54 protein-coding genes and 1 riboswitch (1 of these 55 running past the window's edge) are annotated in these 57671 nt (G+C 55.3%); of the genes, 29 read left to right on the top strand and 25 right to left on the bottom strand.

The window, feature by feature from the left end:
- On the bottom strand, positions 1–538 hold the 5' portion of the coding sequence (gene rfaD / locus N5J69_RS19175) for an ADP-glyceromanno-heptose 6-epimerase (RefSeq protein WP_033734492.1). It extends 395 nt beyond the left edge of the window; the window shows 538 of its 933 coding nt (coding positions 1–538); its start codon is at positions 536–538; its stop codon lies beyond the left edge, outside the window.
- A 230-nt stretch (positions 539–768) separates the two neighbouring features.
- Between rfaD and N5J69_RS19170 the strand changes: the two genes are divergently transcribed.
- Together N5J69_RS19170 and tdh are read left to right on the top strand one after the other, a co-directional pair.
- On the top strand, positions 769–1965 hold the full coding sequence (locus N5J69_RS19170; protein WP_279772216.1) for a glycine C-acetyltransferase: 1197 nt from the start codon (positions 769–771) through the stop codon (positions 1963–1965).
- Positions 1966–1975: 10 nt separating this feature from the next.
- A complete protein-coding gene (gene tdh, locus N5J69_RS19165) occupies positions 1976–3004 on the top strand; it encodes an L-threonine 3-dehydrogenase (RefSeq protein WP_279772215.1) in 1029 nt (342 codons plus the stop codon).
- Between the two features lie 315 nt (positions 3005–3319).
- On the opposite strand, the gene N5J69_RS19160 is transcribed toward tdh, so the two are convergent.
- From N5J69_RS19160 to envC, 3 genes are all read right to left on the bottom strand, one after another.
- On the bottom strand, positions 3320–4549 hold the full coding sequence (locus N5J69_RS19160) for a glycosyltransferase (protein ID WP_279772214.1): 1230 nt from the start codon (positions 4547–4549) through the stop codon (positions 3320–3322).
- 104 nt (positions 4550–4653) lie between these two features.
- The gene (locus N5J69_RS19155; RefSeq protein ID WP_279772213.1) at positions 4654–5556 is read right to left on the bottom strand and encodes a divergent polysaccharide deacetylase family protein; all 903 of its coding nucleotides are present in this window, start codon (positions 5554–5556) and stop codon (positions 4654–4656) included.
- Between the two features lie 2 nt (positions 5557–5558).
- On the bottom strand, positions 5559–6860 hold the full coding sequence (envC, locus tag N5J69_RS19150; RefSeq protein ID WP_279772212.1) for a murein hydrolase activator EnvC: 1302 nt from the start codon (positions 6858–6860) through the stop codon (positions 5559–5561).
- A 252-nt stretch (positions 6861–7112) separates the two neighbouring features.
- Here envC and N5J69_RS19145 point away from each other — a divergent pair, with 252 nt between their 5' ends.
- The 5 genes from N5J69_RS19145 to cysE all read left to right on the top strand — a co-directional run bounded on the left by N5J69_RS19145 (position 7113) and on the right by cysE (position 10233).
- Entirely contained in the window at positions 7113–7544 is a 432-nt protein-coding gene (locus N5J69_RS19145) for a rhodanese-like domain-containing protein (RefSeq protein WP_161732978.1), read from the top strand.
- Between the two features lie 19 nt (positions 7545–7563).
- Entirely contained in the window at positions 7564–7818 is a 255-nt protein-coding gene (gene grxC, locus N5J69_RS19140; RefSeq protein ID WP_008926942.1) for a glutaredoxin 3, read from the top strand.
- Positions 7819–7856: 38 nt separating this feature from the next.
- Entirely contained in the window at positions 7857–8327 is a 471-nt protein-coding gene (gene secB / locus N5J69_RS19135) for a protein-export chaperone SecB (protein WP_279772211.1), read from the top strand.
- Positions 8327–9343 (top strand): NAD(P)H-dependent glycerol-3-phosphate dehydrogenase, encoded by a 1017-nt coding sequence (gene gpsA, locus N5J69_RS19130; protein ID WP_279772210.1) that lies wholly within the window; start codon positions 8327–8329, stop codon positions 9341–9343. The genes secB and gpsA overlap by 1 nt, the downstream gene beginning before the upstream one ends.
- 68 nt (positions 9344–9411) lie before the next feature.
- Positions 9412–10233 carry a serine O-acetyltransferase gene (gene cysE / locus N5J69_RS19125; protein ID WP_090967199.1) on the top strand — a complete coding sequence of 274 codons (822 nt, stop codon included), beginning with the start codon at positions 9412–9414 and terminating at the stop codon, positions 10231–10233.
- Here cysE and trmL read toward each other — a convergent pair.
- Genes trmL through cpxR form a run of 3 tightly spaced genes read right to left on the bottom strand, consistent with a single transcriptional unit; the run spans position 10230 to position 12813 of the window.
- Positions 10230–10703, bottom strand: a complete 474-nt coding sequence (gene trmL, locus N5J69_RS19120) for a tRNA (uridine(34)/cytosine(34)/5-carboxymethylaminomethyluridine(34)-2'-O)-methyltransferase TrmL (protein WP_013359485.1) — start codon at positions 10701–10703, stop codon at positions 10230–10232. The genes cysE and trmL overlap by 4 nt on opposite strands.
- A 35-nt stretch (positions 10704–10738) precedes the next feature.
- Positions 10739–12118: an envelope stress sensor histidine kinase CpxA gene (gene cpxA / locus N5J69_RS19115; protein ID WP_013359484.1), complete on the bottom strand. Its 1380-nt coding sequence runs from the start codon at positions 12116–12118 to the stop codon at positions 10739–10741.
- Positions 12115–12813 carry an envelope stress response regulator transcription factor CpxR gene (gene cpxR, locus N5J69_RS19110; protein WP_009088062.1) on the bottom strand — a complete coding sequence of 233 codons (699 nt, stop codon included), beginning with the start codon at positions 12811–12813 and terminating at the stop codon, positions 12115–12117. Before cpxR ends, cpxA begins: the two co-directional genes overlap by 4 nt.
- Positions 12814–12961: 148 nt before the next feature.
- Between cpxR and cpxP the strand changes: the two genes are divergently transcribed.
- The 6 genes from cpxP to N5J69_RS19080 all read left to right on the top strand — a co-directional run bounded on the left by cpxP (position 12962) and on the right by N5J69_RS19080 (position 18440).
- Positions 12962–13471, top strand: a complete 510-nt coding sequence (gene cpxP, locus N5J69_RS19105; protein ID WP_279772209.1) for a cell-envelope stress modulator CpxP — start codon at positions 12962–12964, stop codon at positions 13469–13471.
- 454 nt (positions 13472–13925) lie between these two features.
- Positions 13926–14078: a KGG domain-containing protein gene (locus N5J69_RS19100; RefSeq protein WP_163658148.1), complete on the top strand. Its 153-nt coding sequence runs from the start codon at positions 13926–13928 to the stop codon at positions 14076–14078.
- A 234-nt stretch (positions 14079–14312) separates the two neighbouring features.
- Complete coding sequence (gene fieF, locus N5J69_RS19095) at positions 14313–15215, top strand: CDF family cation-efflux transporter FieF (RefSeq protein ID WP_279772206.1); 903 nt, start codon at positions 14313–14315, stop codon at positions 15213–15215.
- Positions 15216–15421: 206 nt separating this feature from the next.
- Entirely contained in the window at positions 15422–16384 is a 963-nt protein-coding gene (gene pfkA, locus N5J69_RS19090) for a 6-phosphofructokinase (RefSeq protein WP_150013993.1), read from the top strand.
- A 132-nt stretch (positions 16385–16516) separates the two neighbouring features.
- Complete coding sequence (locus tag N5J69_RS19085) at positions 16517–17506, top strand: sulfate ABC transporter substrate-binding protein (protein ID WP_279772205.1); 990 nt, start codon at positions 16517–16519, stop codon at positions 17504–17506.
- A gap of 160 nt (positions 17507–17666) precedes the next feature.
- Complete coding sequence (locus tag N5J69_RS19080; protein WP_279772204.1) at positions 17667–18440, top strand: CDP-diacylglycerol diphosphatase; 774 nt, start codon at positions 17667–17669, stop codon at positions 18438–18440.
- A 28-nt stretch (positions 18441–18468) separates the two neighbouring features.
- Here the strand turns inward: N5J69_RS19080 and tpiA are convergent, their stop codons facing one another.
- Both tpiA and N5J69_RS19070 read right to left on the bottom strand, forming a co-directional pair.
- Positions 18469–19236, bottom strand: coding sequence for a triose-phosphate isomerase (gene tpiA / locus N5J69_RS19075; RefSeq protein WP_010258199.1), 768 nt, complete (start codon positions 19234–19236; stop codon positions 18469–18471).
- Positions 19237–19356: 120 nt separating this feature from the next.
- Positions 19357–19947, bottom strand: a complete 591-nt coding sequence (locus N5J69_RS19070; protein ID WP_275222590.1) for a DUF1454 family protein — start codon at positions 19945–19947, stop codon at positions 19357–19359.
- Between the two features lie 98 nt (positions 19948–20045).
- On the opposite strand from N5J69_RS19070, the gene N5J69_RS19065 reads away from it, so the two are divergent.
- Positions 20046–20480 carry a DUF805 domain-containing protein gene (locus N5J69_RS19065; protein ID WP_279772203.1) on the top strand — a complete coding sequence of 145 codons (435 nt, stop codon included), beginning with the start codon at positions 20046–20048 and terminating at the stop codon, positions 20478–20480.
- Here N5J69_RS19065 and fpr read toward each other — a convergent pair.
- Complete coding sequence (gene fpr / locus N5J69_RS19060) at positions 20471–21217, bottom strand: ferredoxin--NADP(+) reductase (protein ID WP_279772202.1); 747 nt, start codon at positions 21215–21217, stop codon at positions 20471–20473. The two genes, N5J69_RS19065 and fpr, sit on opposite strands and share 10 nt — an antisense overlap.
- A 273-nt stretch (positions 21218–21490) precedes the next feature.
- Between fpr and emrD the strand changes: the two genes are divergently transcribed.
- Positions 21491–22684, top strand: a complete 1194-nt coding sequence (gene emrD / locus N5J69_RS19055; protein WP_279772201.1) for a multidrug efflux MFS transporter EmrD — start codon at positions 21491–21493, stop codon at positions 22682–22684.
- On the opposite strand, the gene glpX is transcribed toward emrD, so the two are convergent.
- The 3 genes from glpX to N5J69_RS19040 form a co-directional block, all read right to left on the bottom strand.
- Entirely contained in the window at positions 22674–23684 is a 1011-nt protein-coding gene (gene glpX / locus N5J69_RS19050) for a class II fructose-bisphosphatase (RefSeq protein ID WP_279772200.1), read from the bottom strand. The genes emrD and glpX overlap by 11 nt on opposite strands.
- Before the next feature lie 96 nt (positions 23685–23780).
- Positions 23781–25292: a glycerol kinase GlpK gene (glpK, locus tag N5J69_RS19045; protein WP_279772199.1), complete on the bottom strand. Its 1512-nt coding sequence runs from the start codon at positions 25290–25292 to the stop codon at positions 23781–23783.
- A gap of 30 nt (positions 25293–25322) precedes the next feature.
- A complete protein-coding gene (locus N5J69_RS19040; protein WP_279772198.1) occupies positions 25323–26177 on the bottom strand; it encodes an MIP/aquaporin family protein in 855 nt (284 codons plus the stop codon).
- Between the two features lie 405 nt (positions 26178–26582).
- Between N5J69_RS19040 and zapB the strand changes: the two genes are divergently transcribed.
- Positions 26583–26822, top strand: a complete 240-nt coding sequence (gene zapB, locus N5J69_RS19035; RefSeq protein WP_003851242.1) for a cell division protein ZapB — start codon at positions 26583–26585, stop codon at positions 26820–26822.
- A 53-nt stretch (positions 26823–26875) separates the two neighbouring features.
- Here zapB and rraA read toward each other — a convergent pair whose 3' ends face one another.
- From rraA to priA, 6 genes are all read right to left on the bottom strand, one after another.
- On the bottom strand, positions 26876–27361 hold the full coding sequence (gene rraA, locus N5J69_RS19030; RefSeq protein ID WP_279772197.1) for a ribonuclease E activity regulator RraA: 486 nt from the start codon (positions 27359–27361) through the stop codon (positions 26876–26878).
- A 158-nt stretch (positions 27362–27519) separates the two neighbouring features.
- The gene (gene hslU, locus N5J69_RS19025) at positions 27520–28857 is read right to left on the bottom strand and encodes an HslU--HslV peptidase ATPase subunit (protein ID WP_279772196.1); all 1338 of its coding nucleotides are present in this window, start codon (positions 28855–28857) and stop codon (positions 27520–27522) included.
- 10 nt (positions 28858–28867) lie between these two features.
- Positions 28868–29398 carry an ATP-dependent protease subunit HslV gene (gene hslV / locus N5J69_RS19020; RefSeq protein WP_279772195.1) on the bottom strand — a complete coding sequence of 177 codons (531 nt, stop codon included), beginning with the start codon at positions 29396–29398 and terminating at the stop codon, positions 28868–28870.
- Positions 29399–29486: 88 nt separating this feature from the next.
- The gene (gene ftsN, locus N5J69_RS19015) at positions 29487–30491 is read right to left on the bottom strand and encodes a cell division protein FtsN (RefSeq protein ID WP_279772194.1); all 1005 of its coding nucleotides are present in this window, start codon (positions 30489–30491) and stop codon (positions 29487–29489) included.
- A gap of 152 nt (positions 30492–30643) precedes the next feature.
- Positions 30644–31681 (bottom strand): DNA-binding transcriptional regulator CytR, encoded by a 1038-nt coding sequence (cytR, locus tag N5J69_RS19010; protein ID WP_279772193.1) that lies wholly within the window; start codon positions 31679–31681, stop codon positions 30644–30646.
- Between the two features lie 164 nt (positions 31682–31845).
- Positions 31846–34041, bottom strand: coding sequence for a primosomal protein N' (gene priA / locus N5J69_RS19005; RefSeq protein WP_279772192.1), 2196 nt, complete (start codon positions 34039–34041; stop codon positions 31846–31848).
- 224 nt (positions 34042–34265) lie between these two features.
- Here priA and rpmE point away from each other — a divergent pair, with 224 nt between their 5' ends.
- Positions 34266–34481, top strand: a complete 216-nt coding sequence (rpmE, locus tag N5J69_RS19000; protein ID WP_003851227.1) for a 50S ribosomal protein L31 — start codon at positions 34266–34268, stop codon at positions 34479–34481.
- Between the two features lie 80 nt (positions 34482–34561).
- On the opposite strand, the gene metJ is transcribed toward rpmE, so the two are convergent.
- Entirely contained in the window at positions 34562–34879 is a 318-nt protein-coding gene (metJ, locus tag N5J69_RS18995; RefSeq protein WP_003851225.1) for a met regulon transcriptional regulator MetJ, read from the bottom strand.
- Between the two features lie 273 nt (positions 34880–35152).
- Between metJ and metB the strand changes: the two genes are divergently transcribed.
- The 3 genes from metB to metF all read left to right on the top strand — a co-directional run bounded on the left by metB (position 35153) and on the right by metF (position 39853).
- The gene (gene metB, locus N5J69_RS18990) at positions 35153–36313 is read left to right on the top strand and encodes a cystathionine gamma-synthase (protein ID WP_279772191.1); all 1161 of its coding nucleotides are present in this window, start codon (positions 35153–35155) and stop codon (positions 36311–36313) included.
- A 2-nt stretch (positions 36314–36315) separates the two neighbouring features.
- On the top strand, positions 36316–38751 hold the full coding sequence (locus N5J69_RS18985; RefSeq protein ID WP_279772190.1) for a bifunctional aspartate kinase/homoserine dehydrogenase II: 2436 nt from the start codon (positions 36316–36318) through the stop codon (positions 38749–38751).
- Between the two features lie 202 nt (positions 38752–38953).
- Entirely contained in the window at positions 38954–39853 is a 900-nt protein-coding gene (metF, locus tag N5J69_RS18980; protein ID WP_279772189.1) for a methylenetetrahydrofolate reductase, read from the top strand.
- Positions 39854–39948: 95 nt separating this feature from the next.
- Here the strand turns inward: metF and ppc are convergent, their stop codons facing one another.
- The gene (gene ppc / locus N5J69_RS18975; protein ID WP_279772188.1) at positions 39949–42600 is read right to left on the bottom strand and encodes a phosphoenolpyruvate carboxylase; all 2652 of its coding nucleotides are present in this window, start codon (positions 42598–42600) and stop codon (positions 39949–39951) included.
- Between the two features lie 353 nt (positions 42601–42953).
- The gene (argE, locus tag N5J69_RS18970) at positions 42954–44102 is read right to left on the bottom strand and encodes an acetylornithine deacetylase (RefSeq protein ID WP_279772187.1); all 1149 of its coding nucleotides are present in this window, start codon (positions 44100–44102) and stop codon (positions 42954–42956) included.
- A 167-nt stretch (positions 44103–44269) separates the two neighbouring features.
- On the opposite strand from argE, the gene argC reads away from it, so the two are divergent.
- The 4 genes from argC (at position 44270) to argH (ending at position 48771) form a co-directional block, all read left to right on the top strand.
- The gene (gene argC, locus N5J69_RS18965) at positions 44270–45274 is read left to right on the top strand and encodes an N-acetyl-gamma-glutamyl-phosphate reductase (protein WP_279772186.1); all 1005 of its coding nucleotides are present in this window, start codon (positions 44270–44272) and stop codon (positions 45272–45274) included.
- Positions 45275–45288: 14 nt separating this feature from the next.
- Positions 45289–46065 carry an acetylglutamate kinase gene (gene argB / locus N5J69_RS18960; RefSeq protein ID WP_161733024.1) on the top strand — a complete coding sequence of 259 codons (777 nt, stop codon included), beginning with the start codon at positions 45289–45291 and terminating at the stop codon, positions 46063–46065.
- 24 nt (positions 46066–46089) lie between these two features.
- Positions 46090–47307 carry an argininosuccinate synthase gene (locus N5J69_RS18955; RefSeq protein ID WP_279772185.1) on the top strand — a complete coding sequence of 406 codons (1218 nt, stop codon included), beginning with the start codon at positions 46090–46092 and terminating at the stop codon, positions 47305–47307.
- A 90-nt stretch (positions 47308–47397) separates the two neighbouring features.
- Positions 47398–48771 carry an argininosuccinate lyase gene (argH, locus tag N5J69_RS18950; protein ID WP_279772184.1) on the top strand — a complete coding sequence of 458 codons (1374 nt, stop codon included), beginning with the start codon at positions 47398–47400 and terminating at the stop codon, positions 48769–48771.
- A 119-nt stretch (positions 48772–48890) separates the two neighbouring features.
- Here the strand turns inward: argH and N5J69_RS18945 are convergent, their stop codons facing one another.
- Complete coding sequence (locus N5J69_RS18945) at positions 48891–49625, bottom strand: glutathione peroxidase (protein WP_279772183.1); 735 nt, start codon at positions 49623–49625, stop codon at positions 48891–48893.
- A gap of 123 nt (positions 49626–49748) precedes the next feature.
- Here N5J69_RS18945 and oxyR point away from each other — a divergent pair, with 123 nt between their 5' ends.
- Complete coding sequence (oxyR, locus tag N5J69_RS18940) at positions 49749–50666, top strand: DNA-binding transcriptional regulator OxyR (protein WP_279772182.1); 918 nt, start codon at positions 49749–49751, stop codon at positions 50664–50666.
- Here oxyR and sthA read toward each other — a convergent pair.
- Positions 50649–52049: a Si-specific NAD(P)(+) transhydrogenase gene (sthA, locus tag N5J69_RS18935; RefSeq protein WP_013359450.1), complete on the bottom strand. Its 1401-nt coding sequence runs from the start codon at positions 52047–52049 to the stop codon at positions 50649–50651. The two genes, oxyR and sthA, sit on opposite strands and share 18 nt — an antisense overlap.
- Positions 52050–52241: 192 nt before the next feature.
- Between sthA and fabR the strand changes: the two genes are divergently transcribed.
- On the top strand, positions 52242–52889 hold the full coding sequence (fabR, locus tag N5J69_RS18930) for an HTH-type transcriptional repressor FabR (RefSeq protein WP_279772181.1): 648 nt from the start codon (positions 52242–52244) through the stop codon (positions 52887–52889).
- A gap of 14 nt (positions 52890–52903) precedes the next feature.
- Entirely contained in the window at positions 52904–53260 is a 357-nt protein-coding gene (locus N5J69_RS18925; RefSeq protein ID WP_279772180.1) for a YijD family membrane protein, read from the top strand.
- 37 nt (positions 53261–53297) lie between these two features.
- On the opposite strand, the gene trmA is transcribed toward N5J69_RS18925, so the two are convergent.
- On the bottom strand, positions 53298–54401 hold the full coding sequence (gene trmA / locus N5J69_RS18920; RefSeq protein WP_279772179.1) for a tRNA (uridine(54)-C5)-methyltransferase TrmA: 1104 nt from the start codon (positions 54399–54401) through the stop codon (positions 53298–53300).
- Between the two features lie 110 nt (positions 54402–54511).
- A riboswitch (cobalamin riboswitch) is annotated at positions 54512–54695 on the top strand.
- Between the two features lie 69 nt (positions 54696–54764).
- On the opposite strand from trmA, the gene btuB reads away from it, so the two are divergent.
- Both btuB and murI read left to right on the top strand, forming a co-directional pair.
- Complete coding sequence (gene btuB / locus N5J69_RS18915) at positions 54765–56645, top strand: TonB-dependent vitamin B12 receptor BtuB (protein WP_279772177.1); 1881 nt, start codon at positions 54765–54767, stop codon at positions 56643–56645.
- Positions 56590–57441: a glutamate racemase gene (gene murI, locus N5J69_RS18910; RefSeq protein WP_279772176.1), complete on the top strand. Its 852-nt coding sequence runs from the start codon at positions 56590–56592 to the stop codon at positions 57439–57441. Before btuB ends, murI begins: the two co-directional genes overlap by 56 nt.
- The last annotated feature ends 230 nt before the right edge of the window (positions 57442–57671 follow it).

Raw genomic sequence — 57671 nt, 5'->3', positions numbered from 1 at the left:
TGCCTTTGTGGCCTTCACGCGGTCCATAGACATTGAAATAACGGAAGCCGCACACGGGCGAGTTCGCTTCCGGCAGCATCTGACGGACGTAGTGGTCAAACAGCATCTTGGAGTAGCCATAGACATTCAGTGGCTGCTCATACTGGCGCTCTTCAATAAAATTCTCGTTGCGTCCGCCGTAGGTGGCTGCGGAAGAGGCGTAGAGGAACGGGATCTCACGCTCAAGACAGAAATGCAGCAGCTCTTTGGAGTACTGATAGTTGTTTTCCATCATGTACTTGCCATCCCACTCGGTGGTGGAAGAGCAGGCGCCCTGATGGAAGACCGCTTCGATCGGGCCTAAATCATCGCCCGCGATCACGCTCATCAGGAACTCTTCTTTGTCCATGTAATCGACGATATCCAGGTCGACTAAATTGGCAAACTTGGTGCCATCCTTCAGATTATCCACCACCAGAATGTCGGTGTGACCGCGATCGTTCAGCGCTTTGACGATGTTGCTGCCAATCATTCCTGCGCCGCCAGTTACGATAATCATGTTGTTACCTTCAACGTTGTGGGGTGAAACAGGAGGTTTCACACACGAATACCTCACATCATAACATTTCAGCAGGGTGCAGACAGCCAGATGACTCTGTAACGCGTTGTGCTTACATCTTCGTGGCGTGAACTATGCTGCAAAAATAACATTCTGTTGGGCGATTTATCGTGAAGAAGCGGCCTGTTCAGTAAGATATGCCAGATTTTTGCCATCTGAGGAGAGCAATGATGCCTGCGCAATTTTATCAGCAACTTCGTCAGCAACTTGATGATGCACGTCAGGAAGGATTGTTTAAACAGGAGCGGATCATTACCTCTGCCCAGCAGACGGCGATCGCGGTTGGCAGCAATTCAGCCGTGATTAACTTCTGCGCCAATAACTACTTAGGTTTAGCGAACCATCCGGCGCTGATTCAGGCGGCGAAAGAGGGGATGGATTCACATGGCTTCGGCATGGCATCGGTACGCTTTATCTGCGGCACGCAGGACAACCACAAGCAGCTGGAAAAGCGGCTGGCAGCGTTTCTCGGCATGGAGGATGCCATCCTCTACTCCTCCTGTTTCGACGCCAACGGCGGTCTGTTTGAAACCTTGCTCGATGCGCAGGATGCCGTTATTTCGGATGCGCTGAACCACGCCTCCATCATCGATGGCGTCCGGCTCTGTAAAGCGCAGCGTTATCGCTACGCCAATAACGACATGGCGCAACTGCGCGCCTGTTTACAGGAAGCGCGCGATAAAGGTGCCCGTCATATTCTGATCGCCACTGATGGCGTTTTCTCAATGGATGGGGTGATTGCGAATCTGCCTGCCATCTGCGATCTGGCCGATGAGTTCTCCGCGCTGGTTATGGTGGATGATTCCCATGCGGTGGGCTTTGTCGGCAATGCCGGGCGCGGCACCCATGAATATTGTGACGTTATGGGCCGGGTCGACATCATTACCGGCACGCTGGGTAAAGCGCTGGGTGGCGCATCCGGCGGCTACACCGCAGCAAAAGCGGAAGTGGTGGAGTGGCTGCGTCAGCGTTCCCGTCCCTATCTCTTCTCCAACTCGCTGGCCCCGGCCATTGTTGCCGCCTCGCTGCGGGTGCTGGATCTGCTCAGTGAAGGTGACGGACTGCGTCAGCGTCTTCGGGATAACGCCCGTTACTTCCGGGAGCAGATGACGGCGGCGGGCTTTACCCTGGCCGGTGCCGATCACGCCATTATCCCGGTGATGCTGGGTGAAGCCCGCATCGCTCAGGAGTTTGCCCGGCTGCTGCAACAGGAAGGCATCTATGTGACCGGCTTCTTCTATCCGGTGGTGCCAAAAGGTCAGGCACGCATCCGCACCCAACTCTCTGCGGCGCACACCCAGGAACAGCTGGAACGTGCGGTAGCGGCCTTTACCCGCATTGGCAAACAACTGGGCGTCATCGCCTGAGGAGTCCGTCATGAAAGCACTCGCTAAACTGAAGAGAGAAGCGGGCATCTGGATGGTGAAGGATGCGCCGGTTCCAGAGCCTGGCCACAACGATTTGCTGATTAAGATTCGTAAAACCGCCATCTGCGGCACCGATGTCCACATCTTCAACTGGGATGACTGGTCGCGCAAAACCATTCCGGTACCGATGATCGTCGGTCACGAGTACGTGGGGGAAGTGGTGGCGATGGGACAGGAAGTAAAAGGCTTTAAGATTGGGGATCGGGTGTCGGGCGAAGGGCATATCACCTGCGGACATTGCCGCAACTGCCGTGCCGGTCGCACCCATTTATGCCGTAACACAAAGGGCGTAGGCGTCAACCGGCAGGGCTGCTTCGCGGAGTATCTGGTCATCCCCGCCTTCAATGCGTTCAAAATTCCCGACAACATTTCCGATGAGCTGGCGGCAATCTTTGATCCGTTCGGCAACGCTGTGCATACCGCGCTCTCATTCGACCTGGTCGGTGAGGATGTGCTGATCTCCGGCGCGGGTCCTATTGGCATTATGGCCGCTGCGGTCTGTCGCCACGTCGGCGCGCGCAACGTGGTAATTACGGACATCAATGAATACCGGCTGGCACTGGCGCGGAAAATGGGCGTAACGCGTGCGGTCAACGTAGCGAATGAAGATCTGCGCGAAGTGATGCATTCGCTGGGCATGACGGAAGGGTTTGATGTCGGGCTGGAGATGTCCGGCGCGCCCCCGGCTTTTCGTTCGCTGCTGGAGGTGATGAATCACGGTGGACGGATTGCGCTGCTGGGCATCCCGCCGGGTGAAATGGCGATCGACTGGAATCAGGTGATCTTCAAGGGGCTGTTTATCAAGGGGATTTATGGCCGCGAAATGTTCGAAACCTGGTACAAAATGGCAGCGCTGATTCAGTCCGGTCTCGATTTAACGCCGGTGATTACCCATCGCTTTAGCATTGACGATTTCCAGCAGGGATTTGATGAGATGCGATCAGGGCGCTCGGGAAAAGTGATACTGAGCTGGGATTAACACAACGGCCGCCGGGGCGGCCAGATATTTTTGCCACGCAGACAGCGGATTGATCGGCAGGCGGCTGCCGTTTATTACCTTCCAGATATCATTAAACAGCGTGAGCCACAGCAGCGAAATGCGCTGCCAGACTTCGCGTGTGGCCGCCAGGTAAGCGCTCTTAACGTGGTCCACCTGATAAGGCCGGATGCTGTGCGGATTGTAGCGTCTTCAATGTTGCCGGAATGACGCCTGCGGTGACCGGCACTGCGCCCAGGCTCTTAGCAAATAAGAGCGTTATGACGCGGCCTGATGTGGCGGCAGCGGGGGACAAAATTAAGCATGAGGTTTCTTTTTGACGACGCTCTGCAAAATATTCTCAACGCCGCTGATATAGGTTTCAATGGCGTACTGTTCCCGTACGCGTTTCGCTGCCGCATTGGTCAGACGCTGGCGCAAATCCGTATCCTGCCACAGCGACGTTAGCTGCTGGGTCAGTTGTACCACGTTGCCATAATCAAACAGCAGCCCGGTTTCGTCATGACTGATCAACTCGGTCGTGCCGACCACGCGGGAGCCGACTACGGCGGTGTTCACCAGCATCGCCTCCAGCACAACCCGGGGTAAACCTTCACTGCGTGAGGCCAGAATAAACGCATCGAAAGCGGTGAGGTAATCGAGCGCATTGTTCTGAAAGCCCGTAAAGATCACGTGATGCTGGATATTCTCAGCGCTGGCGAGCTGAAGCAGATGCTGAAGTTCCGGACCCGCGCCGACAATGACCATCCTCCAGTCTGCATCGGGATTAGCGCGTTTAAAACGGCCCAGCGCCTGCAGGATATGGTGGTTAGATTTGCGCAATATCAGCGATCCGATAGTGCCAAACACAAAGGTCAAAGGAGAGAGTTTAAAGCGCTGGCGGACTTCAAGGCGGTCGGGCAGAGGCTGATGAATGTCGATAGCGTTACTGACGGTAAAACAGCGTTCTGCATCTATGCCATGCTGACGCAGGGTGTTATTCACGCCCTGCGACACGGCAATCACGGCCTGGCAATCCTGATTTACCATGCTGACCAGCCGCGGCTCCAGAACCGGATCGATACGGCAGTGCTGAACCACCGCAACATCAAGGTTGCGCGCAGCCAGATAACCTTCCACATTGGTGCTGGGCTGGTTATTCATGTATAGCGTGTCGAATTTACCCAGCTGCAGCAGTGAATTGATTTTGCTGGCGTTGGGGATAATGCGCCAGTGCGTATCAATCTCATCAATGGCACGCTTCTTGAGCTTTTTATTGAAAAAAAGCAGCGCCCGCACGGCTTCTTTAACGAATTTTGCCCAGCGTGGCTGTTTAATCTGCGGGATAAAAAAGACCGGAATAGCCAGCGCATTCAGCGTGGCCTCAATGGTTTCGTCGTTACCACGGCTGTAGTTGTGGTAGAAGCAGCAGGTGATATCAAATTTTTGACGATCGATACGTTTCAGCAGTTCCAGCATACTGTTGGTGCCGCCGCCCCACTCTCTGCCGTTATCCAGCAGCAGGATTTTTTGTTTATTTATCGTCATCCCTATTACTGTTCCCGCACAGCCCGTTATCACCCGACCCAGGATTATAGTAATTTCTGCATATAAATGAATGCTAAGCCGGTGACTTAGCATTCATGGCAAATTCAGAACAGTTTTTTCAGCGTGTTAAACAGCGGGCTGTTATTCACGCTTTCGGCAATGACCACTAAGGCTTTGGTCGCCGGAATCGGTGCCAGCGGCTGTTTCGGTTTACACAGGCCGGCAGGCTGGAAGCGTGGTTTCGCTGGTTTTGCCGGAGTAACAGGTATCTGTGAGCCGCTGCGGAGTGTTTCGTTCAGCAGCTGACTCGGGCGAACCAGCGTAATGTCGGCGGGCAGTGTGGGTAACATCTGCTGCAGGACCCGCACGGTCGTCGGGTGGGGGTGACCAATGGCAATGGCATAACCGTCGCGCTGCGCCAGTTTTACCGCCCGGCTGAACTGCTGGCGGATGGCGTTACTATCCTGGCTGTCATCAAGAAAGACCCGGCGTTTTAATACTTTGACCTGGGTACCCTGTGCGGCAGGAACTGCCTGACTGCTGGCAATGGTCATGCTATCCAGAAAGTAGAGATTGTAGTGGTTCAGCGCCTGCATCACCTTCTGCATGCCGGGCAGACTCGACGTCATCCTGCTGCCCATATGGTTGTTCAGACCAACGGCATAAGGCACGTTGTTAACCGCATTGCGCATGATGCGGGTGACCTCTTCGCTGCTCATCTCTGGCGTTAAGGTATCTTTTTCCAGCGGCTGTTTGCTCAGCGGTGCCATCGGCAGATGAATCAGCACTTCGTGACCGCTCTGATGCGCTTTGGTCGCCATTTCACGGGCATGGGGCGCGTTGGGCAGCACTGCCACAGAAATAGCCTGCGGCATCTGCAGAACCTTATTCTCTTCGGCAGGTCGATAGCCGACGTCATCAATAACAATGGCCAGTTTGCCCGCCTGTGCAGCGAAGCTGAACAGCAGGGCGCTTAACAGAACGGGGATTTTTCGACGTTGCAGCAAACTTATCTTCCTAACCACGGGAGTGGATTGACGGCCTGGCCCTGACGTCGGATTTCAAAATAGAGCGACGGGGTACCACGGCCACCACTGGTGCCGACCAGTGCAATAGGTTGTCCTGCTTTCACCTGCGTACCCACGCTCACCAGCGCACTCTGGTTGTAGCCATACAAACTCATATCGCCTTTACCATGTTCCAGCACCACCACCAGACCGTAGCCCTGTAACCAGTCGGCCATCAGCACACGACCATCGGCGATAGCTTTCACCTCGGTGCCTTCCCGCGCATCAATCACCAGTCCTTTCCAGCGCAGTTCACCCTGCAGCTGTTCGCCAAAGCGATGTTCGATGCGTCCGCGAACAGGCCACAACGCCTGTCCGCCCGCGCGGCCCAGCCCCCCGGTGCGGGCTACCAGCTCGCGTTCGCTCTGGGTCGGTTGATAACTGGATCCTTTGGCTTTCGCCTGTGCCTGGCGCTGACGCACTTTTTCTGCTTCCCGCGCTTCACGGGCTGCGCGTTCACGCGCCTCGCGTTCCGCCCGGGCGATCTTATCCTGCAGACGGCTTTCGTTCTGACGCATCTCGACCAGATCGGCCTGATCCTTTTCCAGGGCACTTTCCAGTGACGTCAGGGTCTTTTTGCGCGCATCGCTCGCCTGTTGCAGCTTCTGCTGCTGGCCCTGTTGCTGGGCTAATAAGCCTTTCTGCTGCTGTTGCTTCTGCTCCAGCGTGGCGCGTTGCTGATCTAAATCCTGACGCGTCTTTTGCAGCGATTCGATACTTTTCTGACGGGCAGCATTCAGATAGCCGAAATAGGCCAGAATACGCTCACTGCGCTGGCTCTCTTCACCGCCCATCAAAAGCTGTACGCCGCTGTGCTGGCCCTGACGAAATGCCGCATCAAGTTGCTCAGAAAGCAGGCTTTCCTGCTGGGTTTGCTGTTTCTCAAGACGGGCGATGGAGGTGGCGAGCTGTTTGATTTCGTCATTCAGGGCGGTGAGGCTATTGCGGGTGTCACGCAGCTGACGGCTCGCCTGCGCAATGATCTTTTCCTGGCTCTGTAACTGATCCAATAGTTTGCTGCGCTGCAGCTTTTGCGCTTTAACACTTTTCTCTTTTTCAGCAATGTTTTGCTGAATGGATTGCAACTGAGATTTGCTGTCCTCTGCGCTGTGGACAGCGGCAGGCAACAACAGTGCTCCCGCACAAAGCAGGCTAAGGGAGAAGCTGGACAGGTGTGTGAACAACGGCAGGTTATCGCCGTTGGGACGGGTCCTTGTGTGCGAAACGGTTGTTTTTCCCTTCATAGGCCAATGATTATTCCACGATGAACCGCCGCTTACCAGTGCTCCCAGCGGGCATTTCCTTTTCCAGTTATGTCCACTTTCGGGATGACATGGATTAAGCCTTACGCCATTTTTGCTATTCAGCCACTTTTTTTGGAAAATGAAGCACAAATCGATACTCTGGCCGCATAGCATCTGTACATGCGAAGTGGCGCAGGTATACTCAGAACCCTTGTTTTAGCTTATTAGCCCGGTCTGGAGTCGTTACCCCTCATGCAAGAAATTATGCAGTTTGCAAGCAATCACCCCATCCTGAGTCTGGCATGGGTTGTTTTACTCGTTATGGTGATTGTGACTACCGTTAAAGGAATGTTCTCTAAGGTAAAAACGATCAGCCGCGGTGAAGCAACCCGCCTGATTAATAAAGAGGACGCGGTAGTAGTAGACGTGCGTTCGCGCGACGATTTCCGCAGAGGGCATATTTCAGGTGCGCTGAATGTGGCAGCCGCTGAGATTAAAAAAGGCAACATCGACGAACTGGCAAAGCATAAAGCGCAGCCCATAATTGTGGTATGTGCAACCGGACAAAGCGCAGGTGATTCTGCTGCACATCTCAGCGCTGCCGGTTTTGAGCAGGTTTCAGTGCTGAAAGAGGGTATCAGTGGCTGGAGCGGTGAAAATCTGCCGTTAGTTCGCGGTAAATAATCTTACAGAGGTGCTGATCATGGCAAATGTTGAAATGTACACCAAGGCCACCTGTCCTTACTGCCATCGTGCGAAGGCGCTGTTAACGCAAAAAGGCGTCTCGTTTCAGGAAATCCCGATTGATGGCGATATGGCGAAACGCGAAGAGATGATCAAGCGTAGCGGCCGTACCACCGTGCCTCAGATTTTTATTGATGCGCAGCACATTGGCGGCTGCGATGACTTATTCGCGCTCGATAATCGCGAAGGTTTAGATCCCTTACTGCAGGCGTAATTTTACGCCGGACAACCTCATATATAGGATTTGGTCACATGTCAGAACACAACACCAACGAAATGCAGTTCCAGATTCAGCGCGTATTCACCAAAGATATCTCTTTTGAAGCGCCAAATGCCCCGCAGGTTTTCCAGAAAGAGTGGGAACCGGACGTTAAGCTGGACCTGGATACTGCATCTTCTCAGCTGGCTGACGAAGTTTACGAAGTGGTACTTCGTGTGACTGTAACCGCAACTGTGGGCGAAGAGACGGCTTTCCTGTGTGAAGTTCAGCAGGCCGGTATCTTCACCATCAGCGGTATCGAAGGAACGCAGATGGCACATTGCCTGGGTGCATACTGCCCGAACATCCTGTTCCCGTACGCACGCGAATGCATTACCAGCCTGGTATCCCGTGGTACCTTCCCGCAGCTGAACCTGGCACCGGTTAACTTTGATGCGCTGTTCATGAACTACCTGCAGCAGCAGCAAGGTGAAGAAGGTGCTGAACAACATCAGGATGCCTGATGACAACTCACGCTTCGATTAGCGTCATCGGTGCCGGTTCCTACGGCACCGCTTTGGCGATTACGCTGGCCCGTAACGGCCACCCGGTGCTGTTGTGGGGACATAACCCGATGCATCTGGCGCAACTTCAGACTGACCGCTGCAACACTGCTTTCCTGCCCGATGTACCATTCCCCGATAACCTCTCACTTGAGCCTGATCTGACCAAAACCATTGCCGCCAGCCGCGATCTATTAATCGTGGTGCCGAGTCATGTGTTCGGCGATGTGTTGCAGCAGATAAAACCTCATCTGCGGCCAGACTCGCGTATTGTCTGGGCGACCAAAGGGCTGGAAAAAGAGACGGGCCGTCTGCTGCAGGATGTGGCACGTGAAATCGTGGGCGAAGCCATTCCGCTGGCGGTGATCTCCGGACCGACCTTTGCGAAAGAGCTGGCGGCAGGATTACCGACGGCCATCGCGCTGGCCGCAACGGATGCGCAGTTTGCTGATGACCTGCAGCAAAAGCTGCACTGCGGTAAAAGCTTCCGCGTTTATAACAATCCTGATTTCATCGGCGTACAGCTGGGCGGCGCAGTAAAAAACGTGATCGCTATCGGTGCGGGCATGTCCGACGGAATTGGTTTTGGCGCGAACGCGCGAACCGCACTGATCACCCGTGGTCTGGCTGAAATGAGCCGGCTGGGCGCAGCACTGGGTGCCGATCCCACCACCTTTATGGGCATGGCGGGTCTGGGCGATTTAGTGCTGACCTGTACCGATAATCAGTCGCGTAACCGCCGTTTTGGCATGATGCTGGGCCAGGGCGAGGATGTAGATAGCGCGCAACGCATTATCGGACAAGTTGTAGAAGGCTACAGAAACACCAAAGAAGTCAAAGCGTTGGCTGCACGCTTTGGTGTCGAAATGCCGATAACCGAACAGATTTATCAGGTGTTGTATTGCGAAAAACCGGCGAGAGATGCAGCATTGAGCCTGCTGGGACGAACAAGGAAGGACGAAAACAGCATCAGCTAACGCAGGACGCGTAGCATCATCACCTGCAGCGCCCATTCAGGCGCTTTTTTTATCGGGAGAAAACAGCAATGTCGTCTGATGAGTTAGAACTGGTCTGGAATAATATCAAAGCAGAAGCGCGTGCCCTGGCTGATTGTGAGCCGATGCTGGCCAGCTTCTTCCACGCGACATTGCTGAAGCATGAAAATCTCGGTAGCGCACTGAGCTATATGCTGGCCAACAAACTGGCTAACCCGATTATGCCTGCCATCGCCATTCGTGAAATCGTTGAAGAAGCCTACCGTGAAGATCCGTCGATGATCATGTCAGCGGCTTACGATATTCAGGCGGTGCGTCAGCGCGACCCGGCGGTCGATAAATACTCCACGCCGCTGCTCTATCTCAAAGGTTTTCACGCCTTACAGGCCTACCGTATTGGTCACTGGCTGTGGAATGAAGGCCGACGCGCGCTGGCGGTTTATCTGCAAAATGAAATCTCTGTCTCCTTTGCGGTCGATATTCATCCCGCCGCGAACATAGGCCACGGCATTATGCTCGACCATGCTACAGGCATTGTGATTGGTGAAACCGCCGTGGTTGAGAATGATGTCTCGATCCTGCAATCGGTGACGCTGGGGGGGACCGGCAAAACCAGCGGCGACCGTCATCCGAAAATCCGTGAAGGGGTGATGATCGGTGCCGGTGCGAAAGTGCTGGGCAATATTGAAGTCGGCAGGGGGGCGAAAATCGGCGCAGGTTCGGTGGTGCTACAGCCCGTACCGCCGCACACTACGGCGGCAGGCGTACCTGCGCGTATCGTCGGTAAACCAGGCAGCGAGAAGCCGTCGATGGATATGGATCAGCACTTCAATGGCAGCCTGGCCGGTTTTCAGTTTGGCGACGGCATCTAGTCCTTAATCAGCGCGCCGGCATAATCCAGCTGGCGCCACGCTTCATAGACCACCACCGAGACGGCATTCGATAAATTCATACTGCGGCTCTCCGCTCTCATCGGGATGCGGATTTTCTGCTGAGCCGGTAATGCCGCCAGAATCTCCGCTGGCAGTCCGCGGCTCTCGGGTCCAAACAGCAGATAATCGCCAGCCTGATACGCGACGGCACTGTGTGCGGGTGTACCTTTGGTCGTCAGCGCAAACAGACGTTCAGGCGACTCTGCGGCAATAAACGCCTGATAGTCAGCGTGAAATTTTATGGCCGTGAATTCGTGGTAATCCAGCCCGGCGCGACGTAAGCGTTTGTCATCCCAGGCGAAGCCGAGCGGCTGAATCAGATGGAGCTGGAAGCCCGTATTGGCGCACAGACGGATGATATTGCCGGTATTCGGCGGAATTTCTGGTTCAAACAAGACAATGTTAAGCATAAGGCCCCCGATGACAGGGGCCGAAGCATAGCAAATTATTGACGACCGGAGGAGTAGAGCGGTAACCAGAGCGTCAGACGAAGACCGCCCAGCGGGCTGTCATCGGCTTTAACCCAGCCGCGATGCTGCTGCACTGCGGTTTCGACAATGGCCAGACCCAGACCGGTGCCGCCTGACTCGCGATCGCGCGCTTCATCGGTGCGGTAGAAGGGACGGAAAATCTGTTCACGATCTTCGGGACTTACGCCAGGACCGTCATCATCAACGTGGACCGTGATACCGGAAATATCGACTGAGAAACTGACGCTGATGTGGGTGTGTGAATAGCGCAGCGCATTGCGAACGATATTTTCCAGCGCACTTTCCAGCGCATGAGGGTTGCCGTAAAGCGGCCACGGGCCGGGTGGGTAGGGGATATCCATCTTCTTACCCATCTGCTCCGCTTCGAAACGGGCATCTTCCAGTACCCCATTCCACAACTGATTCGCCTTCATCGCCTCGCTGACCAGCGCATTTTTATGCTGGGTACGTGACAGGACCAGCAGATCGTTAATCATGCCATCAAGGCGCTGTGCTTCCATCTCGATCCGCTCCAGCTCTTTCCCTTCGCCCTGACGCCGACGCAGCAGCGCGGTAGCCAGTTGCAGCCGGGTAAGCGGGGTGCGCAGCTCATGGCTGATATCCGATAACAGACGTTGCTGACCGGTCATCATCCGCTCCAGCGCACTTACCATCTGGTTAAAGCTGGAACCCGCCGCCAGAAACTCCTGTGGGCCTGACTCCAGTTCCGGGTGCTGACGCAGGTTTCCGCTCGCCACTTCGTCAGCGGCATATTTCAGCTTACGCGCCGGACGCGCCAGACTCCATGCGAGCCACAGCAGCAGCGGTGAACTGATGAGCATGGTGACGATAAGCAGCAGTAACGGACGGTCAAACAGCAGATTCACAAAATCGAGCTGGGAACTGTTGGCGGGACGGATCATATAAAGCTGGTAGTTATCTTCGCCATCCCGAACGGCAAAAGGCCCTACCAGCTCAACACGACCATATTTCTTCTTCTGCGGATGATCGGCATTGTCAGACTGGCCGATAAAATTGCGGATAACCTGCATTTCGTTATGCTGTGCGCCGATTACCCGACCTTCACTGGTCACTAACAGCAGCCGCTGACCCGGCGGTGCCCACTTTTCTACAGCACGAAACAGACGACGCCACCACATCAGATCGTTAGGGGGATCCTGTGACAGCTCGGCTTCGACGTGTTGCTCAATCATGATGCCCTGCCGCTGTTCACTTTCCAGCAGCGAGGTCATCTGTCGTGAATCGAGCTTGGGCACCATTAGCACCAGCATCAACACCAGCGCCAGGGTTAACCAGAAGATGGCGAAGATACGGGTGGTCAGGCTTCCAATCATGATGCTGAAACCATCAGGTAGCCGCGGCCACGTAAGGTTTTAAACCACGGGTGGCCGTCACGGCGTTCAGGCAGCTTGCGACGCAGATTGGAGATATGCATATCGATGGCGCGGTCAAATGGCGTCAGACGCTTGCCCAGCACCTCCTGACTCAGATGTTCACGCGAAACCACCTGGCCCAGATGCTGCGCCAGCAGATAAAGCAGGGTGAACTCCGTGCCGGTGAGATCCAGCGTGACATCATCGAAACTGGCTTCCTGACGGCCTGGATTCAGACGCAGGCAGTCCACTTCCAGCGTCGGCGAGCTGTTGTCATGCTGCTGCTGCTGTTCACTCCAGTTTGAGCGTCGCAGAATCGCGCGGATACGCGCCACCAGTTCGCGATCGTTAAACGGCTTAGGCAAATAGTCATCTGCACCCAGTTCGAGGCCCAGGACGCGATCCAGCTCGCTGCCGCGCGCTGTCAGCATGATGACAGGGGTTTGATGTTGCTGACGCAGTTCTTTAAGGGTGTCGATGCCGTTTTTCTTCGGCATCATGACATCCAGTAAAAGCAGATCAATAGAGTTATCGAGCAGGTTCAGCGCTTGTTCACCATCGCTGGCGACTACCACTTCAAACCCTTCCATTTCTAACAGTTCTTTTAAAAGCGAAGTTAATTCGCGGTCGTCATCTACCAACAGGATTTTATTCATTTTTGTAGCCCTCCGAAGGCAAAATACCGTGTTCCTGGCGCACCTATCTATCGCTTTACGTAGTTTTACACCCCCTGACGGATGTTTGCAGCTGTCGCCGTACACTGGCTCTCGTTGAATCGCAAAACGGAACGAACCGGAGTACACGATGCGCAAATTAACCGCCGTCGTCCTTGCCTCAGCGATGGCTCTGAGTGCCGCCACCGCAGGTGCTAAAGATGCGACGACGATTGACGAGATGCATCATGGCGGATTGCCGACAGGCAGTATGACGCAAAATCCGCAAAGCCACATGTTCGACGGTATCGAGCTGACTGAAGAGCAACGTCAGCAGATGCGAGACCTGATGCAACAGGCCCGGCATGAGCGCCCGGTCGTTCATATTGACGATATTGCAGCATTACATGAGTTAGTGACTGCAGACCAGTTTAACGAAGCGGCCATCCGCGCTAAGGCGGAAGTCATCGCCAGAGTTCAGGTTGAACAGCAGGTTGAGATGGCGCGCGTACAGAATCAAATGTTTCAACTGCTAACGCCGGACCAGCAGGCCACGTTACAGAAGAATTATCAGCGGCGACTTAATGAGCTGCGACAGTTTTCGAATTTGCAGTCAGCGTCATCGCTGCAGGCAGTGAGTAGTACCAGCAGTAACCAGTAACATAGTATCCCTGTTTTCCTTGCCATAGACACATCCCTGTCTTCCCCCGCCATGATGGTGGGGGTTTTTTTTATCTTTTTTTCGCTTTTTTTGTTTTGACCGGAATCATCGCCACGCAACAAAATCCCCGTTTGATTAGCGCTTGTTTAACGTTTGTTCGTTATGGCCGATGATTATTAACCCTTCAGGTCATATCGTAAATTTAAGCGTACCGGCAGGCACCTTTAAGCCCTTTAAATATTATAACTGCCTGAAAATACTGGGTTTGCGGGAATTTCTTCTTTGCTTTATCTTAATTTTCAACAGGTTGCTTTTCCCCCGTTACGCTTGCCGGTTCAGGCGCACCCTCTACACTTAATTCTGTCACTGCAGGGAAGTTAAGTGTCTTTGCGAAGTCTCAGGGAGCAACAACCACATTATGTAGTCCTGAATGAATCTATTAACGGAGTAAGTTATGGCAGAGCATCGTGGTGGTTCAGGTAATTTCGCAGATAATCCGCAAAAAGCGTCTGAAGCCGGTAAGAAAGGCGGCCAGAGCAGCGGCGGAAACTTCAAAAACGATCGTGAAAAAGCATCAGAAGCAGGGAAAAAAGGCGGCAAAAAGTAGTTGTTGCCCCGTTCTCAGCCCGGACCCATGTCTGAATGTGGTCTGATTCTGATGTGTATGACACTTTGCCCCGTCCTCTTTGAGGCCGGGGCTTGTTTTTATGCCAGCCGCGCTTCTCTAAAAGCACCTGAACCGTTGAGTGACCCCTGAGCACTGCCCGCCTCCTGGTGTTAAACTTTAGCCATTCTTTCATTTGAGTCCGCATCATTGCTGATGCTGCTTAGGGAATCTGGCATGCAACCCTCTTATAGCCGACTGGTAAAGCGTGCTGCGCTGGCCGCCACTATTCTTGCGTCCGTACTGTTGATAGTGAAAATTTTTGCCTGGTGGTACACCGGTTCGGTGAGTTTACTGGCCTCACTGGTGGACTCGCTGGTCGATATCGCCGCATCGCTGACCAACCTGCTGGTAGTGCGGTATGCGCTGCAACCCGCCGATGAAGATCATACTTTCGGGCATGGCAAAGCGGAGTCGCTGGCGGCGCTGGCGCAAAGTATGTTTATTTCCGGCTCTGCGCTGTTTCTGTTTCTGACCGGTCTGCAGCATCTGGCGACGCCCGATACCTTGCGGGCGCCCGGCGTCGGCATTGTGGTGACCGTAGTGGCACTGAGTTCTACGCTGGTGCTGGTCGCCTTTCAGCGCTGGGTGGTGCGGAAAACCCGCAGCCAGGCAATCCGGGCTGACATGCTGCACTATCAGTCAGACGTCATCATGAATGGTGCCATTCTCATTGCGCTGGTCCTGAGCAGCTACGGCTTTGCCCGGGCAGATGCCGTGTTCGCTCTGGGAATTGGCATTTTCATTCTCTACAGCGCGTTGCGTATGGGCTACGAGGCGGTGCAATCATTGCTGGATCGCGCATTACCGGAAGAGGAGCGGCAGCAAATCCTGACGCTGGCGACAAACTGGCCGCAGGTGCAGGGCGTTCACGATCTGCGAACCCGGCAGTCCGGCCCGACCAAATTTATTCAGCTACATCTGGAACTGGAAGACCAGCTGCCACTGGTGCAGGCGCATCGGGTAGCCGATCAGGTTGAGAAGGCGTTACGCAAAGAATTTCCTGGGTCAGACGTAATTATCCATCAGGATCCCTGTTCTGTGGTACCGTTCGAGAGAGAGGATTCTTTAGGTTTTTAACGTAAATGAATCAAATCGATACGAAAGGGATGACGTAAAGCTAACATTGCTGCAAAAAATAGTGAAAAGTTGTCTGACCTGAATCAATTCAGCAGCAAGCCTTTGATATACTATCTGCCATCACGTGTCGCGCGAGTCGTAAATCAGCTTCAGCAGCGATCGACAGGCAGGATTAACCCTTAGTTTTGAACAATCCAGAGGTTGTCATGATCAAAAAAATCGGTGTATTAACCAGCGGCGGTGACGCCCCAGGCATGAACGCAGCTATTCGTGGAGTGGTACGTTCCGCGCTGAGTGAAGGACTGGAAGTTTTTGGGATCTATGATGGCTATCTGGGATTGTACGAAGATCGCATGATCAATCTTGATCGCTACAGTGTCTCCGACATGATTAACCGTGGCGGCACCTTCCTGGGCTCAGCGCGTTTCCCTGAGTTTCGTAATGAAGATGTGCGTCAGGTTGCCATTGAGAACATGAAAAAACGCGGTATCGATGCGCTGGTCGTGATCGGGGGTGACGGTTCTTACATGGGGGCTAAGCGCCTGACTGAAATGGGCTTCCCCTGCATTGGTCTGCCAGGCACCATTGACAACGACGTGGCCGGAACGGATTACACCATCGGTTATTTCACTGCGCTGGAAACCGTGGTTGAAGCAATTGACCGCCTGCGTGATACCTCATCTTCACATCAGCGTATTTCGATTGTTGAAGTAATGGGCCGCTACTGTGGTGACCTGACCCTGGCGGCGGCGATTGCGGGCGGCTGTGAGTTCATCGTCCTGCCGGAATTCCCGTATACCCGCGAAGAGCTGGTTGCAGAAATCAAAGCGGGCATCGCCAAGGGCAAAAAGCACGCTATCGTGGCGATTACCGAGCACATCTGTGACATTGACGATCTGGCGCGTTTCATTGAAACCGAAACCAAACGTGAGACCCGTTCGACCGTTCTGGGCCATATTCAGCGCGGCGGTGCCCCTTGTGCGTATGACCGTATCCTGGCCTCACGCATGGGCGCTTACTCCATCGAACTGCTGATGCAGGGTTACGGTGGCCGCTGCGTTGGTATTCAGAATGAGAAGATGGTGCATCACGACATCATCGACGCGATTGAAAACATGAAGCGTCCGTTTAAACGTGACTGGCTCGACACCGCGAAAAAACTTTATTAATGCCAGGCGGGGCGTGCTGCACAGCATGCCCCTTCTATATTCCCCCCGGTTATAACAGCTTATTTTTAATTCTTTTAGCTCTGTAATGGTTTATGTCACGCTTAGCCCATAACGACATTGGGAGAGTGCGTAATGAACAAGTGGAGTATCGGCGTTACCCTGTTGCTGGCCTCAACCAGCGTTCTGGCAAAAGACATCCAGCTGCTAAACGTTTCCTACGATCCAACGCGTGAGCTGTACGAACAGTACAACAAAGCGTTCAGTGCGCACTACAAACAGGAAACCGGCGATAACGTCGTCGTGCGTCAGTCGCATGGTGGTTCCGGTAAGCAGGCGACCTCAGTGATTAACGGCATTCGTGCGGATGTGGTCACGCTGGCGTTGCAATCGGATGTTGATGCCATTGCAGAGCGCGGTCGCATTGATAAGAACTGGATTCAGCGTCTGCCGGACAACTCTGCGCCTTACACTTCCACCATTGTCTTCCTGGTTCGTAAAGGCAACCCCAAAGGTATCCATGACTGGAGCGACCTGACAAAACCAGGCGTATCCGTTATCACGCCTAACCCGAAAACCTCCGGCGGCGCACGCTGGAACTATCTGGCCGCCTGGGGCTGGGCACTGGATCATAACAACGGCGATCAGGCCAAAGCGCTGGCGTATGTCAGAGCGCTGTTTAAAAATGTTGAAGTCCAGGATTCCGGTGCACGCGGCGCAACCAACACCTTCGTTGAGCGCGGAATTGGTGATGTGCTGATCGCCTGGGAAAACGAAGCTTATCTGGCCGTTAACAAACTGGGCAAAGACAAGTTCGAGATTGTTACCCCGGGCGAATCCATTCTGGCTGAACCGACCGTATCGGTGGTTGATAAAGTCGTGGATGAAAAGGGGACGCGTAAAGTTGCGGACGCTTATCTGAAATACCTCTACTCGCCAGAAGGCCAGACTATCGCTGCACAGAACTACTATCGTCCACGCGATGCTGACGTTGCGAAGAAATTTGCCAGCACCTTTGCGCCCGTGAAGCTGTTTACCATTCAGGACAAGTTTGGTGGCTGGGCGCAGGCGCAGAAAGCCCACTTCGCCGATGGCGGCAGCTATGACCAGGTGATGAAACCCTGATGCGTGGCGGTCAGCGCGCCCTGCGCTGACCGCTTATTCGCCACAATCACGCCTTTTCTCTTTTCCACTCAGTTGCTGGATCATCTCCCGGAATTCCCCGTGACATTCCTTTCTCGCCAGGCGAGGATGCAGGCTGCGAAGCCATTCAGGAAGCGTTGTTATGCCGACAAACCGTCGTGCAGCCAGCCTGGTTGCTGTTCTGCTGGCGCTGGTCATTGTGGGGATGCTGGTCGCCGCACTGCATTTCAAAAAGAACAGTGATGCACTCTGGCAGATCGTCAGCGAGAAATGCCTGCCTCATCAGCAAAGCCGCGGAGATCCTGCGCCCTGTCAGCGTGTCGATCAGCCGCATCGCTATGCCATGCTGAAAGATATGAACGGGCCGTTGCAGTATCTGCTGATCCCTCTCGACAGGATCACCGGCATCGAAAGCCCGCGGTTACTGCAACCCGGGACGCCTAATTACTTTGCCCTTGCCTGGCATGAACGAAACCTGCTTGCACAGCGACGCGGATCACCCATTGATGATCGGGTCCTGTCACTGGCCATTAATGCGCAATATGGCCGCACGCAAAACCAGCTCCATATTCATCTTTCCTGTCTGCGAAGTGATGTGCGTCAGCAGCTTGACCAGCTGACGCCGCAGCTTAGCGGGAAGTGGCAGAGCATCACCTTGCGCAAGCATCACTACTGGCTGCGGACGCTAACGGCCCCTGAACTGACTCAGCAGAGTGCGTTTATCCGCCTGGCAGACACGTTGCCAGGGGCGCGTACAGAGATGGGGAAATATGGACTGGCACTGGCTGAATTGAGCGATGGGCGAATGGTGCTGATGGCGATAGAGCGGAACTGGCTGCTGCTGAACAGCGGGTCGGCGGAGGAGTTGCAGGATCACACCTGTGAGCTGATTGCGCCCATAAAAAAGGCGGCGTAAGCGCCGCCCGTGTTCAGTATGTTAAGGCTCAGGCGCTTTTTGCAGCCGCTGCAGCTTTAACAATGACTGCGAAAGCGTCTGCTTTCAGAGACGCACCGCCAACCAGCGCACCGTCAATGTCAGGCTGGGTGAACAGCTCAGCCGCATTTTTGTCGTTGACTGAACCGCCGTACTGAATGATGACCTGTTCTGCGATAGCCGCATCTTTCTTCGCGATGTGATCACGAATGAATTTGTGTACGGCCTGTGCCTGAGCAGGGGTCGCAGATTTGCCGGTACCGATGGCCCAGACTGGCTCATACGCGATAACCGCATCTTTAAACGCTTCAGCGCCCTGGGTTTCCAGCACGGCATCCAGCTGACGAGCGCAGACTTCTTCGGTTTTACCCGCTTCGTTTTCCGCTTCGGTTTCACCAATACACAGCACCGGAACCAGACCCACAGACTTCAGCACCGCATATTTCTTCGCGATGAACTCGTCGCTCTCTTTGTGGTAAGTGCGGCGTTCTGAGTGACCGATAATGATATATTTCGCGCCGATATCTTTCAGCATCTCTGCGGAAACTTCACCGGTGAACGCGCCAGACAGGTTAACGTCCACGTTCTGCGCACCCAGTGCGATGTGGCTACCGGAGATGGCGTGTTTTGCCTGCTCGAGATAGAGCGCTGGCGGTGCAATGGCAACGCCACAACCCTCAACGCCAGACAGTTCCTTGCGCAGACCGGCGATCAGTTCAGCTGTGATCTGCTTGCTGCCATTCAACTTCCAGTTACCCATAACCAGTGGATGTCGCATTCTATCCTCCGCATAACGCGATACATGAAAAATCGCTGCCAGCTGGCAGCGTTGTCTGCCAGACAGTATAGAGATCAAATGTAGCGATGGCTTTGCTTTTCGTCATTTTCAGCCACATCATCAGGGACTCGCGAGCGCCAGTTTGACCGGTTCGACAGCGAATGTCAGTCCCTTGTCGCCGTTGTCAGCGACCACAAAACGCAGCGCGCCGTCGACCTGCGCAAAGTAGGGTAAATCCTTACCTTCTTTCAGCAAACCTTCCAGCTTCTTACGCCCCTCATCGGCGCTTAATCCCGGTACGAAGAAGCGCAACATAGCGGTCATATAGGCCAGCGCTTTTTGCTGAGAGGCGCTCTGGTCGGGGCCAGGCAGCGGCAGCCAGGTAATCTGCAGCGTTTTGATTTTACCGGTGCCGGGCTCCAGCGCGGTGGAGGCATAGAGGGTTTCGTTAATTTTGCTGGCAGCCCGCGTCAGGTTGCTCTTATCCCCCCGATTATCAATGGCGCGATACTCCGGCAGCATCAGCGCCGCGTTGGCCAGATTATATTTTTCGCGAAACTGGCCGATAGTCATATCAAAGGTGGGAGCGCCCGCCAGCAAATAAGGCGCGGTGGGTAACGCATCGGGCCGTTCCTGCGGTGGCGGATCGGCGGCAAAGACCGGAACCGTCAGCGCAAACGATAACAGCAGCGCGCCAGGCAAATTCTTCATTTTGTCGATCCTGTCCCGTAAACTCAGGCGCAAATTAAAACGGTTTTTATCCGCGAGGTCAAAAGCGCGGCGGTTCTCTTCTCTCTGGATGATAATGCATGACGTTACAACACTGGTGCTTTTCCTGGCGCGGCCGACTGGGACGACGGGATTTCTGGATCTGGCAGGCGGTCTGGTTACTGACTACGACCCTGTTGTTCGTCTTAGCAGCAAACGACTGGGTTGATACCCAGATGGCGGCCTTTGGCGTAGTCTGCCTGCTGTGGCCCGCCAGCGCGGTCATGGTTAAACGGCTGCACGATCGCAATCGACGCGGCTACTGGGGATTGCTGGTGATTGTTGCCTGGCTGCTGGTGGCGGGAAACTGGAGCATGCTGGGTGGCATTCTGCCCTGGCTGCTGGGCCGCGCCATTCCGTTTGTATTAATGGCTGGCCTGCTGCTCGATCTCGGCGTCTTTCGCGGTACCCCCGGCGCTAACCGGTTTGGTACCGCGACGCAGCCGGTGCGCTACCGGCAAACGACTCACCAGTAATGTTCACTGGTGATATGGCCCGGCTTGCGCTTCAGGTGTTTGCGCATCCCGCGCGTCTCTTTGAGTAATTGCTGGGTATCACGCACCATCTGCGGGTTGCCGCACAGCATGACATGGCTGCTGTCGGCATCCAGCGTCAATCCGGTGGCGCGTTCCAGCTCACCGTTTTCGATCAGCGCCGGCACCCGACCCGTCAGCGAACCGGGGATCGCTTCCCGGCTGACGACCGTCTGAATGTGCAGCCTGTCGTGATAGCGCTGTTGTAACTGCTGCATCAGCGGCAAAAAGCTCAGGTCGGCCGCATAGCGTGCAGCGTGCACCAGTACGATGTTTTCAAAGCGATCCAGGCCTTCTCCCTGCTGGAGCATCGACAGGTAGGGACCGATCGCGGTGCCGGTTGCCAGCATCCACAGGGTTTTGCACTCTGGCACTTCATCCAGCACAAAGAATCCCGCGGCTTCTTTGGTGACCATCACCTGATCGCCAGGCCGGAGTGCCTGCAGATGCGGACTCAGCTTGCCGTCCGGCACTGTGACCAGGTAAAACTCCAGCAGGTCATCTTTCGGCGCATTGACGTAGGAGTAAGCACGCTGCACCCGCTCACCGTCAATTTCCAGCGCCAGCTTGGCAAACTGCCCGGCGATAAAGGGATCGATGGGGGCGTTTACCCGGAGACTGAACAACGCATCTGTCCAGTTTTTCACTTCCTTTACTTCAGCATTGACCCACTCAGCCATAATCACTCCTGGGTTGTTGATTATTCAGGCAGGTCACCATTTTCGCGGCTGCCCGGCGAGATTGCCAGCCTGCGCCCAGGCAAAGGCTCTAATCGACAAACTGTTGCTTTGTCTTTACAGGCTGGCGCATAAACTTGACAGGCGCAAGCCGGGCCCTTTTCACTCAGCTCTCGCTTTGTCATCTAATCCTGATATTTTGCCCGCCATAACACGATGACTGGCGGGTGAACCGCTGTTTTAACCTCCTTTCACAGAAAGAAATTTTGCATATTCATGATTAGTAAACTGGAAAATCGCCCACTGCTGGTGATGCTCATTGTACTGGTGGCCGTCGGGCAGATGGCACAGACTATCTACGTTCCGGCCATGTCGGTAATGGCGGAAGCACTGAATGTGCGGGATGGCGCACTGCAGCGTGTGATGGCAGCCTATCTGATGACCTATGGCGGATCTCAGCTGATCTATGGTCCGCTGTCAGACAGCGTGGGCCGACGCCCCGTGATCCTGGCGGGCATGATGATCTTTATGATCGGCGCCATCACGGCGCTGATGGCGATCTCACTCGACATGCTGGTGCTGGGCAGCGCAATTCAGGGACTGGGAACCGGCGTGGCAGGCGTAATGGCCCGTACCATGCCGCGCGATCTCTACGAGGGTCACGCGCTGCGTCGCGCGAACAGCCTGCTGAATATGGGGATTCTGGTCAGCCCGCTGCTGGCACCGGTGATTGGCGCTCTGCTGACCCAGCTCATTGGCTGGCACGCCTGTTTCGCCTTTCTGCTGTTGCTCTGTCTGGCGGTGACCGTTTCAATGGCGCGCTGGCTGCCGGAGACCCGGCCGCAGAGTGCGGAAGTGACCCCTTTCTTTAAACGCTACGCCCGCCTGCTCAGCGATGCCAGTTTCGTGCGCTACATCATACTGCTGATTGGTGCGCTGGCCGGGATTGCGGTCTTTGAGTCGAGCTGTGGCATTCTGCTGGGCGGCGTGCTCGGCCTGCACAGCCTGACCGTCAGCATCCTGTTTATTCTGCCGATTCCGGCCGCGTTCTTCGGTGCCTGGTTTGCCGGGCGTGAGCAGGGTTCATGGCACAGCCTGATGTGGTGGGGTGTGAATAGCTGTCTGCTGGCGGGCATTCTGATGTGGATCCCGGCGTGGTTCGGCGTAATGAATATCTGGACATTGCTGATCCCGGCCGCGCTGTTCTTCTTTGGTGCCGGTATGCTGTTTCCGCTGGCGACCTCTGGCGCGATGGAACCTTATGCCTGGCTGGCGGGTAGCGCAGGTGCGCTAATCGGCGGTATGCAGAATCTGGGATCGGGTCTGGTAGCGTGGCTTTCAGCCATGATGCCGCAGCGCGATCAGTTCAGCCTTGGCATGCTGATGTTCTTTACGGCGCTGGTGATGCTGCTCTGCTGGTTGCCGCTCTCACGTCAGCCGGAGCGCGGCAACCAGCCGGTTACAGGATAAACGGATGGAGCGCCGGATCTTTACGGTCGAGATAGTGAATCGACTGGATACGGCGGATGGTGCGTGATTTACCGCGAATCAGCAGCGTTTCGCTGGTGGCGATATTGCCCTGACGCGTAATGCCTTTCAGCAGCTCGCCACTGGTAATGCCGGTGGCGGCAAACACCACGTTATCGTTGCGCGCCATCTCACTCAGCGTCAGTTTTTTACCCGCTTCAATCCCCATCTTTGCACAGCGCTGCAGCTCCTGCTCGCCGAGCAGGCGATTTTCAGCGCTGTCGCCTTTCACATGATGACGAGCCAGCAACCGGCCCTGCATATCGCCGTCCAGTGCCCGGATCACCGCCGCCGAGACCACGCCTTCCGGTGCGCCGCCAATGCCATACATCACATCCACTTCACTGTCCGGCATGCAGGTTAAAATCGAGGCGGCAACATCACCATCCGGGAAGGTAAATACCCGAACGCCCAGCTGCTGCAACTGGCTGATCACCGCATCATGGCGCGGCTTTGCCAGAATCGACACGGTCAGTTGCGACAGCGGTTTGTTCATTGCTATCGCGATATGACGCAGGTTGGTTTCCAGCGGCAGGTCGAGATCGATCGCACCGTGGGCTGCCGGACCGACAATCAGCTTCTCCATGTACATGTCGGGGGCGTGCAGAAAACTGCCCTTATCGCCCACGGCCATGACGGCCAGTGCGTTAGCCTGGCCCAGTGCCGTCATGCGGGTTCCTTCAATCGGGTCGACGGCAATATCGACCGCATCGCCGCGGCCGGTACCGACTTTTTCACCGATATAGAGCATCGGGGCTTCGTCGATTTCGCCTTCACCGATCACAATCTGACCGTCAATTTCAATGGAGTTCAGCACGTGACGCATGGCATGGACTGCCGCGCCGTCAGCCGCATTTTTGTCGCCGCGTCCTAACCAGTGATAGCCCGCCAGTGCGGCAGCTTCGGTTACGCGGGAAAATTCAATGGCAAGTTCTCGTTTCATGGCATCTACCTGACAAAAAACCGGCAGGCAGTGTAACACAGCGGGGCAGTGGGGCGGGCAAAAGGCCCGCGACGGCCAGCGTCGCGGGCAGGGAGATTACTCCTGATCTTCCCACGCTTGTGCGCGGGCAACGGCTTTTTTCCAGCCGGCATAACGGAAGTTACGCTCGGTCGTTTCCAGACTTGGACGGAACTCACGCTCGATAACCGCTTTAGCGCGCACCTCATCCAGATCCTGCCAGAAGCCAACCGCCAGACCTGCCAGATAGGCCGAACCCAGCGCAGTCACTTCACGGACTTCCGGACGCTCAACACGCGTGCCAAGAATGTCAGCCTGGAACTGCATCAGGAAGTTGTTGGAAACCGCACCCCCATCCACACGCAGTGCCTGCAGGCGGGTGTTGGCATCATTCTGCATCGCTTCCAGCACGTCACGTGTCTGATAAGCGATCGACTCCAGCGTCGCGCGAATAATGTGGTTAGCGTTTGCGCCACGCGTCAGACCGAAGATTGCGCCACGGGCATACGGGTCCCAGTAAGGTGCACCCAGGCCCGTGAAAGCAGGCACCATGTAAACGCCGTTGGTGTCTTTCACCTTCATCGCGAAGTATTCAGAGTCAGCGGCTTCGCTAATCAGCTTCATCTCGTCGCGCAGCCACTGAATAGAGGCACCCCCGATAAACACAGCACCTTCCAGCGCATAGTTCACTTCACCGCGCGGGCCACAGGCGATAGTGGTCAGCAGGCCATGGGTCGAGGTCACCGCTTCAGTGCCGGTGTTCATCAGCATAAAGCAGCCGGTGCCGTAGGTGTTTTTCGCCATGCCAGGCTGAACACAGAGCTGGCCATACAGTGCGGCCTGCTGGTCACCGGCAATACCGGCGATAGGAATACGTGTACCGCCTTTACCGCCGATGTTGGTCTGACCATAGACTTCAGATGAGGACTTCACTTCCGGCAGCATTTCACGCGGGATATCCAGGATATCCAGCATGCGCTGATCCCACTCCAGCTTGTGAATGTTGAACATCATGGTACGGGAGGCATTGGTGTAATCGGTGATATGCACGCGGCCCTGAGTCATTTTCCAGACCAGCCAGGTATCAACGGTACCGAACAGCAGCTCGCCACGTTTCGCACGCTCACGTGAGCCTTCAACGTGATCCAGAATCCACTTCACTTTAGTCCCGGAGAAGTAGGGGTTAATCACCAGACCCGTGGTGTGCTGGATGTACTCTTCCAGACCCTCTTTCTTCAGTTTGTTGCAGTAGTCGGCGGTGCGGGGATCCTGCCAGACGATAGCGTTGTAGATAGGTTTGCCGGTCTCTTTTTCCCAGACGATAGCGGTTTCGCGCTGGTTGGTGATACCGATTGCCGCAATCTCATCAGAGCGGATGTCGGCATGTGCCAGCACTTCAACCAGCGTAGAGCTTTGTGAAGCCCAGATATCCATCGGGTCATGCTCAACCCAGCCCGCTTTCGGGTAGATCTGGGTGAATTCGCGCTGCGATACCGCAACAATATTGGAATCGTGGTCGAGAATGACGGCGCGTGAGCTGGTTGTGCCCTGATCGAGCGCGACAATATATTTTTTATCTGTGGTAGTCATAAATTCAGTCCTGATGATAAAAGGTGAAACTTACGCTTTACGCTGCTGAGCGCGTGCAACCGGTTTGTCTGCTGGAATATTTGCAGGTTCTTTAGCGGCACCTGGCAGGTAGCGGCCAATCAGTGTGCGGTAACCCACTGCACCCAGGCAGGCACCTACCAGCGGTCCAAAAATAGGTACCAGGAAGTAAGGAATCTCTTTCCCCCCCGTGAAGGCAACGTTACCCCAGCCAGCGAAGAAGGCGAACAGCTTAGGTCCGAAATCACGTGCCGGGTTAAGAGCAAAGCCGGTCAGCGGACCCATTGATCCACCAATGACGGCGACCAGCAGGCCGATCAACAGCGGTGCCATTGGTCCACGCGGTACGCCGTTGCCATCGTCAGTCAGCGCCATAATCACCGCCATAAGCACTGCGGTAATAACCATCTCGACCAGGAATGCCTGACCTACGCTGATATGCGGGTTAGGATAGGTTGAGAAGATACCCGCCAGATCCAGACTCTGAACTGTACCGCGTACCATCTGATGACTTTGTTCGTAATCGAAAAAGAGGCTGTAATAGAGGCCATAAACCAGCGCGGCCGCGCAGAATGCTCCGGCGATTTGCGCCAGAATAAACGGCACCACTTTGCGACCTTCGAAGTTGGCGAACAGGCAGAGCGCAACCGTAACGGCAGGGTTCAGATGCGCACCGGATACCCCGGCGGTAAGATAGACAGCCATTGAGACCGCTAAGCCCCAGATGATACAGATTTCCCACTGACCGAAGGCGGCACCGGCGAGTTTCAGTGCAGCAACACAGCCTGCGCCGAAGAAAATAATCAAGCCTGTCCCCAGAAATTCGGCAATACACTGACCTTTGAGCGTGTTAGTTGTCTGACTCATAATAGTGGTTCCTGAAGCGAGGTTAAATTTTATCAGTTTTTGTTCTCAGTCCATGAGGCACCCAGCTTTTATGTAGGGCTGATGTGAATTTATCGTTAACGAACATAAACGAGAAATAGCGAAATCGTTTTTTGTGTACTGTGTCATAAAAATGCGCGTTTTCGCGTATTCTGGCTTTCTTAACCCATTATTCGCGCCTTGTTAAAGCGATACCGGGCCAGTACGGGAACGCAGCCACAGTAAGCGCAGCGTAAATTCAGGGATTGGCTGAAAAGTGTTACAGACTCCCCCTGCAAAGGCCGCGTTGCTGGACTTGAGGGGTGAGGCTACATACAATCGGGACAACGTTGCTGGCTTAAGCTGGCATCATCAACGCCTTGCAGGAATTTAGGAGAGGTCAGAAAGATGTCATTTGAAGTGTTTGAGAAACTGGAAGCGAAAGTACAGCAGGCGATTGATACCATCACCCTGTTGCAGATGGAAATCGAAGAGCTGAAAGAGCAGAACAACTCACTGCGTAACGATGCGCAACAAGTCGCGGGCAACCACGATGCGCTGATGCGTGAAAATCAGCACCTGAAAGAAGAGCAACACGTATGGCAGGAACGTCTGCGTGCATTGCTGGGAAAAATGGAAGAGGTTTGAAGCCTCAGCTGACATGAAAAACGGGTGCTCAGGCACCCGTTTTCATGTCTGGCTTATTCGAGGTCCAGCGCATCCTCTGACAGAATAATGCCCGTGTTATCGGCATAGAGATGGTCGCCGGAGAAGAAGGTGACGCCGCCGAAATTGACGCGCACATCGCTTTCGCCAATCCCTTCACCCGCTGCGCCTGCCGGAATTGCCGCAATCGCCTGAATGCCGATCTCCAGTTCTTCCAGCTCATCAACCTGGCGTACGGAACCATAAATCACCAGGCCTTCCCACTCGTTGGCTGCCGCCAGGCGTGCCAGTTGTGCATCCACCAGCGCACGACGCACGGAGCCGCCGCCATCAATTACCAGCACGCGACCCCGGCCATTCTCTTCCAGCAGATCATAGAGTAAGCCGTTGTCTTCAAAGCATTTCACTGTGGTAATCTGACCACCGAATGAAGTGCGCCCACCAAAATTTGAAAAAAGCGGTTCAACAACATTCACTTCTTCATGGTAGATATCGCAGAGTTCAGATGTATCGTATTTCATAAGGGTTTCGTCTGTTTGCCACAGGAAAGGTAAGTATATCGCTATATGCAGATTGTTGGCAAAATCATCACTATGAAAAAAGCATCGTTCGATCAAGAACATGCATAAAAAAGCCCAGCCGGATGGGCTGGGCTTCTGAAAAGCGCTGAGTCAGTGAATCAGAGAATGAAGCGGCTAAGGTCTTCGTCAGCCACCAGTTCATCCAGATGTTTACCCACATATTCAGCATCGATGGTTACGGATTCACCGTGACGATCGCTGGCGTCATACGAGATATCTTCCATCAGACGTTCCAGCACGGTATGCAGACGGCGCGCACCGATGTTTTCGGTGGTTTCGTTGACCTGCCATGCGGCTTCAGCGATCCGGCGAATACCGTCTTCGGTGAACTCGATGTTCACGCCTTCGGTATTCATCAGTGCTTTGTACTGCACGGTAATGGAGGCATTTGGCTCGGTCAGGATGCGCTGGAAGTCGTTCACGGTCAGCGCCTGCAGCTCTACACGGATCGGCAGACGACCCTGCAGTTCCGGAATCAGATCAGAAGGGCTGGCAACCTGGAACGCGCCTGAGGCGATAAACAGGATGTGATCGGTTTTGACCATGCCATGCTTGGTCGAGACGGTACAGCCTTCAACCAGCGGCAGCAGGTCGCGCTGAACACCTTCACGTGAGACATCCGGGCCACCGGCATTCTGGCCGCCGCGCTTACAGATTTTGTCGATCTCATCGATAAACACGATACCGTGCTGTTCAACGGCATCGATGGCGTCCTGCTTAAGCTCTTCCGGATTAACCAGTTTTGCCGCTTCTTCTTCAATCAGCAGCTTCATCGCTTCTTTGATCTTCAGCTTGCGGGCTTTCTGCTTCTGGCCGCCGAGGTTCTGGAACATCGACTGCAGCTGGCTGGTCATCTCTTCCATGCCCGGAGGTGCCATGATCTCAACACCCGGACCGCTGGCGGCCAGGTCGATCTCAATCTCTTTATCGTCCAGCTGGCCTTCACGCAGCTTCTTGCGGAACGACTGGCGCGCCGCAGACGGCTCAGCGCTTTGCTCTGACTGGCCCCAGTTGTTTTTCGCGGGCGGAATCAGCACATCAAGAATGCGCTCTTCGGCCATCTCTTCGGCACGATATTTATTTTTTTCAATCGCCTGACTGCGTACCATCTTGATGGCCGAATCGGTCAGATCACGAATGATAGAGTCAACTTCCTTACCGACATAACCCACTTCGGTAAATTTCGTCGCCTCGACTTTGATAAACGGTGCATTGGCCAGCTTCGCCAGACGACGGGCGATCTCGGTTTTACCGACACCGGTCGGACCGATCATCAGGATATTTTTAGGGGTAACTTCATGGCGCAGCTCTTCGTCGAGCTGCATGCGACGCCAGCGGTTACGCAGTGCAATAGCCACGGCGCGCTTAGCGCTGTCCTGGCCGATGATAAAGCGGTTCAGTTCGCTGACGATTTCGCGTGGAGTCATCTCAGACATATTTATACCCTTACGCCTTAGACGTTAATTCTTCGAAATTAACGTTGTGGTTAGTGTAGATGCAGATATCACCCGCGATATTCAGCGACTTCTCAACGATGTCGCGTGCGCCCATGTCGGTATTCTCCAGCAGCGCACGTGCCGCTGCCTGGGCAAAAGGCCCACCAGAGCCGATGGCGATCAGATCGTTTTCAGGCTGGATGACGTCACCGTTACCGCTGATGATCAGAGACGCTGACTCATCCGCGACGGCCAGTAAGGCTTCAAGACGACGCAGCATACGGTCAGTACGCCAGTCTTTAGCGAGTTCCACCGCGGCTTTTACCAGGTGGCCCTGATGCATTTCCAGCTTACGTTCGAAAAGTTCAAACAGAGTGAAGGCGTCTGCGGTGCCGCCAGCAAATCCGGCAATCACCTTATCGTTGTATAAACGACGCACTTTTTTAACGTTGCCTTTCATCACGGTATTGCCGAGCGTAGCCTGGCCATCACCGCCAATCACTACCTGGCCGTTGCGTCGTACACTTACTATTGTTGTCACGGGCAGACCCCTTGTTGCAGTCGGAAAAGGACTCCGCGCACGGGGCGCGGAGTATCATGCAACAGATATGGGGCGGGTTTGACGGGTTTCAACCCCCGACGGAGAGCGGAATGCAGCTGGTGTGTCCGGAACTGCGCAGGCGTTTCAGGGTGCTGTCAGCGGATGCACGATCTTTATAAGGACCGATAACCACACGATTCCAGCCACCACCGGTAGTAATACGGCTTTCAAAGCCTTCAAAGGCTAAGCCTGCACGCACCGATTCAGCCTGGTCAGTGCCTTTAAATGAACCACACTGTACCATCCAGCGCTGCGAAGAGGCTTTCTCTGCCGGTTTCGCCTTCGCCGTCTCCTGCGGTTTTGACTGCACCTCTGGTTCCCGCGTAATGGGGGCAGGCTGAGTCTGACGCTGTACGTTTTGCTGCTGCTGCTGCTGCTGCTGCTGACGTTGCTGTTGCTGTTGCTGTTGCTGTTGTTGCTGACGCTGTTGTTGTTGCAGCAACTGCTGCTGGCGTTGCTGTTGCTGCTGAGCCTGCAACTGCTGACGCTGCTGCTGCTGTTGTTGCTGAACCTGCTGTTGCTGAGCCTGTTGCTGCTGTCGTTGCAGCTGTTGCAACTGCTGCTGATGCTGCAGCGTTTGCTGACGCTGTGCTGGCGTCTGTTCGTTCCACGGCACTTCATTGAGCTGCGTTGGCTGCTGACGCATATCCGCCTGCATCTGCTCCAGCAACTGACGCTGCTCGTCGGTCAGCTGTGTCTGCGACTTCACTTCGCCACCCGAAGAGGGTTCGATAGGGGTCGGCACCGTAACCTGACGGTTCTCCAGCTCTTTGATGTATTTCCAGCGCTCTTCAGGCTTTGGCGGTAAGCCATTGCCGTTGGCTTTATGATCCGTAATGACCGGCACGTCTTCTTTCTTGTGGTGCGCCAGGAACCATAAACCACCGGCAAAGGTCACCAACACTGCGACCGCCAGTACAATCATCAGTTTAGATGTTCCCGAACCGCCTTTGCTCTTCTTGCCACGGCTGGGGCTTTTTTTGCGACGCGTCCCTGTTGAACGCCCGCGGCCTACGTAATCTTTTTGTGCCACTCTCGTTCTTATACCCTTCAAAAATAGTGCCAGATGGGCGAAATGATGATTTTTACGCGCCCGGCAAGGAGTCCGCCATGTTACTCAAGGGTCGGAACTTTGACCAGCAGTGTTCGCCTTAAGAATCTACTGAAAAAATCAGACGAATTCGCTTATTTTTCACGCTTTTTTGCGCGGGCCGTGCTGCCACGAATCGTTAAACCGGCATCCAGCAGTCGCGAGCCGCTGATGACCCGTTTACCATTTAACTCATCCAGCAGCAGGAGCATTGCTTCCCGGCCAATCTGATAACGTGGCTGCGTGACCGTGGTCAGCGGCGGCTCGCAGTATCGTGACAGCTCAATGTCATCGAATCCCACGACCGAGAGATCCTCGGGTATCCGCAGTCCACAGCGTCTGGCCTGATTCATTGCTCCCAGCGCCATAATATCGCTGTGGCAGAACAGTGCGCGTGGCGGCTGCGGCAGGGTCATCAACTGATTCATGGCGGCAACGCCTGCTTCAAACGTGAAGTCACCGCGCACAATATAAGTGGGATCGACGGTCAGCCCGCTGCGGCGCATCGCCTGTACATAGCCCTGCAAACGATACTGACAGAGCGGCATCTCTTCGGGTCCGGCTATACAGGCGATTTGCGTGTGGCCTAACTGCAGTAAATGATTGACCGCTTCAAATGCGGCGGTCAGGTTATCGATGTGAACCGTGGGCAGTGACATTTCCGGCGCAAACTCATTCGCCATCACCATGGGTGGCAGGTTGCGTTGCTCATCGATGCTGGCATCAAAGGGCAACTGTGAACCGAGCAGCACCATGCCATCAATCTGCCGCGTGACCATCAGATTGAGAAAGGTTCTCTCCTGCTGATTCTGATGAGCGCAGTCACCAATCAGGACCAGATAACCCTCTTCGGCTGCCGTGACTTCGATGCCACGAATGATTTCACTAAAGAAGGGGTCGCAGATGTCAGGGACAATAACCAGGATGGTTCGCGTTTCGTTACGCCGCGCGTTCCGCGTGGGGCCATGTGCCGCATAGCCGACGGCGGCAACCGCCTGCTCGACTTTCTGGCGGGTAGCCGCAGACACTTTCTCCGGATTCATCAGCGCACGCGATACGGTGGCGGTTGAGACGCCCGCATGTTCCGCGACATCTTTCATCGTGGCGGCGGGCGATTGTTGATTCTGCTCCAACACATGCTCCTGACGCGTTATGGCGCGTTCGATTCTGTTTTTGCCTGACCTGAAAGCAAGCCGGGCAACATTGTTAACGATTGCCCGGCTTGTTGTTACTTAATTTGCATAAAAATTGTGACTTATGCGACGTTTTTCGATCTGGCTCGCAGTGTCAGCAAAAATCAGCTTTCGGTAGGGTCGATATCCAGCGTCCATTTTACTTTGCGCGCAGCAGGCAGGGTTGAAATCAGCGGCAGTGAACTGCTCAGCAGCTGCTGCAGACGCTGGCGGGAAGGATGTTGCAGCAGCAGTTGCCAGCGCCAGCGTCCACTGCGTTTAGGTTGCAGGGCGGGCAACGGACCCATAAACCACATTGCCTTGTCATTCAGCGGGCTCGCCTCCAGCAGGTTGCGAAGTTGTTGCAGAAATTCGGCTGCCTGCTGGTTATCCATATCTTCAGCGCGGAACAGTGCATGGCGGCTCCAGGGTGGCAGGTGGACGGCCTGTCGCTCCAGCAGCGCCTGCTGGGCAAACGCTGAATAGCCCTGGTGCAACAGGGTCTGCAGCAAGGGATGTTCCGGGTGGTGCGTCTGCAGTAACACCTCGCCCTGCTTACCGGCACGGCCAGCACGGCCTGCTACCTGGGTATAGAGCTGAGCAAAGCGCTCTGCCGCACGGAAATCGGCTGAGAACAGCGCACCATCAACATCCAGCAGTGAGACCAGCGTGACATCGGGAAAGTGATGACCTTTGGCCAGCATCTGGGTGCCGACCAGGATGCGTGCGCCGCCACGGTGAACGTCAGCCAGATGCTGCTCCAGCGCCCCTTTGCGGCTGGTGGTGTCACGATCGATTCGCGACACCGGCACGCCCGGAAAGAGTGTGCCGAGCTGCTGCTCCAGTTGCTCTGTCCCGACGCCTACCGGCAGCAGGTGGGTTGAACCACACTGGGGGCATTGATGAGGAAGCGGACGCTGGCTGTCGCAATGGTGGCAGCGTAGCTGGCGGTGGTGCTGATGCAATGTGTAGTAACGGTCACAGCGGGTACACTCGGCAATCCAGCCGCAATCGTGACAGAGCAGGGCGGGCGAAAAACCGCGGCGGTTAAGAAACAGCAACACCTGATTGTCGGCCTGCAGATGCTGGCGCATTTTACCAATCAGGCCCGGTGCCAGGCCGCCGATCAACTGCGCGCCCTTTAAGTCGATAAGCTGTTGCAGCGCCGGTCTGGCGTTACCGGCACGTTTTGTCAGGTCGAGCTGGCGATACTTGCCGCTGCGGACATTGTGCAGCGTCTCCAGAGCGGGCGTCGCCGATCCCATGACAATCGGGATATCTTCTTCATGTGCGCGGAAGACAGCCAGATCGCGCGCCTGATAGCGCCAGCCTTCCTGCTGTTTATAAGAGCTGTCATGCTCTTCATCGATAATGATGACGCCCGGACGGGCCAGCGGCGTAAACAGTGCTGATCGGGTACCAATCACAATCGCTGTTTCACCGCGACGGGCACGCAACCAGACCGCCAGCCGCTCACTGTCATTTAATGCGGAGTGCAGTACGTCGATGGGCGCATCAAAACGTTCGCGAAAGCGGGCGATAGTCTGCGGAGTCAGGCCAATCTCCGGCACCAGTACCAGCGCCTGTTTGCCGCGTGCCAGCACATTTTCCAGCACGCTGAGGTAAACCTCGGTTTTGCCGGAACCGGTAATGCCTGCCAGCAGCCAGGCGGCATAATGTTCATCATCTGCCCGAATCGCACCCACGGCCATCGCCTGATCGGTGTTCAGTCGCAGCCGTTCGCCTTTTACAGCATAAGTGGAGCGCCAGTCGTGCATCTGCGGCTGATGCTCATGCAGTTCGCATAATCCTTTAGCCCGCAGTGCCTGTAATGTCGCCTCGGTGAGATCGTGTTCACTGACCTGATGCCGGTAGAGTGGTTGCTGACGCAGGGCAGCCAGCGCCTGCTGCTGTTTCGGTGCCCGCTTTAAACTCTCCGGTGCGGTTGCCCGACCCTGCTCGGTGATTTCCCAGCGCCACAGGGGCGTGTCCTGTGCCGCTTTGCCCTGGCGCAGCAGCACCGGAATCGCGTGGCTCAGCACTTCACCCTGCGGCGAGTGATAGTAACTGGCGGCCCAGTTCAGGATGCGCCACAGCGACGGCGGATAGAGCGACTCACTGTCCAGCACTTCGACCACGCGCTTGAGCTGTGCTTCCGGCAGATCGCTCTTCTCACGAAAGGCGACCACAATCCCGATCATTCTGCGATTGCCAAAGGGCACACTCACGCGACCGCCAATGACCGGCTGCGCACCCAGGGGCGGCAGATAATCAAACAGGCGGGGCAACGGGACGGGCAGGGCAACCTGAACAACGGGCATAACTCTCTCTTTCCGGCTCAATTATCGGGGAAGGTAGTGTACACGCTGACCCTGATGGCGGGTATCTCAGCAGAGATTTGCAGCAATCAAAACTTGCCTGTATAATATGCCGCCTTCGGTGAGAAGATCTTGCCGGAGTACACCCTAAAATGTTCAACCGCGTGTGGTGCTGTGCAGGTTAACGCCTGGCACGGAGAGCGACACGGCCTTCTATGAGGTTTCCCATGAAACAAGGTATTCACCCGAAATACGAAGCAGTTACTATCAAATGTACCTGCGGTAACGAGATCCACACCCGTTCAACACTGACTCACGAACTGAACCTGGACGTTTGTGGCAAATGCCACCCGTTCTATACCGGTAAGCAGCGTGAAGTGGCAACTGGTGGCCGTGTTGACCGCTTTAACAAGCGTTTCAGCGTGCCAGGCGCTAAAAAATAAGATTAAAAGGCACCTGAACCTGCGGGTTCGGCGGCAAGAAAAAACCCAGCTTCGGCTGGGTTTTTTTATGCTCTGACGAATCAATATTCCCAGGTGTCGGGATCGATGCCCATATCGCGCATGATCTTTTTCGCTTCTTCGGGAATTTCATCGCTGCGTTCTTTGCGCAGGTCCACGTCGTCCGGCAACGGTTGCCCGGTAAAGGCATGCAAAAAGGCTTCGCAAAGCAGCTCGCTGTTGGTGGCGTGACGCAGGTTATTCACCTGACGACGGGTACGCTCATCCGTTAAAATCTTCAGCACGCTCAATGGGATAGACACTGTAATCTTCTTGACCTGCTCGCTCTTCTTACCGTGCTCAGCGTACGGGCTGATATATTCGCCGTTCCATTCAGCCATGGGTTACCTTAATTAATAAACGTTAAATGTGAGGAAATCAGCGAATTATGCCTGATTTTTTCCTGCCTGACCCCTGATATGGCGGGTTTTCTTCGCTCGCAGCCTCTGCATCACAAAGGGGAACGCCAGGCGATGACGCATAATTTTAGCGGTTATTGCGTTTTTGCTCAATCTATACGCAAAGACATTTAGATGTCCAGATGTATTGACGTCTAATTAGAGGGTGATATTCTGTGGACTACATTTTCTTAACTCTTCAGGAACAATTCGCTCATGACGCGTAAACCGGCAACCATCGCAGTGCGCAGCGGTTTGAATGATGACGAGCAATATGGCTGCGTTGTCCCGCCCATCCACCTTTCTACGACCTATAACTTCCTGGATTTCAATGAGCCTCGTGCGCATGATTACTCCCGTCGTGGCAATCCCACACGTGATGTCGTTCAGCGAACGCTGGCGGAACTGGAAGGCGGCGCGGGCGCGGTATTAACCAATACCGGGATGTCAGCCATTCACCTGGTCACGACGGTGTTCCTGAAGCCTGGCGATCTGCTGGTTGCGCCACACGACTGTTATGGCGGCAGCTATCGGTTGTTCGACAGCCTGAGTAAACGCGGCGCGTATCGGGTGAAATTTGTCGACCAGGGTGATCTGGTGGCGCTGCAGGCGGCACTGGATGAAAAACCGAAACTGGTGCTGATTGAAAGCCCCAGCAATCCGCTGCTGCGCGTCGTGGATATCAGCGCGATTTGCAGCGCTGCACGCGCGGCAGGTGCCGTCAGCGTAGTGGACAATACCTTTATGAGCCCGGCGCTGCAGAATCCTCTGGCGCTGGGTGCGGACCTGGTGATCCACTCCTGTACCAAATACCTTAACGGCCACTCCGATGTGGTGGCGGGTGCGGTCATTGCCAGCGATCCGCAACTGGCGACCGACCTGGCCTGGTGGGCGAACAACATCGGTGTGACCGGTGCAGCGTTTGACAGTTATCTGCTGCTGCGCGGCATCCGCACGCTGGCACCACGCATTGCCGCCGCACAGCGCAACGCACTTGCGATTGTGGACTATCTGAAGCAGCAGAAGCAGGTGAAAAAGTTGTATCATCCTTCGTTGCCGGAAAACGCCGGACACGAACATGCAGTACGTCAGCAGCGCGGCTTTGGTGCCATGCTGAGTTTCGAGGTCGACGGTGATGAGGCGCTGCTGCGTCGCTTCCTGAAAGCGTTGCGGCTATTTACGCTGGCGGAATCGCTGGGCGGCGTAGAGAGCCTGATTTCCCACACCGCCACCATGACGCACGCGGGGATGTCGGCAGAAGCACGCGCGGCAGCGGGCATTTCCGATACGCTGCTACGGGTTTCTGTTGGTATTGAAGATCACGAAGATTTAATTGCCGATCTGGATAATGCATTCCGGGTCGCAGCCGAGGGTTAAGCATGACGATTTCAGCAGGCGCGGGAACGCCAGACATCAGGCAGTTGCATAAGTTTGGTGGCAGCAGCCTGGCCGATGCACGGTGCTATCAGCGCGTTGCCAGCATTATGGCGGACTACAGCCAGCCGGGCGATCTGATGGTGGTCTCTGCGGCAGGTTCAACCACCAACCAGCTGATTAGCTGGCTGAAACTAAGCCAGAACGATCGGCTCTCTGCGCATCAGGTGCAACAGGCCTTACGGCGCTATCAGAGTGAACTGATTGGTGCGCTGCTGCCTGCTGATATCGCCGAACCGTTAATCAGTGCATTTATCCGCGATCTGGAAAAGCTCGCCATACTGCTGGATGCGCCGATTACCGATGCGGTCTATGCCGACGTGGTCGGGCACGGTGAAATATGGTCGGCACGCCTGATGTCAGCGGTACTGAGCCAGCGTGACCTGCAGGCCTGCTGGCTCGACGCGCGTGAGTTTCTGCGTGCCGAACGTGCCGCTCAGCCGCAGGTCGATGAGGGTAAATCCTGGCCACTGCTGCAGACGTTGCTGGCGCAGCATCCGCACAAGCGCATCGTGGTGACCGGCTTTATCAGCCGCAACGATGCCGGTGAAACCGTCCTGCTCGGCCGCAACGGCTCCGACTATTCTGCCACGCAGATTGGTGCGCTGGCGGGTGTCGGCCGTGTGACTATCTGGAGCGATGTCGCGGGCGTTTACAGCGCCGATCCCCGAAAAGTGTCTGACGCCTGTCTGCTGCCGCTGTTGAGGCTGGATGAAGCCAGTGAGCTGGCTCGCCTGGCGGCTCCGGTGCTGCACACCCGCACGCTGCAGCCGGTTTCAGGCAGCGATATCGACCTGCAACTGCGTTGCAGCTATCAGCCAGAGCAGGGCTCAACCCGCATTGAGCGCGTACTGGCCTCCGGGACCGGTGCGCGTATCGTGACCAGTCACGATGATGTTTGCCTGATTGAGATTCAGCTGCCAGAGCAGCATGACTTCGCCATCCTGCACAAAGAGATTGACCTGCTGCTGAAGCGCGCACAGCTGCGGCCGCTGGCTTTTGGCGTGCATCCTGACCGTCAGCTGCTGCAACTCTGTTACACCTCCGAAGTGGTCAACAGTGCCTTTACGCTGCTACAGGACGCCGCTCTGCCGGGGCATCTGCAGCTGCGTGATGGCCTGGCACTGGTGGCGCTGGTGGGCGCTGGCGTCACCCGCAATCCCTTGCATACCCATCGCTTCTGGCAGCAGTTAAAAGATCAGCCTGTTGAGTTCATCTGGCAGTCAGAAGAGCACATCAGCGTGGTTGCGGTGCTGCGCGTCGGGCCGACCCAGCATCTTATCCAGGGCCTGCATCAGTCGCTGTTCCGGGCCGAAAAGCGCATCGGCCTGATGCTGTTTGGCAAAGGCAATATCGGTTCACGCTGGCTTGAGCTGTTTGCCCGCGATCAGGAAACGCTGTCAGCGCGTACCGGCTTTGAATTTGTGCTGGCGGGCGTCGCGGACAGCCGCCGCAGCCTGCTGAGCTATGAGGGGCTGGATGCCAGCCGTGCACTCGCTTTCTTTGATGATGAAGCAGTGGAACGCGATGAAGAGTCGCTGTTCCTGTGGATGCGTGCGCACCCCTTTGATGACCTGGTGGTGCTGGATGTTACGGCCAGCACGCCACTGGCGCAGCAGTATCTCGACTTCGCCAGCCACGGTTTTCATGTGATTAGCGCCAACAAGGTTGCGGGTGCGTCTGACAGCCAGACCTGGCGGCAGATCCGCGATGCCTTCACCAAAACCGGGCGTCACTGGCTCTATAACGCCACTGTGGGTGCAGGCCTGCCGATTAACTACACGGTGCGCGATCTGCGCGACAGCGGCGATACCATTCTGGCGATCAGCGGGATCTTCTCCGGTACGCTGTCATGGCTGTTCCTGCAGTTTGATGGCACGGTGCCGTTTACCGAGCTGGTGGATCAGGCATGGCAGCAGGGCTTAACCGAGCCCGATCCGCGTGCCGATCTCTCGGGTCAGGATGTGATGCGCAAGCTGGTGATCCTGGCGCGTGAGGCGGGCTACAACATCGAGCCGGATCAGGTGCGCGTTGAATCGCTGGTGCCGAACAACTGTCAGCAGGGCTCTGTGGACCATTTCTTTGAAAATGGTGAAGAGCTGAACGAGCAGATGCTGCAGCGGCTGGAGGCGGCGCGGGAGATGGACCTGGTGCTGCGCTACGTTGCCCGTTTTGATGCTAACGGCAAGGCACGCGTAGGCGTTGAAGCGGTGCGTCCGGAGCATCCGCTGGCCGCGCTGCTGCCATGCGATAACGTCTTTGCCATTGAGAGCCGCTGGTATCGCGACAATCCGCTGGTGATCCGCGGGCCAGGCGCAGGCCGGGATGTCACCGCAGGCGCTATCCAGTCAGACATTAATCGCCTCGCGCAACTGCTGTAACCCCTCCTCATCAGGCGCTTCGGCGCCTGTTTTCAATGCGTTATCGCCTTACTGTTGAAATCGCCTCATGTTGATTGAAAATTGATCACGTCTGTTGACCATTTTTACGTTGACGGCACCCTCCGATTGCGTCATTTTGAACATCTGGACGTCTAAACGTGTAGATGTTTGCGGGCCGATTATTAATCAGTGAGGGTGCAGGATGAGTTTCTTTCATGCTAATCAGCGCGAAGCGCTAAACCAGAGCCTGGCTGAGCTGAACGGGCAAATTAATGTTTCATTTGAGTTCTTTCCACCGCGTACCCGCGAAATGGAAGAGACCCTGTGGACCTCCATTGATCGCCTGAGCAGTCTGAAACCGACCTTCGTTTCTGTGACCTACGGTGCGAACTCAGGCGAACGCGATCGCACTCACAGCATTATCAAAGGCATTAAAGATCGCACCGGTCTGGAGGCTGCACCCCATCTGACCTGTGTCGATGCCACGCGTGATGAACTGCGTACCATCGCGCAGGATTACTGGAACAACGGCATCCGTCATATTGTGGCGCTGCGTGGCGATCTGCCCCCTGGCAGCGGTAAGCCAGAAATGTACGGCAGCGATCTGGTGTCGCTGCTGAAAGAAGTGGGCGATTTTGATATTTCCGTCGCTGCCTACCCGGAAGTCCATCCCGAAGCGAAAAGCGCCCAGGCCGACCTGATTAACCTCAAACGAAAAATTGATGCAGGCGCAAACCGGGCAATTACCCAGTTTTTCTTCGACGTCGAAAGCTATCTGCGCTTCCGCGATCGCTGTGTCGCCACCGGCATTGACGTGGAAATTGTGCCGGGCATCTTGCCGGTCTCTAACTTTAAACAGCTGCAACGCTTTGCCACGCTGACCAATGTGCGCGTGCCGGGCTGGATGAGCGCGATGTTTGCCGGGCTGGATGATGATCCGGAAACACGCAAAATGGTGGGAGCGAATATCGCGATGGATATGGTGAAGATCCTGTCACGCGAAGGGGTGAAAGATTTCCATTTTTACACGCTGAACCGTGCCGAAATGAGTTACGCCATCTGCCACACGTTAGGGGTCCGCCCTGTTGCGGCTGCGGCTTAGCCGCTCTGCTTACACCAGTAAAAAAGTCGGGAATGTCCCGACTTTTTTACTGCTGCTGTCTGGCGGCGCGAACGGTGGTCCGCGCCTGACCAGAATTAACCGGTATTGCGCATGCCTGCCGCGACACCCGCGATAGTGACCATCAGTGCCTGCTCAACGCGGGCATCCGGTTCTTCACCACGCGCTTCCTGCGCACGGGAACGATGCAGCAGTTCGGCCTGCAGTACGTTGAGCGGGTCGGTATAGACGTTACGCAGCGCAATCGACTCGGCAATCCACGGCTGGTCAGCCATCAGGTGTGAGTCGTTGGCGATGGTCAGTACCGCTTTGATATCGGCATCAAGCTGATCGCGCAGCTGTTTGCCCAGCGGCCAGAGTGATTTATCGACCAGACGCTGATCGTAATATTCCGCCAGCCACAGGTCCGCTTTCGAGAACACCATCTCCAGCATACCCAGACGGGTAGAGAAGAATGGCCAGTCGCGGCACATGGCTTCCAGCTGATCCTGATGACCGGCCGCCATCGCCTGCTGCAGCGCAGCACCGGCACCGAGCCAGGCGGGCAGCATCAGACGGTTCTGCGTCCAGGCAAAAATCCACGGAATCGCACGCAGTGACTCTACGCCACCCGTGGGACGACGTTTGGCCGGACGTGAGCCGAGCGGTAATTTACCCAGCTCCTGCTCCGGCGTCGCTGAACGGAAATAGGGGACGAAGTCAGTATTTTCACGAACATACCCGCGATACATCGCACAGGAGTCAGCAGAGAGCTGATCCATGATGTCGCGCCATTCGCGTTTTGGCTCTGGCGGCGGCATCAGGTTTGCTTCCAGAATCGCGCCGGTGTAGAGCGACAGGCTGGCGATGGTCACGGCCGGTAAACCATATTTAAAGCGGATCATCTCGCCCTGTTCGGTCACGCGCAGACCGCCGCGCAGGCTGCCTGGCGGCTGTGACAGCAGTGCCGCATGAGCGGGTGCGCCGCCACGGCCAATGCTGCCGCCGCGTCCGTGGAACAGCGTCAGGGAAATACCGGCCTTCTCGCAGGTTTTAATCAGGGCATCCTGCGCCTGATATTGCGCCCAGCTGGCGGCCATCACCCCGGCATCTTTCGCCGAGTCAGAATAGCCAATCATCACCATCTGTTTGCCCTGAATAAAGCCGCGATACCAGTCGATACTCAGCAGCTGGCTCATCACGTCGTTCGCGTTGTTCAGGTCATCAAGCGTTTCAAACAGCGGCGCAACCGGCATCGCATAGCTGATACCGGCTTCTTTCAGCAGCAGATGCACGGCCAGCACGTCGGACGGCGTTTTTGCCATAGAGATAACATAAGCGGCGATAGAGCCCTGCGGCGCTTCCGCCGCGACGCGACAGGTCTCCAGCACTTCACGCGTCTCATCGCTGGGTTCCCAGCTGCGTGGCAGCAGCGGACGCTTGGAATTCAGTTCACGGATCAGGAAAGCCTGCTTGTCCGCTTCGGACCAGCTTTCATAATCGCCGAGGCCCAGGTAACGGGTGACTTCAGCGATCGCTTCCGTGTGGCGGGTACTTTCCTGACGCAGATCGATACGCACCAGTGGGACGCCAAAGCATTTCACGCGGCGCAGCGTATCGAGTAACTGACCGTTGGCGATAATGCCCATGCCGCACTGTTGCAGCGACTCGTAGATGGCAAACAGTGGGTTCCACAGTTGATCGTTTGAGACCAGCAGATCGGCCGGGCGAGGCAGACGCTCACCTTTCAGGCGTCGCTCCAGGAATGACTGGGTAGTCATTAACTGGCTGCGCAGGCGTTTCAGGATCACGCGGTAAGGTTCGATCGCCTCCGGATCGCCGCTGAGTTCGCGGATCTCGTCGTTGCACTCAGACATCGACAGCTCGGAGATCAATACGCCGATATCACGCAGGAACAGGTCTGTGGCTTTCCAGCGGCTCAGTTGCATGACATGACGGGTGATCGATGCGGTGACGTTCGGGTTACCGTCGCGGTCGCCACCCATCCATGAGGTGAACTGAACCGGCACGAAATCGACCGGCAGCTTAATGCCAAACGCCTCTTCGACCTGCTCGTTCAGCTCACGCAGGAAGGCCGGAACACCTTCCCACAGGCTGTTTTCCACCACGGCAAAGCCCCATTTGGCTTCGTCGACAGGGGTCGGACGATATTTGCGGATCTCATCGGTGTGCCACGCCTGCGCCACCAGCTGACGCAGACGACGCATAATCTGGTTACGTTCGTAGTCAGAGACGTCGCTGTGATCGAGCTGTTTCAGGCAGCTGTTAACCTCAACCAGCTTGTGAATCAGCGTACGACGGGTGATTTCGGTCGGATGTGCAGTCAGCACCAGCTCCAGTGACAGCGATTCAATGGCTGCCAGAATGTCGGTTTCGCTGATATCTTTCTGCTGCTTCAGGGTATCAAAGGTCTTTTTCAGCAGTTCCGGATGGTTCTCACCTTCGCCACTCTGCGAGATGGTCTGATACTGCTCAGCCACGTTGGTGAGGTTCAGAAACTGGCTGAATGCGCGTGCAACCGGCAGAAGCTCTTCGTTTGAGAGGTTCTGCAGCGTATTGAGCAGTTCTTTACGATGAGTGTCATTGCCTGCACGGGATGACTTGGAGAGCTTACGGATGGTTTCCACCTGGTCGAGGATGTTCTCTCCCAGTGCATCCTTAATCGTATCCCCGAGCAGTTTGCCGAGCATACTGACATTACTTCGCATTGCGGAATATTGTTCGTTCATTGGACCCTGACACCCTTATCGTCTTGAAAAACTTCTACACCCGACCTTTCAGGCAGCAGAAAAATCAGCAACATCGTGTTCCCGATAATCTACAGGGAACCGGCTCCGTTGCCGCCTGTCCACATTCTGAAACGTTCTGGATAATCACCCGGTGGGCATAACATCGTCTTTTATCTAGCCACGTAATGTTGCGTTCGTCAAATGCGTTAAAGTGCGCTGAAGATGTGGCTAACTCTCGGAAATTCGTAGAATTTATCGGGAAGGAAGCGGGATAAGTTATTCTTATTATTAAATCCCGCAGAATGAGGGGGCAATTTACTGTTAATACAGTCAAATGCCCCATTTACTGTCAATCAGTGACAAAAATGCTGCACAACCTGACTGATAAGCGCCCGTGTCGGCTTAATAAATGCCGTATCGATAAATTCATCGGGCTGGTGTGCCTGATTTATTGAACCCGGACCCAGGACCAGCGTCGGGCAAAGCTGCTGTATAAATGGTGCTTCGGTGCAGTAGTTCACCACCTCGGTTGGCGTTCCCAGTAATTTCTCGACCACGCTCACCAGTTCATGACTGACCGGACACTCATAGCCCGGAATCGGCGGATGCAGCTCGGCCACGGTGATACGCCCCGGCCAGCGGGCACTCACCGGAGCCAGCGCCTCATTCAGAAGCCCATCCAGATCGCTTAGCGACAGACCCGGCAGCGGACGGATATCCATGTGCAGTTCACAGCAGGCGCAGATACGGTTAGCGGCATCTCCGCCATGAATATGACCGAAGTTCATGGTGGGGTAGGGAATAGCAAAGCCGTCATGGTGATAACGCTCCTGCAGCGTAGTGCGCAGTTGCATCAGGTGGGTAATCGACTCATGCATCAGTTCAATGGCGTTGACGCCGCGCGCCGGATCGCTGGAATGACCCGATTTCCCTTCAATACGAATCACATTCGACAGATGCCCTTTGTGCGCACGCACCGGCTTGAGCGAGGTCGGTTCACCGATGATGGCGCAGTCGGGACGCAGTTGCGTCGATTCCGAGAAATATTTGGCACCCGCCATGGTGGTCTCTTCATCGGCCGTGGCGAGGATATAGAGCGGCTTACTCAGCGTCGTGACATCCACATCGCGCAGCGTATCAAGAATAAAGGCGAAGAAGCCTTTCATGTCTGCCGTGCCGAGGCCATAAAGCTTGTTGTCGTGCTCGGTTAATGTAAAGGGATCGCGGGTCCAGCGGCCGTCATCAAAGGGAACGGTATCGGTATGACCGGCTAACAGCAGGCCGCCCGCTCCGCTGCCGGTGCGCGCCAGCATGTTAAATTTATTGCGGGTGCCGGGCACCGGCTGCACTTCAACGCTGAAGCCAAGGTCGCGGAACCAGCCGGCCAGCAAATTGATTAAAGTTTCATTACTCTGATCCAGTGCGGCATCGGTTGCGCTGATCGACGGCGTGGCGATTAACTGGCTGTACAGTTCAATAAAAGGCGGTAATTTTGTCTTCACTGTTGGCGGTCCTTGGGTTAGGATGTATCCATATTCATGCAGTAATAGTGAATAAAAATACATTAACGTCCTCTGCAAGGGAACCTTAAATGATTGCAGATGACAGGGTGGGTAACGGGGCAAGGCCGCGACCCGGAACGTGCGACTGTAAAAAGGGTTACAGCCTGATGTTGAATACGCTGATCGTTGGTGCCAGTGGTTATGCTGGTGTAGAGCTTGCCACCTTCCTGAATCGCCATCCACATATCAACATAACCGCTTTGGCGGTTTCGGCGCAAAGCCCTGATGCTGGCAAGCGCCTGTCCGATCTCCATCCGCAGCTGAAAGGTGTTGTGGATTTACCGCTTCAGCCGCTGAGCAGTGCGGCGGAGTGGGCAGACAAAGTGGATGTGGTGTTCCTGGCGACGGCCCACGAAGTCAGCCACGATCTGGCCCCGGAATTTCTTAAGGCCGGTTGTGTGGTGTTCGACCTGTCGGGCGCGTTCCGCGTGAATGACGCTGATTTTTACACCCGCTTCTATGGTTTCACTCATCAGCATGGCGACTGGCTGGATAAAGCGGTTTACGGCCTGGCGGAATATCAGCATGACAAAATCCAGCAGGCGCAGCTGGTGGCGGTGCCCGGTTGCTACCCGACCGCTGCTCAGCTTGCGCTGAAACCTTTGGTGAATGCCGGTCTGTTAAACGATGCGCAGTGGCCGGTCATTAACGCCACCAGCGGCGTGAGCGGTGCCGGACGTAAAGCGAATGTCGGCACCAGCTTCTGTGAAGTAAGCCTGCAGCCTTATGGCCTGTTCAATCATCGCCATCATCCGGAAATCGTTGCGCACCTCGGTACGCCGGTGATCTTCACGCCGCATCTGGGTAGCTTCCCGCGCGGTATCCTGGCGACCATTACCTGCCGTCTGAAAGCGGGTGTCAGCCGTGACGATATCGCCGCCGTCTTCCATCGTGCCTATGACGACAAGCCGCTGGTGCGGCTTTACGATAAGGGCGTACCCGCGCTGAAAGCCGTCGTGGGGCTGCCTTACTGCGATATCGGTTTTGAGGTGCAGGGCGAGCATTTGATTGTGGTAGCAGCCGAAGATAATCTGCTGAAAGGTGCGGCATCGCAGGCGGTACAGTGCCTGAATATCCGGTTCGGCTTCCCTGAAACACAGTCACTGATTTAACGGACAACTAAACCATGACCAATCCATTAATTATTAAGCTGGGCGGTGTGCTGTTAGACAGCGAAGAAGCGCTGGCGCGTTTGTTTGAAGCACTGCTGAACTACCGCAGCGCCCATCAGCGTCCGCTGATTATTGTCCACGGCGGCGGCTGCCTGGTGGATGAGCTGATGAAAAAGCTGGCGCTGCCGGTGATGAAGAAAAATGGCCTGCGCGTCACCCCAGCCGATCAAATCGATATCATTACCGGTGCGCTGGCGGGAACCGCCAACAAAACGCTGCTGGCCTGGGCAAAAAAATCGGGCATTAACGCAGTCGGCCTCTGCCTGGGTGATGCGGGCATCGTCAATGTTGCTCCGTTTGATGAAGAACTCGGCCATGTTGGTCACGCGATGCCGGGCGATCCGGCACTGCTCAACACTCTGCTGGCCGCCGGTTATATGCCGGTAGTGAGCTCAATTGGCATTACTGACAGCGGCGACCTGATGAACGTCAATGCTGACCAGGCCGCGACCGCCCTGGCCTCGACGCTGGGTGCTGATCTGGTCCTGTTGTCAGACGTCAGTGGTATTCTCGACGGCAAAGGTCAGCGCATCGAAGAGATGACCGCCGACAAAGCTGAGCAACTGATTACCCAGGGCATTATTACCGATGGCATGATTGTGAAGGTGCATGCCGCGCTTGATGCGGCGCGTACCCTGGGCCGCCCGGTGGATATCGCCAGCTGGCGTCACGCTGAGCGGCTGCCTGACCTGTTTAACGGCGTGTCGATTGGCACCCGGATTCTCGCTTAACGACTCTGATTCAAGGATTAAGAAATGCAAACGCAAAACATCAAAAAAATCGTTCTGGCTTACTCCGGTGGTCTTGATACGTCGGCCATCATTCCGTGGCTGAAAGAGAACTACGGCGGCTGTGAAGTGGTCGCTTTTGTAGCGGATATCGGTCAGGAGCGCGGCGATCTGGAAGGTGTGGAGAAGAAAGCCCTGCAGTCCGGCGCATCTGAATGCCACGTGGTAGACCTGCGTGAAGCGTTCATCAGCGACTACGTTTATCCGGTACTGCAGACCGGTGCCCTGTATGAAGGGACTTATCTGCTGGGCACCTCAATGGCCCGTCCTATCATCGCGAAAGCACAGGTTGAACTGGCGCTGAAAGTGGGCGCGGATGCGCTGTGTCACGGCGCTACCGGTAAAGGAAATGACCAGGTGCGTTTCGAAACTACCTACACCGCGCTGGCACCGCAGCTGAAAGTGGTGGCACCGTGGCGTGAATGGAATCTGCGTTCACGTGAAGCGCTGCTGGATTACCTGAAAGAGCGCAACATCCCGACTACCGCGTCACTGGAGAAAATCTACAGCCGTGACGAAAACGCCTGGCACATCTCCACTGAAGGCGGCGTGCTGGAAAGCCCGGCTAATGCACCGAATAAAGATTGCTGGGTCTGGACAGTCGATCCGCTGGACGCGCCTGACCAGCCTGAAGAGGTGACCGTAACCGTTGAGAAAGGCCGGGTTGTGGCCGTTAACGGCGAAAAACTGAGTCCGTTCCAGTGTCTGGAAAAACTCAACGTGCTGGGTGCAAAACATGGCGTTGGCCGTATCGACATCGTAGAAAACCGTCTGGTGGGCATTAAGTCCCGTGGCTGCTACGAAACTCCGGGCGGCACCATCATGGTCAATGCACTGCGTGCCGTTGAGCAGCTGGTGCTGGATCGCGACAGCTTCAAATGGCGTGAGCAGCTCGGCCACGAGATGTCCTATGTGGTTTACGACGGTCGCTGGTTCGCTCCGCTGCGTAAATCAATCCAGGCTGCTGCTGAATCGCTGGCGGAAGAGGTTAACGGTGAAGTGGTGCTGCAGCTCTACAAAGGTCAGGCGACAGCCACCCAGAAGCGTTCTGCGAACAGCCTCTACTCGGAAGAGTTCGCCACCTTTGGCGAAGACGAAGTCTACGATCACCGTCATGCGGGCGGCTTTATCCGTCTGTTCTCGCTCTCTTCGCGCATCCGCGCCCTGAACGAGCAGAAGAAGTAATTTTCAGGCGAGGTGCGCCTCGCCTCACAGTTTCACTTCAGGGGCGGCATTTATGCCGCCCCTTGTTTAACGATTCAGAGGAGTTTTCACATGGCACTTTGGGGTGGACGGTTTACTCAGGCAGCGGATCAACGTTTTAAACGGTTTAATGACTCGCTGCGCTTCGATTACCGCCTGGCAGAGCAGGACATCATTGGCTCTGTTGCCTGGTCCAAAGCGCTGGTGACAGTAAATGTTCTGACCGGGGATGAGCAGCAGCAGCTGGAAGCGGCCCTGAATACGCTGCTGGATGACGTGCGTGAGAATCCGGAGCAGATTCTGCAGAGCGACGCTGAAGATATCCACAGCTGGGTTGAAGGCAAGTTGATCGACAAAGTGGGCGCGCTGGGTAAAAAGCTGCACACCGGCCGTAGCCGTAATGATCAGGTCGCGACCGATCTGAAACTGTGGTGCAAGGTGCAGATTGACGCACTGCTGGCTGCCACGCGTGATCTGCAGCAGGCGCTGGTGATCACTGCTGAAGCCAATCAGGATGCGGTCATGCCGGGTTACACCCACCTGCAGCGTGCGCAGCCGGTGACATTTGCCCACTGGTGTCTGGCTTATGTTGAAATGCTGGCACGTGATGAGAGTCGTCTGCAGGATACCCTGAAGCGGCTTGATGTCAGCCCGCTGGGCTGTGGCGCACTGGCCGGTACTGCATACGAGATCGATCGTCAGCAACTGGCCGGCTGGCTGGGCTTTGCTTCTGCCACACGCAACAGTCTGGACACCGTGTCAGACCGCGATCACGTGCTGGAACTGCTCTCTGACGCCGCTATCGGCATGGTACATCTGTCGCGCTTTGCTGAAGATATGATCTTCTTCAACACCGGTGAAGCGGGCTTCATTGAACTGTCAGATAAAGTCACCTCCGGCTCCTCGCTGATGCCGCAGAAGAAAAATCCGGATGCGCTGGAGCTGATTCGTGGCAAGTGTGGTCGGGTGCAGGGCGCACTGACCGGCATGATGATGACGCTGAAAGGTCTGCCGCTGGCGTATAACAAAGATATGCAGGAAGACAAAGAAGGGCTGTTTGACGCGCTCGATACCTGGCTCGACTGTCTGCACATGTCCGTACTGGTGCTGGATGGCCTGCAGGTTAAACGTCCGCGCTGCCAGGAAGCCGCTGAACAGGGTTACGCCAACTCAACCGAACTGGCTGACTATCTTGTCGCTAAAGGCGTGCCGTTCCGTGAAGCACACCATATTGTCGGAGAAGTGGTGGTTGCCGCCATCGGACAGGGTGTCGCGCTGGAAGCGCTGTCGCTGGCCCAGCTGCAGCAGTTCAGCACGGTAATTGGCGATGATGTCTATCCGATTCTGGCGCTGCAATCCTGTCTGGACAAGCGTAATGCGCAGGGTGGTGTCTCACCACAGCAGGTTGCGCGTGCTATCGGCGACGCAAAACAGCGTCTCGCGTAAATCGCAGGCAAAAAAAGCGGGCATATAACATGCCCGCCAACCTCTAGCTTCAGAATTACTACTTTTTTATAGGCACATCATCTAAAGCGTCCGCTCTCCCGGCCGACGCTCAGATTCGATTACGCTGACAGCAAGTATTGTTGCAAATCCTCACTGCCGCCAATGTGACGCCCCCCCATGAAGATTTGCGGCACTGTCGCCCGGCCTGAAACGGCACGCAGACTTACGGTTGTCGCATCCTGCCCCAGCACAATCTCTTCATACTGAATACCATGATTCATCAGCATCTGTTTTGCCTGAGTGCAGAACGGGCAACCCGGTTTAGTAAAGATGGAGACCGACTCCTGGGCTTTACACTCTGGTGCCAGATAGCGCAGCATGGTGTCGGCATCTGAGACCTCAAAGGGGTCGCCAGCCTTGTTCGGCTCGACAAACATTTTCTCGACCACGCCGTTACGCACCAGCATCGAGTAGCGCCATGAGCGTGGGCCAAAGCCTAAATCGGCTTTTTCAACCAGCATCTCCATGCCACGTGTGAATTCGCCGTTGCCATCAGGAATAAAGGTAATGTTGTCTGCGCGCTGTTCTGCTTTCCAGGCGTTCATCACAAAGGTGTCATTGACTGAAACGCACAGGATGCTGTCCACACCCTGCCGGGCAAACAGACCCGCTAATTCGTTGTAACGTGGCAGATGGCTGGAGGAGCAGGTCGGTGTAAATGCACCCGGCAGTGAAAAAACGATAACCGTTTTATCTTTAAACAACGCTTCAGTGGTTACATCGACCCAGCGATCGCCCTGACGCGTGTGAAAAGTGACTGACGGAATAGCTTTACCTTCCTGACTTGCAAACATTTTTGCTCCTGAACTGCCGTCTTCCATTTGATGCGCGCATTATTCCCAACCACCCTTGATAGGGCCAATCGTTCATTGCTATTCTATCTATCGCCACGGGCTATCGTGGTTTGGAGGGTAATAATGAATATTCGTGATCTTGAATATCTGGTTTCGCTTGCTGAGCACCGTCATTTCCGCCGTGCTGCGGATGCGTGTCATGTCAGTCAGCCAACATTAAGCGGGCAGATCCGTAAGCTGGAAGATGAGCTGGGTGTGATGCTGCTGGAGCGCACCAGCCGTAAAGTGCTGTTCACGCAGGCAGGTCTGCTGCTGGTGGAGCAGGCGCGAACGGTGTTGCGCGAAGTGAAAGTGCTGAAAGAGATGGCCAGTCAGCAAGGGGAAGCGATGTCAGGTCCGCTGCATATCGGCCTCATCCCAACCACCGCGCCCTATTTATTGCCACAGATTATCCCGACGCTGCACCAGACCTTCCCGAAACTGGAAATGTACCTGCACGAAGCGCAGACGCAGCAGCTGCTGTCTCAGCTCGACAGCGGCAAGCTGGACTGTGCGATTATCGCGCTGGTCAAAGAGAGCCAGGCCTTTATCGAAGTGCCGCTGTTTGATGAGCCGATGAAGCTGGCCGTCTATGCCGACCATCCGTGGTGCGATCGCGATCGCGTGCCGATGTCCGATCTGGCTGGCGAGAAGTTGCTGATGCTGGAAGACGGGCACTGTCTGCGCGATCAGGCGATGGGCTTCTGTTTTGAGGCGGGTGCCGATGAAGATACCCATTTCCGCGCAACCAGCCTTGAGACGCTGCGCAATATGGTGGCGGCTGGCAGCGGGATTACGCTGTTACCGGCGCTGGCTGTCCCGCCGGAGCGTGTCCGCGACGGCGTCTGCTATCTTCCCTGCTACAAACCGGTGCCACAGCGTACGATTGCGCTGGTCTATCGTCCGGGTTCACCTCTGCGCAGCCGTTATGAACAGCTGGCAGAGGCAATTAAAACCCACATGCAGCACTATCTCGACACAACGTTAAAACAGGCGGTTTAAGCCGTTTAACGCCGCAACGCGATAGGCTTCGGCCATGGTCGGGTAGTTAAAGGTGGTATTCACGAAGTACTCAATCGTGTTGCCACCATTTTTTTGCTCCATGATCGCCTGACCAATGTGAATGATCTCGGCAGCACGCTCGCCAAAGCAGTGGATCCCCAGAATCTCTTTCGTTTCCCGATGGAACAGAATCTTGAGGCTGCCAACGTTCATACCGACAATCTGCGCGCGTGCCAGATGTTTGAACTGTGCACGACCCACTTCGTAAGGCACTTTCATGGCCGTCAGCTGCTGCTCGGTTTTACCCACGGAGCTGATTTCAGGAATGGTGTAGATCCCGGTCGGAATATCTTCAATGAGGTGCGCTGACGCTTCCCCTTTGATAATCGCCTGCGCGGCAATACGGCCCTGATCGTAGGCGGCTGAGGCCAGGCTTGGGTAGCCAATCACGTCACCAACGGCATAGATGTGCGGCTGAGCGGTCTGATACATGCTGTTCACTTTCAGCAGGCCACGACCATCGGCTTCCAGACCCACATTTTCCAGCGACAGCGAATCGGTGTTACCGGTTCTGCCGTTGGCATACAGCAGGCAGTCCGCTTTTACTTTCTTGCCCGACTTCAGATGCATGATGACGCCATCTTCCACGCCTTCAATCTTCTCAAACTCTTCGTTGTGACGAATCACCACGCCGCTGTTCCAGAAGTGATAAGAGAGCGAGTCAGACATCTCCTGATCGAGAAACGCCAGCAGACGATCGCGGGTGTTAATCAGGTCAACTTTGACGTTCAGGCCGCGGAAAATCGAGGCATACTCGCAGCCAATCACGCCTGCGCCATAAATAATGACGTGGCCCGGCTCGTGGTGCAGGTTAAGGATAGAGTCGGAGTCATACACGCGGGGATGGGTAAAGTCGACGTCGTCAGGATGGTAAGGGCGTGACCCGCAGGCGATAACAAACTTCTCTGCCGTCAGCGTCTCACGCGTGCCATCGGGTTGCTCAATCTCAATGGTATTGGCATCCACAAAATGCGCATCACCCTGATACAGTTCACAGCGGTTACGCTCGTAGAAGCCCTGACGCATGGCTGTCTGCTGGCTGATCACGTTTTCGGTGTGATTGAGAATGTCGGCAAAAGAGGAGCGAAGCAGTCGGGTATGATCGCTATAGAGCGGGTTCTGGTTAAATTCAATGATGCGGCTGACGGCGTGGCGAAGGGCTTTAGAAGGGATGGTGCCCCAGTGCGTACAACCGCCGCCGATGTTGTGGTAGCGTTCGATCACGGCGATACGCGCTCCCTGTTTTACCAGCCCCATCGCCGCCCCTTCACCGCCGGGCCCTGAGCCAATCACAATGGCATCGTAATCGTAAGACTTTTGCATACCGATACGTCCTATTATTTATACATTTTTACAACGAGATTCTAACATCTCGTCGCGCACTTCTGAATTCTATCAGCGATTTTCGTCACAGTTTGGCAAAGAGTGAGGTTCACAGGCGGTGACAAAGATTGCCACTCTGTACGCTGAATATTTTGTTATAGTGCCCACTCAATACCGCTAAAGGCAGAGAGAATGGGCGTCAGAGCGCAACAAAAAGAACGTACACGACGTACACTGATTGAAGCAGCTTTCAGTCAGCTCAGCGCCGAACGCAGTTTTACCAGTCTGAGTTTGCGGGAAGTTGCCCGTGAAGCCGGGATAGCACCCACCTCTTTTTATCGGCATTTTAAGGATGTTGATGAGCTTGGCCTGACCATGGTCGATGAAAGCGGGCTGATGCTTCGCCAGCTGATGCGCCAGGCGCGCCAGCGTATCGCCAAAGGGGGCAGCATTATTAAAACGTCGGTGTCGACCTTTATGGAGTTCATCGGCAATAACCCCAACGCTTTTCGCCTGTTACTGCGTGAACGTTCCGGCACCTCTGCCGCTTTTCGTGCCGCCGTGGCGCGTGAAATTCAGCACTTTATCGCTGAACTGGCCGATTATCTTGAGGTCGAAAATCGCATGCCGCGCAGTTTTACCGAAGCGCAGGCTGAAGCGATGGTGACCATTGTCTTCAGCGCCGGTGCAGAAGCACTGGATGTTGATGCTGAGCAGCGACGTAAGCTTGAGGATCGGCTGGTATTGCAGCTGCGAATGATCGCCAAAGGCGCTTATTACTGGTACCGCCGTGAGCAGGAACGACTGGCGGTTACCCTGGAAAAAACCGAAGAGCAATGAGTAAGGATCCGTCCATGACCCACCCAGGTATCCGCGATAAAAGCACGCTGGCACTGGCTTTTATTACCGGCTTAGCGATTAACGGCTCGTTTTCTGTGCTGTTCAGCGCCTTTGTTCCCTTTTCGATTTTCCCGCTGATTGCGCTGGGTCTGGCGGCCTGGTGCCTCCATCAGCGGTATCTCAACACCAACATGCCGGACGGCATGCCAGGCCTGGCGGCGGCATTCTTCCTGCTGGGGATTCTGGTCTACAGTGCGCTGGTGCGGGCAGAATACCCGGATATCGGCTCCAACTTCATTCCCACCGTGTTAATGGTGGCGCTGGTGTTCTGGATTGCGACGCGTTTAAAGCGCAAGCGAAATGGGTTGTGATAAATGAAAACGGGAACCTCAGGGTTCCCGTTTTAGTTTACGCCTTACGTGTCAGCAGAACGCCGCATTCCATATGATGGGTATAGGGGAACTGATCAAACAGCGCCAGGCGCGTCACGTCGTGCGTTTCTGACAGCGTCTGCAGATTGTCACTCAGCGTTTGCGGATTGCATGAGATATAAAGGATGCGCGGATACGCCTGCACCATTTTCACCGTCTCTTCATCCAGTCCGCTGCGCGGCGGATCGACAAAAATCGTCTCGCATTCGTAACTGGTCAGGTCAATCCCTTCCAGACGATTGAAGCTGCGCACGCCATTCATCGCCTGTGTAAACTCTTCTGCCGCCATGCGAATGATCTGCACGTTATCAATCTGGTTCACGGCAATATTGTATTGTGCCGACGCAACAGAGGGTTTGGCGATCTCGGTCGCCAGCACGCGGCGAAAATTGCGCGCTAACGCCAGCGAGAAGTTGCCGTTGCCGCAGTAGAGTTCCAGCAGGTCACCCTGTGAATCCTGAGTCACGTCCAGCGCCCACTCCAGCATCTGAATATTCATCGCCGCATTGGGCTGGGTAAAACTGTTTTCGACCTGGCGATAAATGATTTCACGACCCGCCACCGGCAGACACTCATCGACATAGTCGCGATCCAGACAGATTTTGGTCTTCGTCGCCCGGCCAATCAGCTGCACATCCAGCCCTTCAGCCCGCAGCTGGTCACGCAGCACCGCGGCTGCCTGCTGCCACTCATCATCCAGCCTGCGGTGATAGAGTAATGAAATCACAATCTGATTGCTCATGGTCGACAGATAGTCGATCTGGAACAATTTATGGCGCAGGGTACGATTATCCCGGATTGCGGCAATCATCTTTGGCATCAGTTGATTGATCAGCTGGCTGGCCGCCGGGAACTGATCAACACGGATCCGCTCGCGTGTCTGCTGATCAAAGATGATGTGATAGATATCGTCGCCGTCGTGCCACAGGCGGAATTCGGCACGCATCCGATAGTGGCTGACCGGTGAACGGAACACCTCCACGTCGGGCGCAGCAAACGGCGTCATCATCGTCTCTAAACGACTGACTTTTTCCGCCAGCTGTGCGTCATACTCTTCAATGGGGAGATGTTCGGGTGTCATGAGCAATCCTGATTAATAGCTTACCAGCGGGCGATTGTAGGCATTCACTTGCTGATGTCCAGTCCTGCAGCGAGAAGATATCTGGCTGTCTGGACTTCCGTATCTCCACTCCGTAGACTGCAGACGCCGGCCTCAAGCCCGAGTTAATAGGGAATCCAGTGTGAATCTGGAGCTGACGCGCAGCGGTAAGGAATGTCGTGATGTGTGCAATTGCAGACACTGTCCTGCGGGATGGGAAGTCATCATCACTTATGGTTCCCAGCCCGAAGACCTGCCGGTGTAACGTCGCTACTCGTTCAGTCATCGCGTTCTATTGATTGACGGCCCGCGGCATCCTGCTTCGTCTTATGGATGCGTTTAAAAATGATAAATAAAAGTGCTTCGCTGTTCGCTCTGAGCGCAACGGCGGTGTGTCTCTGGGCGCAAAACGGTTTTGCGCAGGTCAGTGATGATACGCAAATCGTCACAGCCAACCGTTTTGCTGAACCTGTTTCAGGTGTGCTGGCTCCCACAACCGTCGTCACGCGTGATGAGATTGATCGCTGGCAGGCCAAAAGCCTGACGGATGTGATGCGCCGTCTGCCGGGTGTCGATGTCGCACAGAATGGCGGGTTAGGGCAGCAAAGTTCACTGTTTATTCGGGGCACCGAGTCCAGACATGTGCTGATCCTGATTGATGGTATCCGGCTTAATCAGGCGGGCATCAGCGGTTCATCAGATCTCAGCCAGATTCCCCTGTCGCTGGTGCAGCGCATCGAATATATTCGCGGCGCACGTTCTGCGGTTTACGGTTCCGATGCTATTGGCGGCGTGGTGAATATCATTACGGGCCGCGCACAATCCGGTACTACGCTGACCGCAGGCATGGGTTCCAATGGCTATCAATCCTGGGACGGATCAACCCAGCAGAGGCTGGGCGACGCGACAAAGCTGACGCTGGCTGGCAACTATACCTATACCAAAGGGTATGATGTGGTGGCGGGCTACCCTAATGACTATGGCCCGGCGCAGCACGATCGTGATGGCTTCATGAGCAAAACCCTTTATGGCAACCTTGAACATCAGTTCAGCGATGAGCTGAGTGGTTTTGTGCGGGGTTATGGGTTTGATAACCGTACCGCCTACGATGGGTCATACAGCTACGATGACAGTTTTACCCGTATCGTCGGGCTGGCCGATACCCGTCAGCTCTACAGCCAGACCTGGGACACCGGATTACGTTTTAACCGTGACGTCTACTCTACCCAGCTCATCGCCAGTTATGGTCATACCAAAGACATTAACTACGACCCACGCAATGGCCGCTACGGTGCCGCGTCCACCTTTGATGATGTCACGCAGTACAACCTGCAGTGGGGTAACACCGTACAGGTGGGGCAGGGCGCTATCAGCGCCGGTGTCGACTGGCAGAAAGAGACGACCGAGCCGGGTACGAATTATCTGTCAGATGGCTATGAGCAGCGTAATACCGGCCTCTACCTGACCGGCCAGCAGCAGTTTGGCAGCGTTACCCTTGAAGGTGCGGTACGCGGTGACGATAACAATCAGTTCGGCTGGCATAACACCTGGCAGACGGCGGCGTCATGGGAGTTTATCTCCGGCTACCGCGCGTTTGCCTCTTACGGCACTGCTTTTAAAGCACCGAATCTGTCGCAGGTTTACAGCCCGTTTTATGGAAATCGCGATCTTAACCCGGAAAAAAGTAAGCAGTGGGAAGCCGGTTTTGAAGGTCTGAGCGGACCGGTGAACTGGCGTGTTTCAGGCTATCGCAATGACATTGATAACCTGATTGATGCCGATTCTCAGACCTTCCGCTACTACAACATTAAGCAGGCTCGCATTAAGGGCGTTGAAGCGACCGCCGGATTTGATACCGGGCCGCTGGCGCATCAGCTCTCTTATGATTATGTTGATGCGCGGGATGGCAGCAGCAATCAGCCATTAATTCGCCGGGCGAAGCAGCAGGTAAAATATCAGCTCGACTGGACGCTGTATGATTTTGACTGGTCTGTTACTTATCACTATCTGGGTGACCGTTATGATACCGACTTCAACAGCACGCCCAGCCGTCGCGTGAAGTTAGGGGGCGTGAGCCTGTGGGATCTCGCCGTCTCATATCCGGTCACTTCACAACTCACGGTTCGTGGTAGAATTGCCAACCTGTTCGATAAAGATTACGAGACAGTGTATGGCTATCAGACCCCAGGACGAGAGTATTACCTCAGCGGCAGCTACACCTTCTGATTTGCGCCCTACCGTGCTGGTGTTTGATTCCGGCGTCGGTGGGCTTTCTGTCTATGATGAGGTCCGACAGCTGTTGCCGGACCTGCATTATCTCTATGCTTTCGATAACGCTGGCTTCCCTTACGGTGAGAAAAGCGAAGCCTTCATCGTGGAGCGGGTGGTCGCCATCGTTGAGGCGATTACTCAGCACTATCCTCTCTCATTAGTCATCATCGCCTGTAATACGGCCAGCACGGTTTCCTTGCCCGCTTTACGTGAACGCTTTGCGTTTCCTGTCGTGGGTGTGGTGCCGGCGATTAAACCGGCCGCACGCCTGACGCGTAATGGCGTGGTGGGATTACTGGCAACGCGTGCAACCGTGCGCCGTCCTTATACGCATGAGCTGGTGGCGCAATTTGCGGGTTCCTGCAACATTGAGATGCTGGGATCGGCGGAGCTGGTTGAGCTGGCAGAAGCGAAGCTGCACGGTGAAGCGGTTGCACTGGATGAGGTGCGGCGTATTGTCCAGCCATGGCTGCGGATGGCAGAACCCCCGGACACGGTCGTTTTAGGCTGTACGCACTTTCCTTTACTGCGCGAAGAGTTGCAGCAGGTGTTGCCTGAAGGGACGCGTCTGATTGATTCCGGTGCGGCAATCGCCCGACGTACCGTCTGGCTGCTGGAGCATGAAGCGCCTGAAGTACACTCCTTTCAGCAAAACGTCGCATTCTGTACGGCGCTGGATGGCGAAGCAGTACAATTATCACCCGTTTTGCAGCGTTATGGCTTCCCGGTGCTCGAAAAACTGGCACTTTAGCGGCTTTTAGCTGAAAAAATCGGCACTCGGAATTTTATTTGAAATTAGCACTTGTCAGCCTCCGAGAACTCCCTATAATGCGCCTCCACTGACACGGCACAACGGCTTACGAAGCGCCATGTTGAGTAGGTTCGAAATCATACGAACCAGTGAGTTAAGCGAAAATAAATGCTTGACTGACAATGCGGAAAGCGTAATATACGCAGCCCGCGCCGCAGTAAATCGCGGCA

The sequence above is a fragment of the Pantoea sp. GD03673 genome, assembly GCF_029844725.1.
GTDB lineage: Bacteria > Pseudomonadota > Gammaproteobacteria > Enterobacterales > Enterobacteriaceae > Pantoea.
Note: the sequence above shows the minus strand (reverse complement) of the source record. Positions and strands in the feature narration are given on the sequence as shown.

Excerpts from the sequence above, each read along its gene's own strand:
- N5J69_RS19170 (WP_279772216.1), top strand. The coding sequence starts at position 769 with ATGCCTGCGCAATTTTATCAGCAACTTCGTCAGCAACTTGATGATGCA.
- tdh (WP_279772215.1), top strand. The coding sequence starts at position 1,976 with ATGAAAGCACTCGCTAAACTGAAGAGAGAAGCGGGCATCTGGATGGTG.
- N5J69_RS19160 (WP_279772214.1), bottom strand. The coding sequence starts at position 4,549 with ATGACGATAAATAAACAAAAAATCCTGCTGCTGGATAACGGCAGAGAG.
- envC (WP_279772212.1), bottom strand. The coding sequence starts at position 6,860 with ATGAAGGGAAAAACAACCGTTTCGCACACAAGGACCCGTCCCAACGGC.
- N5J69_RS19145 (WP_161732978.1), top strand. The coding sequence starts at position 7,113 with ATGCAAGAAATTATGCAGTTTGCAAGCAATCACCCCATCCTGAGTCTG.
- grxC (WP_008926942.1), top strand. The coding sequence starts at position 7,564 with ATGGCAAATGTTGAAATGTACACCAAGGCCACCTGTCCTTACTGCCAT.
- secB (WP_279772211.1), top strand. The coding sequence starts at position 7,857 with ATGTCAGAACACAACACCAACGAAATGCAGTTCCAGATTCAGCGCGTA.
- gpsA (WP_279772210.1), top strand. The coding sequence starts at position 8,327 with ATGACAACTCACGCTTCGATTAGCGTCATCGGTGCCGGTTCCTACGGC.
- cysE (WP_090967199.1), top strand. The coding sequence starts at position 9,412 with ATGTCGTCTGATGAGTTAGAACTGGTCTGGAATAATATCAAAGCAGAA.
- trmL (WP_013359485.1), bottom strand. The coding sequence starts at position 10,703 with ATGCTTAACATTGTCTTGTTTGAACCAGAAATTCCGCCGAATACCGGC.
- cpxA (WP_013359484.1), bottom strand. The coding sequence starts at position 12,118 with ATGATTGGAAGCCTGACCACCCGTATCTTCGCCATCTTCTGGTTAACC.
- cpxR (WP_009088062.1), bottom strand. The coding sequence starts at position 12,813 with ATGAATAAAATCCTGTTGGTAGATGACGACCGCGAATTAACTTCGCTT.
- cpxP (WP_279772209.1), top strand. The coding sequence starts at position 12,962 with ATGCGCAAATTAACCGCCGTCGTCCTTGCCTCAGCGATGGCTCTGAGT.
- N5J69_RS19100 (WP_163658148.1), top strand. The coding sequence starts at position 13,926 with ATGGCAGAGCATCGTGGTGGTTCAGGTAATTTCGCAGATAATCCGCAA.
- fieF (WP_279772206.1), top strand. The coding sequence starts at position 14,313 with ATGCAACCCTCTTATAGCCGACTGGTAAAGCGTGCTGCGCTGGCCGCC.
- pfkA (WP_150013993.1), top strand. The coding sequence starts at position 15,422 with ATGATCAAAAAAATCGGTGTATTAACCAGCGGCGGTGACGCCCCAGGC.
- N5J69_RS19085 (WP_279772205.1), top strand. The coding sequence starts at position 16,517 with ATGAACAAGTGGAGTATCGGCGTTACCCTGTTGCTGGCCTCAACCAGC.
- N5J69_RS19080 (WP_279772204.1), top strand. The coding sequence starts at position 17,667 with ATGCCGACAAACCGTCGTGCAGCCAGCCTGGTTGCTGTTCTGCTGGCG.
- tpiA (WP_010258199.1), bottom strand. The coding sequence starts at position 19,236 with ATGCGACATCCACTGGTTATGGGTAACTGGAAGTTGAATGGCAGCAAG.
- N5J69_RS19070 (WP_275222590.1), bottom strand. The coding sequence starts at position 19,947 with ATGAAGAATTTGCCTGGCGCGCTGCTGTTATCGTTTGCGCTGACGGTT.
- N5J69_RS19065 (WP_279772203.1), top strand. The coding sequence starts at position 20,046 with ATGACGTTACAACACTGGTGCTTTTCCTGGCGCGGCCGACTGGGACGA.
- fpr (WP_279772202.1), bottom strand. The coding sequence starts at position 21,217 with ATGGCTGAGTGGGTCAATGCTGAAGTAAAGGAAGTGAAAAACTGGACA.
- emrD (WP_279772201.1), top strand. The coding sequence starts at position 21,491 with ATGATTAGTAAACTGGAAAATCGCCCACTGCTGGTGATGCTCATTGTA.
- glpX (WP_279772200.1), bottom strand. The coding sequence starts at position 23,684 with ATGAAACGAGAACTTGCCATTGAATTTTCCCGCGTAACCGAAGCTGCC.
- glpK (WP_279772199.1), bottom strand. The coding sequence starts at position 25,292 with ATGACTACCACAGATAAAAAATATATTGTCGCGCTCGATCAGGGCACA.
- N5J69_RS19040 (WP_279772198.1), bottom strand. The coding sequence starts at position 26,177 with ATGAGTCAGACAACTAACACGCTCAAAGGTCAGTGTATTGCCGAATTT.
- zapB (WP_003851242.1), top strand. The coding sequence starts at position 26,583 with ATGTCATTTGAAGTGTTTGAGAAACTGGAAGCGAAAGTACAGCAGGCG.
- rraA (WP_279772197.1), bottom strand. The coding sequence starts at position 27,361 with ATGAAATACGATACATCTGAACTCTGCGATATCTACCATGAAGAAGTG.
- hslU (WP_279772196.1), bottom strand. The coding sequence starts at position 28,857 with ATGTCTGAGATGACTCCACGCGAAATCGTCAGCGAACTGAACCGCTTT.
- priA (WP_279772192.1), bottom strand. The coding sequence starts at position 34,041 with ATGCCCGTTGTTCAGGTTGCCCTGCCCGTCCCGTTGCCCCGCCTGTTT.
- rpmE (WP_003851227.1), top strand. The coding sequence starts at position 34,266 with ATGAAACAAGGTATTCACCCGAAATACGAAGCAGTTACTATCAAATGT.
- metJ (WP_003851225.1), bottom strand. The coding sequence starts at position 34,879 with ATGGCTGAATGGAACGGCGAATATATCAGCCCGTACGCTGAGCACGGT.
- metB (WP_279772191.1), top strand. The coding sequence starts at position 35,153 with ATGACGCGTAAACCGGCAACCATCGCAGTGCGCAGCGGTTTGAATGAT.
- N5J69_RS18985 (WP_279772190.1), top strand. The coding sequence starts at position 36,316 with ATGACGATTTCAGCAGGCGCGGGAACGCCAGACATCAGGCAGTTGCAT.
- metF (WP_279772189.1), top strand. The coding sequence starts at position 38,954 with ATGAGTTTCTTTCATGCTAATCAGCGCGAAGCGCTAAACCAGAGCCTG.
- ppc (WP_279772188.1), bottom strand. The coding sequence starts at position 42,600 with ATGAACGAACAATATTCCGCAATGCGAAGTAATGTCAGTATGCTCGGC.
- argC (WP_279772186.1), top strand. The coding sequence starts at position 44,270 with ATGTTGAATACGCTGATCGTTGGTGCCAGTGGTTATGCTGGTGTAGAG.
- argB (WP_161733024.1), top strand. The coding sequence starts at position 45,289 with ATGACCAATCCATTAATTATTAAGCTGGGCGGTGTGCTGTTAGACAGC.
- N5J69_RS18955 (WP_279772185.1), top strand. The coding sequence starts at position 46,090 with ATGCAAACGCAAAACATCAAAAAAATCGTTCTGGCTTACTCCGGTGGT.
- argH (WP_279772184.1), top strand. The coding sequence starts at position 47,398 with ATGGCACTTTGGGGTGGACGGTTTACTCAGGCAGCGGATCAACGTTTT.
- N5J69_RS18945 (WP_279772183.1), bottom strand. The coding sequence starts at position 49,625 with ATGTTTGCAAGTCAGGAAGGTAAAGCTATTCCGTCAGTCACTTTTCAC.
- oxyR (WP_279772182.1), top strand. The coding sequence starts at position 49,749 with ATGAATATTCGTGATCTTGAATATCTGGTTTCGCTTGCTGAGCACCGT.
- sthA (WP_013359450.1), bottom strand. The coding sequence starts at position 52,049 with ATGCAAAAGTCTTACGATTACGATGCCATTGTGATTGGCTCAGGGCCC.
- fabR (WP_279772181.1), top strand. The coding sequence starts at position 52,242 with ATGGGCGTCAGAGCGCAACAAAAAGAACGTACACGACGTACACTGATT.
- N5J69_RS18925 (WP_279772180.1), top strand. The coding sequence starts at position 52,904 with ATGACCCACCCAGGTATCCGCGATAAAAGCACGCTGGCACTGGCTTTT.
- trmA (WP_279772179.1), bottom strand. The coding sequence starts at position 54,401 with ATGACACCCGAACATCTCCCCATTGAAGAGTATGACGCACAGCTGGCG.
- btuB (WP_279772177.1), top strand. The coding sequence starts at position 54,765 with ATGATAAATAAAAGTGCTTCGCTGTTCGCTCTGAGCGCAACGGCGGTG.
- murI (WP_279772176.1), top strand. The coding sequence starts at position 56,590 with ATGGCTATCAGACCCCAGGACGAGAGTATTACCTCAGCGGCAGCTACA.